Below are 40,619 nucleotides of genomic sequence, written 5' to 3'. Positions count from 1 at the left end.
TCCCGCTGCAAACTAGCGTCAGGGGGTGTAAAACAACGTAAAGTCATAGATTAGCGCGCCTTGATGACGTAATTTCTGCCTCGGAGGTAATTTAACAATGAATAAAATTCTGCTAGTTGATGATGACCGAGAGCTTACTTCTCTGTTAAAGGAACTGCTCGACATGGAAGGTTTTAACGTAATTGTTGCCCACGACGGCGAACAAGCGTTGGAACTTATTGACGACACCATTGACCTTTTATTGCTCGACGTGATGATGCCGAAGAAAAACGGCATTGATACGCTTAAAGAGTTACGCCAGTCACACCAGACCCCTGTCATTATGCTTACAGCTCGAGGCAGCGAGCTAGATCGCGTTCTCGGCCTTGAACTGGGTGCCGATGACTACCTGCCTAAACCTTTCAACGATCGTGAACTGGTGGCTCGTATACGCGCTATTTTGCGTCGTTCACACTGGAGTGAGCAGCAGCAAAACAATGACAGCGGTTCTCCGACGGTCGAAGTTGACGGTTTAAGCCTGAATCCTGGTCGCCAGGAAGCGAACTTTGATGGGCAAGCGCTTGATTTGACCGGTACCGAATTTACCCTGCTCTATTTGCTGGCGCAGCATCTGGGCCAGGTGGTTTCACGCGAACACTTAAGCCAGGAAGTGCTTGGGAAACGTCTGACACCTTTCGACCGTGCTATCGACATGCATATTTCCAATCTGCGTCGTAAGTTACCGGATCGCAAAGATGGGCATCCGTGGTTTAAAACATTACGTGGCCGCGGCTACCTGATGGTGTCAGCTTCATGATAAGTAGCCTTACCGCGCGTATTTTTGCCATCTTCTGGTTGACGCTGGCGTTAGTGCTGATGCTAGTGCTGATGCTGCCGAAACTGGATTCGCGTCAAATGACCGAACTGATGGAGAATGAGCAACGGCAAGGCATCATGATTGAACAGCATGTTGAAGCGGAACTTGAAAACGACCCACCGAACGACCTGATGTGGTGGCGTCGCTTGTTCCGGGCCATTGATAAATGGGCACCGCCGGGACAGCGTTTGTTACTCGTGACCAGCGAAGGGCGAGTTATTGGCGCCCAGCGCAATGAAATGCAGATTATTCGAAACTTTATCGGCCAATCTGATAACGCCGATCATCCGCAAAAGAAAAAGTATGGACGCCTTGAATTAGTAGGGCCATTTTCGGTACGTGATGGTGAAGATAACTACCAACTTTACCTAATCCGCCCTGCAAGCAATTCCCAATCTGATTTTATTAACCTGCTGTTTGATAGACCTTTATTACTGCTCATCGTCACGATGCTGGTCAGTTCGCCGCTGCTGTTGTGGCTGGCGTGGAGTCTGGCAAAACCTGCACGTAAGTTGAAAAATGCCGCTGATGAGGTGGCTCAGGGTAATTTACGTCAACATCCTGAACTCGAATCCGGACCCCAGGAGTTTCTGGCCGCCGGTGCCAGTTTTAACCAGATGATTACCGCTCTGGAAAGGATGATGACAACTCAACAAAGGTTGCTGTCCGACATCTCTCACGAATTGCGCACCCCACTGACCCGCTTGCAGTTAGGCACAGCTTTATTGCGACGCAAAACGGGTGAAAGCAAGGAGTTGGAACGTATAGAAACGGAAGCTCAGCGTCTGGATGGGATGATCAACGACCTGCTGGTCATGTCTCGCAATCAGCAAAAAAATGCGCTGGCGAGCGAAACCATGAAAGCCAACCAAATCTGGTCCGAAGTGCTGGACAACGCAGCCTTTGAAGCAGAGCAGATGGGTAAATCGCTGGAAGTCACTTACCCACCAGGTCCATGGTTGATGTACGGTAATCCCAATTCACTGGAAAGTGCACTGGAAAATATTGTCCGCAACGCATTACGCTATTCACACACGAAAATTGCCGTCAATTTCTCCGTTGATAATCAAGGTATTACTATCACCGTCGATGATGATGGCCCAGGCGTCAGCCCGGATGATCGTGAGCAAATATTCCGTCCTTTCTATCGAACAGATGAAGCGCGCGACCGCGAATCTGGCGGCACTGGGCTGGGGTTAGCGATTGTAGAAACGGCTGTTCAGCAACATCGTGGTTGGGTGAAAGCCGACGACAGCCCGTTGGGTGGATTGCGGTTAGTGCTTTGGCTACCTCTCTACCATCGCTAATATAGCCTCGTTAAAGAACAGGCTCTCCGGGGCCTGTTTTCCTTCTGGTGATAAATTGATATTCTGCGCCCCAAGTCTTATGGGGGCAGTATGCTAAATATCGTTTTGTTTGAACCTGAAATCCCACCGAATACCGGGAACATCATTCGCTTGTGTGCCAATACTGGCTTCCGGTTACACATTATTGAACCAACAGGCTTTGGCTGGGACGATAAGCGACTGCGCCGCGCGGGGCTGGATTATCACGAGTTCGCGGCCGTCAATCGCCATCAGAATTACAATGCGTTTCTTGAAGCTGAAAACCCACAGCGTCTGTTTGCGTTAACCACTAAAGGAACGCCGGCCCACAGCGCGGTGAGTTACAATGATGGGGATTATTTGGTGTTTGGTCCGGAAACGCGAGGCCTGCCTGTCACGATTCTTGATGCTTTACCTGCAGAGCAAAAAATCCGCATACCGATGATGCCAGACAGTCGCAGCATGAATTTATCAAACGCCGTATCGGTGGTGGTATATGAAGCCTGGCGCCAGCTTGGTTACCCCGGCGCCGTTCTGAGAAGTTAGATTCCGTCACCGTACTCGAAGCCATTGTTGGCTCCGTTAAAGTGCTGATCCATATCGATGGCAGGCATATCACTTTCAGGCTTGCCAACAATTCGCGCAGGAACGCCGGCCGCCGTGGTATGAGGGGGCACGGGTTGTAACACCACAGAACCTGCGCCAATTTTCGCCCCGCGCCCTATTTCAATGTTACCGAGGATTTTCGCCCCGGCACCAATCATCACGCCTTCACGAATTTTTGGATGGCGATCGCCACTGGTTTTACCTGTACCGCCCAACGTTACAGACTGCAAAATTGACACATCGTTTTCGACAATAGCCGTTTCACCGATCACAATGCCGGTCGCGTGATCGAGCATGATCCCATGGCCAATTTTGGCCGCCGGATGGATATCCACCTGGAATGATACTGAAACCTGGTTTTGCAGGAAAATAGCTAACGCCCGGCGTCCTTCTTTCCACAGCCAATGACCGATACGATAGGACTGCAAAGCATGAAAGCCTTTCAGGTATAACAGCGGAGTGGAATATTTATCCACTGCAGGGTCACGAGTGCGCACAGCCTGAATGTCACAAGCAGCTGAGGCAATCATTTGCGGTTCTGCCGCATAAGCTTCTTCGACAACTTCACGAATAGCTATAGCAGGCATAATCGAGGAAGCTAACTTATTGGCGAGCATATAGCTCAACGCACTACCGAGATTTTCGTGCTTGAGGAGAGTTGCGTGGTAAAAACTGGCCAACATCGGTTCACAATCGGCAAGCGCCCGTGCTTCGGCTTTAATATTGTTCCACACCAGATCCAGTTCTTCAGACGACATTGCTCTCTCCAGACAGAAAAACAGCGCCCGGCACAAAGTACCGGAACGCTTCAGTTATTGCGGTTGTGTTGTTCCATCCATAGTCGCAATACCCAAAATAATTCGCGTTGCATCGCGGCGATAAGAGAACCCATCCCGATGAGCTTACATAAGTAAGTGATCGGGTGAGTTCACACAGCCAACAAAGATGCTGCTTGAAGTATGATGGGTATTAGTTGCCGCTCCGTTCATCCTTGCGTGTACGACCAAGCAACGTTAATGCTGCCTCGCGAGCGTTTTTTCCGCAATACAATACCTGATAAATTTCCTCGGTTATTGGCATTTCGACGCCAAAACGCGCCGCCAACTCCCGCACTTCTTTGGTATTGCGGTAACCTTCAACCACCTGGCCGATTTTCTGCTGCGCCGAATCAACGTCCGCACCCTGCCCCAGCGCCATGCCGAAGCGACGGTTACGTGATTGGTTGTCGGTACACGTCAAGACCAGATCGCCTAAGCCTGCCATTCCCATGAAGGTTTCCGGGTCAGCACCCAGTGCAGTCCCCAAACGTGTCATTTCCGCAAGGCCGCGAGTAATCAACGCCGTACGAGCATTCGCACCGAAGCCAATACCGTCAGACATTCCGGCGCCAATCGCAATCACGTTTTTCACCGCGCCGCCGAGCTGCACGCCGATAAAATCAGGGTTGCTATAAACCCGGAAGCTTTTGCCGCAGTGCAGCAATTGCTGGAGGTCCTGAGCAAAGGTTTCATCCGTTGCCGCCAGGGCGATTGCTGTCGGTAATCCTGCAGCCAGCTCTTTGGCAAACGTCGGGCCGGAAATCACCGCTAATGGGATTTCATCACCGAGAGCTTCACGCGCAACGTCTTGCAACAGACGCCCGGTTTCTGCTTCCAAACCTTTAGTCGCCCAGACGATACGTGCGTCTTTACGCATTAACGGTTTGATTTGACGCAGCACTTCCCCGAAAACATGACTCGGCACTACGACCAGAATATTGCGGCTGGCAGACAGTGCTTTCGCTAAATCGCTTTCAAGATGGAGAGTGTCAGGAAAAGGGACATCAGGAAGAAACGCCGCATTACAGCGATCGGCCTGCAATGTCGCAAGGTGTTTAGGGTCATGGCCCCACAGAACAACGTGGTGACCATTACGCGCTAGTGTGATGGCAAGAGCGGTGCCGTAAGAACCGGCACCGATCACAGTCATTGAGGCATTAAGGCTATTCATCAGGCATCCTGATGGTTTTCAGCACCTTCGCCGTTTTGCTGCTCCAGATAACTCATGAACAGCGCATCGAAGTTAACCGGTGCAAGGTTCAGCTGCGGGAAGGTACCACGAGAAACCAGGCTAGTGATTGCTTCACGTGCATAAGGGAACAGAATGTTCGGGCAGTACGCACCCAGGCAATGTGCCATCTGCGGACCTTCGATCCCACCGATGGAGAAGATACCTGCCTGCTGAACTTCACACAGGAATGCAGTGTCTTCGCCCAGTGTTGCGGTAACAGTAACACGCAACACAACTTCATAGACGTCGTCTGCCAGTTGGCTGGAAGCGGTATCAAGATCCAGCTTCACTTCTGGCTGCCAGTCTTTCTGGAATACGTGCGGCGCATTTGGTGCTTCAAAAGAAATGTCTTTGGTGTAGACACGCTGAATCTGGAAAGCCATTTCTGTGTTGTTTTGTTCTGACATTGTAAACCCTTAAAAAATTAATACGTCCTTAAACGGCAGTAAGCGACAAAGGAGTGCACTAGCGTAGTAGGGGATCGAGTCCACCACGAGCATCGAGTGCATACAAGTCATCGCAACCGCCAATGTGCTGTGCGTCAATAAAAATCTGCGGCACTGTGGTTCGTCCACTGCGTTTAATCATCTCTTCGCGCTTTACGGCATCACCGTCAATCGCTAACTCCTGAAACGTGACCCCTTTGCTTTGCAGCAGGTCTTTTGCACGATGGCAAAATGGACAGGTTGCTTTAGTGTAGATTTCAATATTCGCCATGGTCTTCTCCAATATGCGCCTCGATTTATTTACCGCGAACTAATGGCAGGTTTTCCCCGCTCCAGCCAGCAATCCCTTCTTTAAGCAAGGTCACTTTCTCGAAACCGGCTTTTGTCAGCAATGCGGCTGAATCTTGCGAACTAACACCATTGCCACAAACCACGATCACAGGCTGTGCTTTATGTTTTTCCAACTCACCGAAGTTGCCACTTTTAATATCAGCTGGCAGGACACTCAATGAGTTAGCGATATGACCTTTGCGGTAATCATCACGTGAACGCACGTCGACTACAACGGCATCTTCTTTGTTGATGAGGAGTGTCGCTTCACCACGGGTGATGACCTTAACCTTAGAGGTTAAACCTTTAAAGGTCATGAAAAGTACCGCGGCCAACAAGCCAACCCACGCCAAAATAAGTATGGGATGACGACCAATGAATTGCGTAATTTCTTGCATGGGGGGGTGTAGCTCCCGACTAAGTAATATGAAAAAACCAAGTGAGGAGTATACATTTGCGTTGTGCCAAATACAGCCAGTCTGCGTTAGGTTATGTAGATTCTGCGGACTGTTACGAAAAAAATTACGTTAACGACGTAAAACCGATCACAATCCAACCCTTTTTTTTGATCTTCTGCGGCTATTTACCCCGTAGTCTGTAGTAAAATTACGCAAATTTTGTCTTTGGCTTAGAGGTTGTCGCAATGTCAGTTACTAAAAAACCTATGGTTCTGGTGATTCTGGATGGTTATGGTCACCGTGAAGAGCAGCAGGATAACGCTATTCTGAATGCTAAAACCCCGGTTATGGATAACCTGTGGGCTCAGCGTCCACACACCTTGATCAACGCATCTGGTATGGAAGTCGGTCTGCCAGACGGCCAAATGGGTAACTCCGAAGTCGGTCATGTAAACCTTGGCGCTGGCCGCATTGTTTACCAGGATCTGACTCGTCTGGACGTTGAAATTAAAGAACGTACTTTCTTCGCCAATCCAACGCTTACTGCCGCAGTAGACAAAGCTGTTGCCGCAGGTAAAGCCGTGCATATCATGGGTCTGGCATCCGCTGGCGGCGTTCACAGCCACGAAGAACACATTCTGGCAATGATTGAGCTGGCAGCTGAGCGCGGCGCTGAAGCCATCTACCTGCACGCTTTCCTTGATGGTCGCGATACCCCACCACGCAGTGCAGAATCCTCACTGAAGAAATTTGCTGATAAATTTGCCTCCCTCGGCAAGGGTCGTGTTGCCTCGCTGATTGGCCGTTACTACGCAATGGATCGCGATAACCGTTGGGACCGCGTTGAACTGGCTTATGACCTGCTGACTCAAGCAAAAGGCGAATTCCAGGCAGAAAGTGCAATTGCGGGTCTGGAAGACGCATACGCCCGTAATGAAAATGACGAATTCGTTAAACCAACGGTGATTCGTGCTGAAGGCGAAGCTGAAGCCGCCATGAACGATGGCGATGCGCTGATTTTCATGAACTTCCGCGCAGACCGTGCACGTCAAATCACCCGCACCTTTGTTAACGCTGACTTCGACGGTTTTGCACGTAAGAAAGTGGTTAACTTCGGCGACTTCGTGATGCTGACCGAATATGCAGCAGACATCAAAGCTGCATGTGCTTACCCACCAGCATCACTGACCAATACCTTTGGTGAGTGGATGGCGAAGCACGATAAAACTCAGTTGCGTATCTCCGAAACTGAAAAATATGCGCATGTAACCTTCTTCTACAATGGTGGCGTTGAAGAGCCGTTTGCTGGCGAAGACCGTATTCTGATCAACTCTCCGAAAGTTGCCACCTACGATCTGCAACCAGAAATGAGTTCTGTTGAACTGACCGAAAAGCTGCTGGCAGCAATCAGCAGCGGCAAATATGACACCATTATTTGTAACTATCCAAATGGTGACATGGTTGGGCATACCGGTGTTTTTGAAGCGGCTGTGGCGGCAATCGAAGCACTGGATAACTGTGTTGCTCAGGTTGTTTCTGCAGTTGAAAGCGTGGGTGGGCAGTTGCTCATTACCGCTGACCACGGCAACGCCGAGCAGATGGCTGACCCTGCAACGGGCCAGGCTCATACCGCGCATACTAGCCTGCCAGTTCCGTTGATTTACATTGGTTCCCGTACTGTGAAAGCGGTAGAAGGCGGCAAGCTTTCTGATATCGCTCCCACTATGTTGAACCTGATGGGTATGGAAATCCCGCAAGAGATGACTGGCAAGCCGCTGTTCATCGTGGAATAATCCCTCCCCATGAGGGGAAAGGCGATTTTTTCAATAACATGGGCCGTGAAATCGACAGTGTTTTCAGTCAGGCCTATGATTTACGCCAGCGTTCTAAGCGCTGGCGTATTGTTATGTCCTTTTACCAGTCATGCCGACGACCGCGCCGAGTTGAAATCTATCCAACAGGATATTGCGACTAAAGAACGCGCGGTACGCCAGCAACAGCAACAGCGTTCAGCATTACTGACTCAACTCCAGGCACAAGAAAAAGCAATTGCTGAAGCCAGCCGCAAACTGCGCGACACACAAAATACGCTTGCCGATCTTAACCGCCAAATTGTCACCATGAATGCTTCCCTCGCGAAACTGCAAAAACAGCAGGCATCGCAGGAACGCAATCTGGCCGCTCAACTCGATGCGTCATTCCGCCAGGGCCAACATACTGGTATCCAGCTGATTTTAAGCGGCGAAGAAAGCCAACGCGGACAACGTTTGCAGGCTTACTTCGGCTACCTGAACGCCGCACGTCAGGAAACCATTGAACAGCTAAGGCAAACTAAAGCAGAGGCAGCGGAGCAAAAAGCGAGCCTGGAATCGAAGCAAACTGAACAACAGACGTTGCTCTACGAACAACAAGCTCAGCAAACCAAGCTTGAAAGTGCGCGCAACGAGCGTAAAAAAACACTCTCAACTCTCGAATCCTCTTTGCAGCAAGATCAGCATAAGCTGGGCGAAATGCGCCAGAACGAATCGCGTCTGCGCGATCAACTCGCCCGAGCAGAAGCAGCAGCCAGAGCGCGCGCGCAGAAAGAGGCGCGTGAAGCCGAAGAGGTTAAAAACCGTCAACAAGAAGCGACCAGCAAAGGCAGCACCTACAAACCTACCGAGAGCGAACGTTCACTGATATCGCGAACCGGCGGTCTTGGGTCACCTCGCGGACAAGCATTCTGGCCAGTACGTGGTTCAATCTTGCATCGCTATGGCGAACAGCTGCAGGGTGAGCTACGTTGGAAAGGGATTGTTATCGCCGCGGGTGAAGGCACTGAAGTTAAAGCAATTGCAGATGGACGCGTGATCCTTGCCGATTGGCTACAAGGCTATGGCCTCGTGGTTGTCGTTGAACACGGTAAGGGCGATATGAGTTTGTACGGTTACAACCAGAGCGCACTGGTTAATGTTGGAACACAAGTTCGTGCCGGCCAGGCTATTGCACTGGTAGGTAACAGTGGCGGTCAGGGCCGCCCGTCACTTTATTTCGAAATTCGTCGCCAGGGCCAGGCCGTCAATCCACAACCGTGGTTGGGAAGATAAGTTTTGCTTCAAATCCGTCGTGTGTTTTTCTCTTTCGTCAGCACACTCATGCTGACAACCCCCGTTTACTCCGGAAAGCTGGCAATTGTGATAGATGACTTCGGTTATCGCCCCGCACAAGAAAACCAGGTTATCGCATTGCCTTCTAACATTTCTGTGGCCGTTTTGCCCAATGCACCGCACGCACGCGAAATGGCAACCAAGGCGCATAACGCTGGGCACGAAGTGCTTATTCACTTGCCGATGGCCCCCCTGAGTAAACAACCGTTGGAAAAAGACACCCTACGCCCAGAAATGAGCAGTGGTGAAATAGAAAGAATTATCCGTGATTCGGTAAATAAAGTGCCCTACGCCGTGGGTTTGAATAACCACATGGGCAGCGCCATGACCTCCAGCTTGTTCGGCATGCAGAAAGTGATGCAGTCCCTCGGGCAATACAAACTCTATTTTCTCGACAGTATGACAATAGGAAATAGCCAGTCGATGCGGGCTGCGGCTGGTACTAACGTCAAAGTTATCAAACGTAAAGTGTTCCTGGACGATACGCAAAACGAAGCCGATATTCGCTTCCAGTTTAATCGCGCAGTTGAGTTGGCTCGCCGAAATGGTTCAGCAATTGCCATCGGCCATCCACATCCTTCGACCGTGCGCGTGCTGCAACAGATGGTCTACAGCTTGCCTTCAGATATCACGTTGGTGCGTCCGAGTAGCTTGCTAAATGAACCACAAGTTGATACCTCAAGGCCAAATAACACGCCTCCTGCACTGCCTGGTAAGCCGGTTGAACAACCCAGAAATCCTTTCAGCGGCGTGAAGTTGTGCAAGCCTAAAAAACCGCTGGAACCCGTGTATGCCACCACTTACTTCACTGTACTCAGCGACAGCATCAGTCAAAGCACGCTGGTGAAATATATTCAGCACCAATGGCAAGGTTGGGGAAAATCAATGAAGACCACTCAGTCCTGATTTTGTGGGCGCGCAGAGGAAGCACTTTCTCTGTGCGCAGTGCTGTTTAATTTTCCATCCCAATACCAGGCCTTAAAGTATTTTAGAAAACGGTAAAACGTGGCATACAAACCGGTGACAAGACCCACTCGCCCTTTCCTCCACGCACCACTGAACAAATACCATTTAAAAAATACGCCGATGGCACTTATCACACCTCTTAGTCGTGATGGCTTGATTTCCCTATTTATGACCAGGCGAGTCGTATAACTATTTAATTTACTAAAAACCTCATGAATATTATAAAAAATATCATGGCATACAAAACCAGGAATAACAGATGGGTTAATAACCCCCCTCAGCTTTAACATCTACCAATATTAACAGTCTCATGGTGACTTCCCGAATCCACAATAATGATTTCATCTGCAATTGATATTAATGGTTTCATTACTTCGGGAAGCAGACGAGCAGAGTTATAAGTCAGTAAACAAACTGACATTTTAAACATAGCTGTTATGCCATAAGAAAAAATCAATTATATCATGGTGAATAATTGTAGCTGTGAATTCTAAATCCGGATTCGAATTTTTCGATGATTAATTTAACCCGTAAAAGAGCCATCGAAAGCGTTAGTTATCACTCAATACTGCCTTTATAATGCCGCGTTGAATAATGCTACAGGAGCCGGTCTACGATGGCGCAACAACGGCGTAAAATTCTCTTGCTGGATAACGGTAAAGAGTGGGGTGGCGGTACCAACAGCATGTTGGAACTGCTCAAGCGTATTGACCGTCAGCGGTTTGAAATCACGTGCTGCTTTTACTACAACTATGCGCGTGGAGAAGCTGAAACCATTGAGAAAGTGCTGAATAGCATTGAGATCCCTGTCATTTTCATCCCACAGCGCAAACAACCGGGTTTGGCAAAAATCAGCAAGGAAGTGGCACGAGCATTTTTGTTTTTCAGCAAGGCTGGACGCAAAAAGGTAACGGCATACATTGATAAGCAATGGCGAATCAAACCGAACGCCAATCGTATTCGCGAGATAATCCAGCGCGATAGCTACGAAATTCTGTACATGAATAACCAGCCAGGATCTAATTTAGAAGGTTATCTGGCGGCAGAGCCTCTTGATGTTGCAGTCGTGCAACACTGCCGTATTGAGCCGGTGATGAGTCAGTCAATTACCAGAGTCGTGAACCGTGTTGGCGATGCTGTTATTGCGGTCTCTCATGGTGTGGAAAGCGTGCTACTCAATCATGGCGTGAGGAAATCGCTATGTATTACGGTTCCTAATGCCATTGATATTCACCAACCACTCCCTTCCGGTATGGCAATACGCCGGTCGTTAGACGTTGAAGACGGCACATTTTTGTTTGGCAGTATTGGGTCATTGATTCCAAGAAAATCCTGCCATCACACACTCGAAGCTTTGCATCGTTTTCAACTGCAGCATCCCGAAGCAAAATGGAAATTTGTCCTGGTGGGTGAAGGTACGGATCGAGAAAAGTTAAAGCGCCAGGCAGCTGATTATGGATTTGCCGACCGCGTCATCTTTACGGGCTTTCGTAATAACCCGCTGGATTATTTGGCCGCATTTGATGCCTTCATTTTGGCTTCCAAAAGTGAAGGATTACCGCGCGTTGTCCTCGAATCCATGTTGCTCAAAACGGTAGTAATCGGTTCAAATGTGACGGGTACTGCTGAGTTAATCGACTCAGGCCGCACTGGCCTACTCTACCCATATGGCGATACCATTAAGCTTGCTTCACAACTTGAGCAAGTGTGGCAAGATAGCGTATTACGTGATGCCTTAATTCAGCAAGCCTACCTGCGCGTGATTGATAATTACGCGATAGAGCACTACGTTGCTGGTGTCGAAGCCGTACTTGGTGCAGCAAAACCAACCCGGAATGAAAATGTTTAAATTTCTGAATGCAAAATATCGCCATATTACGGCGCGACATAACATCCCTCTGTCACAAGTCACTCGTGGAGCGAATACCGTTCCTGTCACCTCGGTTGTGATCCCTTGCGTCGGTGAAGATTATGTTGAAGAAGGTACGCTTTCTGCTGTTTTTGCCGATCGCTTCGCACCTCAGCTTGAAGAAATCGTCATCGTCACCGATCAACCCGCTAGTGCATTTATCGATTTACCTCGCAAAACCCGAGTTGTCACTCTGAATGTGCCAGAAAGGGATGACAGTTATCGCTTCAAGCAAATTTACCGTAGTCGTCTAATCAAAATTCAGGCCCCACTCCATGCCCGAACCAAGGGCTCGTTGATCATTGATTCCGATCTGAATCTTTTGCAAATGCCAAAGCTTGAGGTCGAAGAAAATACGCTGTACTCCAGTTTCCGTCAGGGAAAAATGATCGCTAAACTGGCTAATGCTCTTGAAGGTAAAGCACCAGCTTATTATCAGGGAACAATTCGCCCAACTCTTCAGGATCACGTTAACAGTGCTTTTCTTGCCGCGACACACAGCACTTGGCATAGATTATGTCCTCTGTGGCTAGCCTTGTTCCAGGATACTTGGGAGTTAATGGATGATTCGCAGCCACCTACAGATCAGTTGCCTTTGGCTGCGCTTCTCGACTTGCTGGATTTCAGGACTGTAAATTTAGGTGACTGGGTTAATTGGCCAGTGTCAAAACGTATTGGTGGCACTCCTGCAGTGATTCCAAAAGAAGTAATAGGTGCACATGGCGGTTTCCCGCTTTCAGAATGGCAAAAGTATCTTGTCTCGCCGGATTGTGAATTGCTGTTTAAAGGGCAAGATTACACTCGAAAAGTACGCTATCTGACGGATGCTGAAAAGCTTACTGCAAGCGAGTAAAGATGTAAAAAAGGCCGGTGCCCCGGCCTTTTTTAATCGTCACGGCGTGATTATTCCCAGCTCAGAATCACTTTACCAGACTGCCCGGAACGCATGGCATCAAACCCTTTCTGGAAATCATCAATACCAAAACGGTGAGTAATAATCGGTGCCAGATCCAGACCAGACTGAATCAATGCTGCCATTTTATACCAGGTTTCGAACATCTCGCGTCCATAAATCCCTTTTATGAACAATCCCTTGAAGATGACTTTCGTCCAATCGATAGACATATCTGACGGCGGAATCCCCAGCATCGCAATACGACCACCGTGGTTCATCGTATCGAGCATGGTACGGAACGCTGGTGGTGCACCTGACATTTCCAGGCCCACATCAAAGCCTTCGGTCATACCCAACTCTTTCATCACGTCATTCAGGTTTTCATTGCTGACGTTTACCGCACGGGTAATACCCATTTTACGCGCCAACTCAAGGCGGTATTCATTCACATCAGTGATGACGACGTTACGCGCACCCACATGCTTAGCAACGGCTGCAGCCATGATGCCAATCGGGCCAGCACCAGACACCAATACATCTTCACCGACCAGATCGAAAGACAACGCGGTGTGAACAGCGTTGCCAAACGGGTCAAAGATAGAAGCCAAATCGTCAGAGATGTTGTCAGGTATTTTGAAAGCATTAAAAGCGGGCAGGACTAAATATTCTGCAAAACAACCAGGACGGTTCACACCGACGCCAGTCGTGTTACGGCACAGATGAGTACGGCCCGCACGGCAATTACGGCAGTGACCACAGGTAATATGTCCTTCGCCAGAAACACGATCGCCGATTTTAAATCCTTTTACTTCCTGGCCGATGTCAACTACTTCACCGACATACTCGTGGCCAACAACCATTGGAACGGGAATGGTCTTCTGTGACCATTCATCCCAGTTATAAATATGCACATCGGTGCCGCAAATCGCGGTTTTACGGATTTTGATCAGCAGATCGTTATGACCCATTTCTGGCTTGGGTGCATCCGTCATCCAGATGCCTTCTTCTGCTTTCAGTTTCGCTAATGCTTTCATGACCGCTCCCTCAGGCGATAACGCCCAACTGTTTACCGATACGCGTAAATGCGTCAACCGCACGTTCAATTTGTTCTGTGGTATGAGCCGCAGACATCTGAGTACGGATACGTGCCTGACCTTTGGGTACTACCGGGTAGAAGAATCCGGTGACATAAATGCCTTCTTTTTGCAGCTCACGAGCAAAATTCTGCGCGACAACCGCTTCACCTAACATCACAGGAATGATGGCGTGATCGGCACCTGCCAGAGTAAAACCAGCCGCAGTCATTTTCTCGCGAAACAGGCTTGCATTTGCCCATAAGCGATTGCGCATCTCAGCGCCAGTTTCCAGCATTTCCAACACTTTAATAGAGGCAGAAACAATAGCTGGAGCCAATGAGTTGGAGAAAAGATACGGACGAGAACGCTGACGCAGCCACTCAATCACTTCTTTACGACCTGCGGTATAGCCGCCGGAAGCCCCGCCCAGTGCTTTGCCCAACGTGCCGGTGATGATATCTACACGATCTATCACATCGCAGTACTCATGCGTACCACGGCCGTTCTCACCCACAAAACCGACCGCATGAGAATCATCAACCATTACCAACGCGTCATATTTATCGGCTAAATCGCAAACCCCATTCAGGTTGGCAATAACACCATCCATAGAGAACACGCCATCTGTGGCGATCATGATATGGCGAGCACCTGCCGCACGCGCTTCTTTCAGGCGTGCTTCAAGTTCTTGCATGTCGTTGTTGGCATAACGATAACGCTGAGCCTTACACAGGCGCACACCGTCAATAATAGAAGCATGGTTCAGCGCATCAGAAATAATCGCATCTTCTGGGCCGAGCAGCGTTTCAAACAAGCCACCGTTGGCGTCAAAGCAGGAAGAATAAAGAATCGCATCTTCCATCCCCAGGAAGCCGGCGAGTTTTCCTTCCAGCTCTTTATGGCTGTCTTGTGTTCCACAAATGAAACGAACAGAAGCCATCCCAAAGCCATGTTTATCCATACCCTGCTTTGCGGCATCGATCAGTTGCGGGTGGTTAGCGAGTCCCAGATAATTATTGGCGCAGAAGTTAATAACATGGCTGCCGTCAGCAACAGTGATATCAGCCTGTTGAGCTGAAGTAATAATACGTTCTTCTTTAAACAACCCTTCCGCGCGTGCGGCTTCTAGTTGAGATGTTAGCTGTTGATAAAAATCTCCGCGCATTGTGATTCTCCAGGCATGGCTAATTTCGGAACATATTACCCAAACCTATACCAGGAGACGAGATGACGTTTCAATGAAATTGGAATTTTCAGCATAAATCACGAGGTGCTTTCCAAAATCGGGTTATTAGGAAAGACAATTCGGGTAATGGTATGATAGGAGTCATAAACGCGTGAGGTAATGGGCCTCATTGCCCTCTAATTTGTTAAGGTTACGCTTATGATCATAGTCACCGGTGGTGCCGGATTTATCGGCAGCAACATCATTAAATCACTGAATGATATCGGTATTACGGATATCCTGGTTGTAGACAACCTGAAGGATGGCACTAAGTTCGCCAACCTCGTAGATTTAAATATTGCTGATTACATGGATAAAGAAGACTTCTTGATCCAGATTATGGCTGACGAAGAGTTTGGCGATATTGAAGCAATTTTCCATGAAGGTGCATGCTCTTCCACCACCGAGTGGGACGGTAAGTACATGATGGATAATAACTATCAGTACTCTAAAGAAGTTCTGCATTACTGTCTGGAACACGAAATCCCGTTCCTGTATGCCTCTTCTGCAGCAACCTATGGCGGCCGTAACAGCGACTTTATTGAGTCTCGGGAATACGAACAGCCACTTAACGTTTACGGTTATTCAAAATTCCTGTTCGACGAATACGTACGTCAAATCTTGCCTGAAGCTAACTCCCAGATTACCGGTTTCCGTTACTTCAACGTTTATGGGCCGCGTGAAAGCCACAAAGGTAGCATGGCAAGCGTTGCGTTCCACCTGAACACCCAGTTGAACAACGGTGAGAATCCAAAACTCTTTGAAGGTAGTGATAGCTTTAAACGCGACTTCATCTATGTGGGCGATGTTGCAGCGGTGAACTTGTGGTTCTGGCAAAACGGCGTATCCGGTATTTATAACTGCGGTACAGGTCGTGCAGAATCGTTCCAGGCTATTGCTGATGCAGCTCTCGCGTTCCATAAAAAAGGCAGTATTGAGTACATTCCATTCCCGGAAAAACTCAAGGGCCGCTATCAGGCATTTACTCAGGCCGATTTAACCAATCTGCGAGCCGCAGGTTACGACAAGCCATTTAAAACTGTTGCCGAAGGCGTAACAGAATATATGGCCTGGCTGAACCGTGACGCTGATACACAAAATCATTCAAGCAGTATCGAGGCGGCAACTGAGTGAATCCCCTGGAACATAGGAAACTATGTGACTGGGGTAAGCGAAAGCAGCCAACAAAGAGACAGCTTGAAGGATGATGTGTATGAAAATACTGGTGATTGGCCCGTCATGGGTGGGCGACATGATGATGTCGCAAAGTCTCTATCGCACGCTCAAAGCGCGCTATCCCCAGGCAATCATTGATGTGATGGCACCGGCATGGTGCCGTCCATTACTGTCACGTATGCCGGAAGTTAATGAAGCATTGTCGATGCCACTCGGGCATGGTGCTTTAGAAATTGGAGAACGTCGCCGCCTTGGACACACCTTGCGTGCTAAACGTTACGATCAGGCATATGTGCTGCCAAATTCATTTAAATCAGCACTTGTTCCTTTCTTTGCCAATATCCCTCAACGCACGGGTTGGCGCGGTGAAATGCGCTACGGGTTACTCAACGACGCCCGTGTTCTGGACAAACAAGCCTGGCCCTTAATGGTCGAGCGCTACGTCGCATTGGCTTATGACAAAGGCAAAATGCAGTCCGCGAAAGATCTTCCCCAACCGTTGCTGTGGCCCCAGTTGCAGGTTAACGATGGGGAAAAAATGCAAACTTGCCAAGCTTTTAGTCTCGATACGCAACGACCGATAATTGGCTTTTGTCCTGGCGCTGAATTCGGTCCTGCTAAACGTTGGCCGCATTATCACTATGCTACGCTGGCGGGCAAACTCATTGATGATGGCTATCAGGTTGTGTTGTTTGGTTCAGCAAAAGATAAAGAAGCTGGGTACGATATAGTTAACACGTTGACCACCCAGCAACAGGCTCATTGCCGAAATTTGGCCGGTGACACGGCACTTGAGCAAGCGGTAATTTTAATTGCGACTTGCCAGGCTGTTGTATCCAATGATTCAGGTCTGATGCATGTTGCCGCCGCGCTGAATCGTCCGCTTGTGGCATTATACGGCCCGAGCAGCCCAGACTTTACTCCGCCGCTTTCGCATAAGGCGCGAGTTATCCGCCTGATTAGTGGCTATCACAAAGTCCGTAAAGGCGATGCCGCAGAAGGTTATCATCAAAGCTTGATTGATATTACGCCCGAGCGCGTTATGGATGAGCTAACCGCTCTGCTACTGACGGAGAAAGAAGCGTAATGCGGGTATTGATCGTCAAAACATCATCAATGGGTGATGTCCTGCATACGTTGCCGGCCCTTACAGATGCGATGCATGCCATTCCAGGCATCCGTTTCGACTGGGTTGTTGAAGAAGGGTTTGCACAAATTCCAGGCTGGCACCCGGCTGTCGATAAAGTTCTTCCCGTCGCGATTCGACGTTGGCGTAAAAGCTGGTTTTCAGCCGCCGTTACAGCTGAGCGTACCGCTTTCTACAAAGCGCTACGCGCTGAAAACTATGACTTCGTCATTGATGCCCAAGGATTGATAAAAAGTGCCGTTCTGGTGACAAGAAAAGCCAGAGGGATAAAACACGGCATGGACTGGAACAGCGCCCGCGAACCATTAGCCAGCTTGTTCTACAATCGCCGCCACACCATTGCGAAACAACAGCATGCGGTTGAACGCACGCGTGAGCTGTTCGCCAAAAGCCTGGGTTACCAGAAACCGGCTGCTCAGGGTGATTACGCTATCGCACAGCACTTCCTGGCTACGGCCTCATCCGATATGGGGGAATATTTCATTTTCCTGCATGCAACGACTCGCGATGAAAAGCACTGGCCGGAATCACACTGGCGAAATCTTATTCAACTAATGCATGAAACTGGCTTACGTATTAAACTCCCGTGGGGTGCAGAGCACGAGCACAAACGAGCAATCCGTTTGGCTCACGGATTTGATAAGGTTGAGGTGTTGCCGCGCTTGTCACTTGAACAAGTAGCCAAACAGCTTGCAGGTGCCAGAGCTGTCGTTTCAGTCGATACTGGACTGAGTCACCTGACTGCTGCACTTAATCGGCCGAACATTACATTATATGGTCCTACCGATCCGGGTTTGATTGGTGGTTACGGCGAAAATCAGCATGAAATACGAGGCGAAGGAAAAAGCATGGCTAACATAACCCCTGTTGAAATATTTGCTGCACTCCAGAAAATTAGCCACTTAGCGAACGAATAAAAATTAATGAGCTATCTATTCCTCTTCATTCTCTTTCTTCCATTCAAGTTGATCGGCAAACTGTTTTATAAAAAAACAGGCCGCAACCTGGTGATTCAAACTGCAAAAATCGGTGATTTCGTCAACGTAACGCCCTTGCTCGCCCATCTAAAGCACAGTGATGTCCTTATCTGTAAAACTGTTCTTCCTTTGGCCAGGAATGATGAAGTCATTGATACCATTTACCTTATCGAAGAACACAAGAAGAGCTTGTGGCGTAAATTTCATCTGGCATTCAAGTTACTGAATCGTTATGAAAATATTTACTTGTTACAGCCTAATAGCACCAATCTTTTCTTTGCCGCATGCTTTAATGCTACCAATAAACAGTTCTTGTCTACTTATGCACGCCGCTGGTATCAGGCATTATTTTACCTGACGGCAAATGGTATTGTTGAGCATGGTAAATATACGTTAAGTGTCGACAACTACATTAAGCTCGCAGACCGTAACCTAAGCTGGCGTGATAGCCCTAAACACGCAACTAAGCCGCTAAAAATTCCGGCGGCATGGCCTGAAGTCTTGGATCAACCAGATGTTATCAAAATCGGGTTAAGCATCTCGGCTGGTAATAAGGCGAAAACTATCCCACCGGTAATCTGGGCGCGTCTTTTTGAATCATTACAGAAATTACCCTGCCAGTACTACATTTTTGGCTCTAAAAACGAACAAGTCTGGCTCGATGACCTGCTCAAAGTCACCGGTGATAAAGAAAATCTCATCAGTCTCATTGGGCAGATCGCCCTTGAAGATTTGCCACATGCAATCAGTAAGATGGATTTTTATATCGCTTCGGACTCCGGGAATGTTTACATCGCCGATGCCGTGGGGGTTCCGGTTATTCTTATTTATGGCCCATGCTGTGCGAAAGAACAGCGCCCATTAGGTAACGTTTTACTCATTGGTGAAGAGGCTAACATTAACTCTTTTGTATTCGAAACAAGATATTACTTTGATAAGCCGAGAGAAGAACTGTTTGCGTTGAGTGATGAAGCATTATCTAGCATTTATAGTTTCATCACCAATAATGATAAAAATAAATAATAAAAGAAGATGAGAGTCTGATGGGTACTTTTACAAAGCAAATCTATCGTTATACGCATCCCAGAACTATGCGGCATAATGAAAATCTATGGCCCTATGTCAAAATTCAACGTAACGACTTTGGCGCTATTTCAAAATTATCCTATAAAAGAGATCTAATTCCTCTATTGGATTTGTCTGCTCTTAAAGACAGCTTTGAAGGAGATGCTTTACTAACTGCAACTGGCCCATCAATAAAAAAAATAGATTTTTCTAAATTATCAGATTTAACAGCAGTTGGAGTCAATGGCGCCTGGCATCTTAATGAGCTTGTTAATTTTAGTATTTATATCATAGTCGACATGTTATTTATTGATAAAAAAACCGAATTACTTAAACAGATCGTTGACAATAAAGATTTAATTCTTTTCACAACGATGCATGGCGTTGTGAAATTAGTTGATAACTTTTCATTGAAAAATATAAAATGCAAATTATCTATTATTGAAGACAAATGTTCTCAGATCTTCAAACCACAAATCTCATCCAATGAGATATACTCAACATTCTGCTCTCAACCTCAGATTTCATTCTTACCTGAAAGTAAAAACATTGCATTTAATTATGAAATTAGGAATGGGGTTTTTGATGCTGGAACAGTAGTGTATTGGGCACTTCAAATTCTTTCTTTCTTAGGATTTAAGAAAATATATATTGCTGGATTGGATATGACTAATTTTTCCAGCCCACGGTTTTATGAAACAACAGCTAATATGCTACCCTCTTTTCTCGATGAAAAATTACATGATATTATTATCCCAGCATTCACTCTTGCCAGCCAGGCGCTGAGTAATAAAAACATTGACGTCATCAATTTATCTTTAGACAGTGCAATCCCATCCTATATTTTCACAAAATTGGACTATCGTGATGCTTTTAAAGAATAACTCTCGCGTAGAGAAATCATATGCATTTATTTTTATAGCATTTATTTTTCTAAGTTCTATATTTTGCAACACTTCAAAAGTTAACCTACTATTTCACATTGCACTTATCCTTTTCATAGGGACATTGATTTTCTCTCATGAATCTCGAAAAAGGTTCATCAATGATCGAGCCTTCTTAAAAGGGTTGATTTTTCCATTTTTATTCTTGATATATTTTTCTCTTTCTAATCTATGGTCTAATAACCCGGGTAATATAAGCTCGACATTAAAGCATGCTCTTTATCTATTAACCTTTATTTGTCTTTATCGCCAATTGGATAAGTTCGGTTATAAAAAATATGTTATGGGGGCTGTATTTATCGGCATGACTTTTCTTTCAATTCTTACTTTAATCATGGTTGATAAAACTCACCTTACAACCAATAGACTTGGTGTTGCCTTCCCTTGGGCCCCTGATAATGTAATAGATTTGGCCGGCTATATGGCAATAGGTATGTTCTGCGGAATTATTTTTATCCGTGAAACTGGTAAAAACTGGCTCTACTTGCTGATGCCGGTTTTACTTACTTCATTGTTGCTCACACAAAGTCGCGGCCCGTTGATTGCCTTTATTTCCGTATTTATACTCCTGTTTATAATAAACCCACGTTATACAACGAAGAATATATTATATGGTCTAGGAATAATTACTGTAGTTATTGCGGTGATATTCATGACAAAGTTCTATGATATATTTATCGGTCGTATGGAAAGCTTGTACCAGCAGAGTTTTATCCGATTTGGTATTTGGCAACATGCCCTTGAAATGGCAAAGCAAAAACCAATCTGGGGTTGGGGTTACAATCAGAGTTTAACTTTCGTAAATAGTATTGGGCAAAATATAACAACTACTCATACCATTTATCTCGCCTCATTATTAAAAGGTGGCATAGTCGGTTTGGCATTACTAGCGATGCTTATTGGCTATGGGTTGCTTCAAGCACCTAAGCACATGAAAGAAAACCATAAAACAGAAGTTTCTATATTTATATTCTGTCTCATTTATTATATGTCTCAGGGAATGTTCATCATTGGGAACCCTCAGGAGTTTTGGTTCCTGTTTTGGTTCCCTCTGGCGGTCATTCTGAGCACACCGATACAAAAGACCATTTCGTGATCACAACAAACAAGTACAGATTACTGTACTTGTTTTTCTTTCAGTCCATAATACTCCGCCAACGTCATTCCCCTGGTTCGCTCTGCGAGCCAGGAAAATAATATTTCAAGATCCTGATAAAGCTGCTCAATATCTGCTGCATCTTTGAACGTTGGGCTACCGGATGGCATAAACTCAGATGAATGAAGCATAAATTCAACGTAGTCATTGCCTTCTGCTAAGGTTTTTTCCGCAACAGAGATCATTTGTGCAGCATTGCCGCCTGACGGGCGTAGCCAATTAACCGAAGGGCTACGATATTTACCTCTCAACCGATCATAGCTTTGTTTAAAGCTATTCATCAAAGCGCTGTGCTTATACTGAATACTCATCGGGACTTCGAGAAATGCTGAATTTCCCGTCTGATGAATATTATCCAGATCCATAAAATAAGCCTGACTTGGGAAATGTTGATAATCCGTTCCACCAGAGCCAGCTGGGGAACCTTTCGCATTTCGCCAGTTAACCCTCGGCGTCACCGAGCAATCCACTTTATAGCCCAACTCCACCAGCAATTTGGCGTAGCGACTATCAAATGCCCAACGTCCGGCACGATGGCTAATCATTTTTGTGCCAAATGTTTCTTCCAGCAATGTGGTCATATAAACCACTTTCTCACGCATGACCTCATCACTGTACTCAATGAGATAGGGCTGCCAGCGCCAGTCATCACCGGTTAAATCGTGATCGGGTGGGCTATTCCAGGCATGTAAGTGCATGCCAACTTCGCCCTGACCACGAGCAATCACATCTTTAGCAAACTCGATAAAAACCGGATCCACAGCCATCTCATAGTTCGTTAGCCAAACCGGTTTAAAACCATGCTTTTCACATAAAGACTGAAAACGAGGCAAGAAACGCGCATTCTCAGTTTTGATTTGTCGGTGGTTTTGCCAGAGATTATCGCCTTCGGTATCAATGGTGATGATGAATGCAGGTTTGGTCATTTCCGTCTCTGAGATAAAGATGTTCACATCATGTTACGCAGCCCGCCAGATAAGGGCAAACCGCTTACGTCCAAATTTCTCACTCCTGAGCACAAATGTAGCAACCACACTCAAGGTCTATTAGAATCACCCTTTGGTTAATCACCTAAAGATGATAATGAATAACGCTTTGAATGCTCACGCGACTGCGCCACCTACCCGTATTTTACTGATAAAGTTGCGCCATCATGGTGACATGTTGCTCACAACTCCGGTTATCAATGCATTACATCAAGCTTGGCCACAAGCAGAAATTGATGTTCTGCTCTATGAAGAAACGCGAGAGATGTTAGCCGCACATCCATTCATTCATCGTATTTATGGAATTGACCGTAAATGGCGCAAACTCGGTACTCGCCAGCATTTATGCAAAGAATGGCAATTACTCAAAACATTGCGCGAGCAAAAATATAGTCTGGTTATCAATCTTGCAGATCAGTGGCGTAGCGCCATTGTTACTCGCTTCACGGGTGCGCCTTCGCGTATCGGCTTCGATTTTAATAAGCGCCGCAGTTGGTTCTGGCAACATTGCCACACTCAACTCGCTTCAGTGTCCGGCCATCAGGCCCTACACACTGTAGAACAAAACCTATCTATTCTTGCCCCATTACATATTGCTCCAGTCAGAGATGTTACGATGAGCTATCAGCTTGACGACTGGCAGTCAGTGCAAAGTAAGCTGCAAAGCAAAGGGGTTGAAGGTTCTTATATTGTGGTACAGCCCACCTCCCGCTGGTTCTTCAAATGCTGGGATGAGGGTAAAATGGCGGAAACAATCACTGCTCTGCAAAAAGATGGGCATGACCTGGTGTTAACCTCAGGGCCAGATAAAAACGAAAAAGCGATGATTGAAAAAATTCGTGCGTTATGTCCGTCAGAGCGAATTCATTCCCTTGCTGGTGAGTTAACCCTGCGTCAATTAGCGGCACTGATCGATAACGCCAAGTTGTTCATTGGTGTTGATTCAGTACCAATGCATATGGCTGCCGCATTAAAAACGCCATGCATCGCGCTATTTGGCCCTTCTAAATTGACATTCTGGAGCCCTTGGGACGTCGTCGGTGAAGTCATTTGGGCCGGCAATTATGGTGTTCTGCCCGACCCTGACAAAATTGATACCAACACGAAAGAACGTTACCTCGATGCCATCCCGATCGATGTTGTTGTCACTGCTGCAAGGAAACAGTTGTTATGAAGCGTTGCCGTCTGGCAATTGTCCGCCAAAAATATCGCCCGGATGGGGGTGCTGAGCGTTTCGTTTCACGCGCACTTGAGGCGTTAAGCGCCCATGATATGGAACTCAACGTTATCACGCGGCAATGGCAAGGTGAGCGCCAGAGCAACTGGCATATTCATATTTGTGACCCGATTAAGCTTGGTCGAATCAGTCGTGAAAAAGGTTTTGCCAATGCGGCAAGAGCACTATGGCAACGTGAGAATTTCGATATTGTTCAAAGTCATGAACGCATAGCGGGTTGTGATATTTATCGTGCAGGTGATGGTGTTCATCGCCGTTGGTTAATGCAACGCGCAAGAATTTTACCCGCCTGGCGTGGAAAGTGGTTGTTTCTTGATAGATACCATCGTTATGTTATGCAAGCCGAACGGGCGATGTATCAGGCTCCCGAGCTAAAAGCTGTCATCTGTAATGCCGAAATGGTTAAAAGAGAAATTATCGAAGATTTCTCTATACCTGCTAATAAGATACATGTCATCTATAATGCCATTGACTCTTCCCGCTTCGTTCCGGCAAATGAAGAGTTGCGCGTAAAGTTGCGTGATGAACTATCTATCCCGCAAAGTGCTGTGACATTGGTTTTTGTCGGCTCAGGTTTTGAGCGTAAAGGGCTGGCCAGTGCAATCAAGGCGATTGCTCATACTGATCGCTATCTGGTCGTAGTCGGGCAAGATAAAGCCGAGAAAAGCTATCGAGAACTGGCGCAATCTCTGGGATGCCAGAATCGGATACGGTTTATGGGAATGCAAAAAAATACGCTGCCTTTCTATCAAGCCGCTGATGGACTATTACTGCCAACGTTATATGATCCATTTCCAAATGTGATTCTTGAAGCAATGGCATGTGGTTTACCGGTTATTACTTCACCCACGTGCGGTGGGGCTGAATTTATAACAACCGGACAAAACGGATACGTTTGTGATGCACTCAATATCCCACAACTTTCAGAAGCGGTAATGGCAATACCATCACGCTTTGTGGATGAGAAAATGGGAGGCTATGCTCGTGAACGCGTCAGGGATGCGACACCGGAAAAACTTTCACAGCAACTTATTTCGCTGTATCAAAATATACTGGATTAGATAATGCGTATCCTAATGATTATTGATGGTTTACCTGGTGGCGGTGCTGAGAAAACCGTCCTCACCTTATCGAAAGGTTTGGTAGCGATGGGCCATCAGGTTTCCGTTTTCTCGCTTCGCCGCGTCTGTGATTACGAGATCCCGGAAGACGTTGATTATCAGGTCATTTTGGATACCTGTAAAAAACCCTGGCGCAAACTGACTGAATTGTCTCGCCGTGCAGCTTTGCTTGATAGCGCGGTAGAGCAAGCACAGAAAAAAGGGAATTTCGACCTCGTCTTTTCTCACCTGCATAAAACCGATCGCATTGTTGCCCACACAAAATCAATCGCACGTGAGAAGCTCTGGTACTGTGTCCATGGCATGTTCTCTTACTCGTATCTTCAGCATCGGCAGGGTTTCTCTCGTTGGTTAAAACGTAAGAAAATTCAAAGCGTTTACCACAATAGTAATGTCGTCGCCGTGTCTCAGGCGGTACTGCACGACATTACTACGGCTTTTGATATTACGTTGTCCAGGGGCACCGTCATCCATAACCCATTCGATATTGACGGAATATATTTAAACGCGAAAGAGCCGTGCGAAATGTCTGGGCAGGATTATTTAATCCATGTTGGTCGCTTCCATGAACATAAGCGCCATGACCGGTTGATCCGTGCTTATGCACTCAGTGGAATTCAGGCCCCGCTAGTCCTGATGGGTAACGGTAGTAACGAGCGTATTGCCCAAATAAAAGCCATGGCCGAAAATGCAGGTGTTGCCGACCGCGTGATTATGAAGACATTCGCATCTAACCCTTATCCGTGGATTGCCAATGCGCAAATGCTGCTACTGAGCTCCGATTGCGAAGGGTTTGGCAATGTTCTGGTCGAAGCGCTAATTTGCCAGACACCCGCAGTGAGTACACATTGCCCCGGCGGGCCGGCAGAGATTCTTACTGGAGAACTGGCTCGCGGCCTTTCGGGGATGAGCGATCAGGACTTTGCAAACACGATGCTGGATATTTACAACAACCCGCCGGTTATTGAAACCACGACTATTGAGTCATATAGCATTGGTGCCATCTGCCAGCAGTATTTGTCTCTGGCAACAGAAGAAAAATAACAATATTTTCGGGTAATTTTATGCCACAGAATCTACGGCCACTTCTTAGCGTTGTTGTAGCGGTTTATAACGGCGAACTTTTTTTAGCTAAATTCTTTGCCTGTCTTGAAGCTCAGAACATCGAGAGCATGGAAGTCATTATGGTGAACGATGGTTCAACCGATGGCTCCATGGCGATCATTGAGGCCTGGCGCGGTCAGTTCCCTGGCATGAAAATCATTGAGCAGGAAAATCAGGGCGTTTCGATTGCACGTAATACCGGGCTTGCTGTAGCAACAGGTCAGTACCTATCCTTCCCGGATATCGATGATGACTTCAAACCCGGCATGTATCGTCATTTGATTGATTTAGCATTAAAAAATGAACTGGATGTGGTGACGTGTAACGGGAATTACGTTTACGAAAACAACAAGAAACCTTCTCGACCGATTTTTCCAAACGACAAACTTCAGTCAACCGATGTACTGAACGGCCCCCAATGGCTTAAACGTGCGCTGGATTCACGCAAGTTTCTGCATGTAACCTGGCTGAACTTGTATCGTCATGACTTTATTCGAGAAAACGGTTTTAGTTTCGAACCCGGTTTACGCCACCAGGACATTCCGTGGACAACGGAAGTGTTACTGGCTGCGAAGCGCGTTCAATACTCTGATGAGCAATACTACGATTATTACATCCACTCAGCCTCGGTTTCCCATAAACCAGATACCGATGACACCCTGATCCGCTCAGCTCGCCATTATATGAAAATACTGGAAATGTTGGATGCAATTAACCAACGTTATCCGGAAGCGGTAAAGAATATCCCAGCCTGTAACTGGCAAATCGCCAAAGAAGGCCTGGGGATATTACACACTTTCAATAATATGAAAGATCCGCACAAGAAGAAGATGATCATTCAGGAGTTTTTTGATCGCGGTATCTGGCGTCTGATTTGGAAAAATGCTCGCGGATTTCGTCTGCGCTGGCGCCTGGGGCGTCGTTATTTAAAACTGAAGAAAGCGACCCGCGTACCGGGTTGATAAACCCCTCATAAGCGGGTGGTCACATACCGCCCGCATATTCAGCAAATCAAGCTCTAACTCATCTGAATACTAAGCAATGCCTTCGTGATATTACCAAAACAATAGCTTTAAGCTTCCCGAATGCTTAGAATTTGCCCGCCGATAATGAAAATACGGAAAATTCGCTTGGAATCGTTGTATACCGCTCTGTTCTATCTTATTCAGCCCTTTGTGTGGCTGCGACTGTTACTCCGTAGCCGTAAAGCTCCTGCGTACCGTAAACGCTGGGCGGAACGCTACGGCTATTGCCGTGGAAAAGTGGAGCCCGATGGTATTCTTCTGCATTCAGTTTCCGTAGGTGAGACACTGGCGGCAATTCCGTTAGTTCGTGCCCTGCGCCATCGCTACCCAACGATTCCGATTACCGTCACCACAATGACCCCAACAGGTTCGGAACGTGCAGAGTCGGCTTTTGGGCAAAATGTGCATCATGTTTATTTGCCTTACGATCTCCCTTGCGCCATGAAGCGCTTTTTCAATACCGTGCGCCCTAAATTAGTTATCGTGATGGAAACTGAATTGTGGCCAAACATGATCAACGAATTACACCAACGTAAAATCCCACTGGTCATTGCTAATGCCCGTCTTTCTGCCCGCTCAGCGAAGGGATATAAAAAACTAGGCGGTTTCGCGCGTCGTCTGATGAGCAAAATTACCCTCATCGCCGCGCAGAATGAAGAAGATGGTGATCGTTTCATCGAGCTTGGCCTGAAACGCTCTCAGTTAACGGTCACCGGTAGCCTGAAATTTGATATTTCTGTGACCCCTGAGCTGGCCGCGCGCGCGATTACGCTACGCCGCCAGTGGGCTCCGCATCGTAAAGTGTGGATTGCCACCAGCACCCATGATGGTGAAGAGACCATCATTCTGGATGCTCACCGTCAGCTATTGGCCAAGTTCCCAGATTTACTGTTAATTCTTGTCCCACGTCACCCAGAACGCTTCAAAGATGCGCGGGATATGGCTCAGAAGGCTGGTTTCAGTTACATCATGCGCAGCAGTGGCGAAAAACCGTCAAGCAGCACGCAAGTCGTTATCGGTGACACGATGGGCGAACTGATGATGCTGTACGGAATTGCCGACCTCGCCTTTGTGGGTGGCAGCCTTGTTGAACGCGGGGGCCATAATCCACTGGAGCCTTCCGCTCATGCTATTCCGGTATTGATGGGCCCACATACCCTCAATTTCAAAGATATTTGCGCCAGATTGCAACGTGCTGATGGGTTGATTACCGTCACGGATGCCTCGTCGCTAGTTAGCGAAATCACTACTCTGCTAACCGATGAAGATTACCGTCTCTACTATGGTCGTCATGCTGTGGAAGTCCTGCACCAGAATCAGGGCGCCCTTCAACGCTTACTACAATTATTGCAACCGCACCTGCCGCAACGGAGCCACTAATGCCCAATCGTTTGTCGGTGGTCATGATCGCTAAAAATGCGGCAGATGTATTGCCAGAATGTCTGGCTTCAGTGGGCTGGGCAGATGAAGTGGTTTTGCTGGATTCAGGAAGTACGGATTCTACCGTCGAGATAGCCCTTCAGGCGGGTGCGAAAGTTTTCATTAACGAAGAGTGGCAAGGCTTCGGCAAACAACGCCAGCTGGCACAGAGCTATGCCAGCCACGATTATATTCTGATGATCGATACCGACGAGCGTGTTACACCGGAACTGGCCAGTACGCTTAAAGCAGTGTTAGATAATCCACAGACAGATGCTGTTTACAGTATCGCGCGTCGCAATCTGTTCCTTGGCCGTTTTATGCGCCACAGCGGTTGGTATCCGGATCGCGTCACCCGCCTCTACGCACGAGCGCGCTACCGCTATAATGACAATCAGGTGCATGAATCTCTCGAAGCACCCGGAGCAAAAGTTATCCTGCTCAAAGGGGATTTGCTCCATTTGACCTGCCGTGATTTCGCCAGCTTCCAGCGCAAACAGTTAAGTTATGCAACAGCCTGGGCAAAGGAGCGCCATCAACGTGGCAAACGAGTCTCTATTGCAGGGATTTTCGGTCATACATTTGGGGCTTTTTGTAAAACGCTGCTGTTACGTGCGGGCTTTCTTGATGGAAAGCAGGGCTGGTTACTTGCGGTGGTCAATGCGCAGTATACGTTTAATAAGTACACTGAACTCTGGGCGCTGAATCAAGGCAATACGGGAAACAAAACTCTATGACCACCCGCGCGATTTATCCTGGTACTTTTGATCCCATTACCAACGGGCATCTGGACATCGTGACACGTGCTGCGATGATGTTTGATACCTTGATTCTGGCAATTGCGAATAGCCCGCACAAGAAAACCATGTTCACGCTGGAAGAAAGAGTCCTGTTCGCACAAAGTGTTACCGCACACCTGCCAAACGTTGAGGTTGTCGGCTTTAGCGATCTGATGGCGAATTTTGCTAAAACTCAACAAGCTAACGTTCTGGTTAGAGGGCTGCGCACGGCGGCCGATTTTGAATATGAGATGCAACTAGCTCATATGAACCGTCACTTAATGCCAGAGCTCGAAAGCGTATTCCTGATGCCTTCGAAAGAGTGGTCTTTTGTCTCTTCATCGCTGGTTAAAGAAGTCGCTCGTCATGACGGCGATGTTGCACATTTCCTACCTGAGCTTGTCTGCAAAGCATTACTGGAAAAAATCAAACATCCCCCTGCGGCTTGAAGGATGGCAGGGAGAATTAATGCTGGCAATGGCGGCAATAAAACGTGCTCCTTTGCCCGTGCTTACTGGTAACTATCGGCGCACCACAGACCCGACATGGCGCTCCAGTACGCCCATAAACCTGCAACTCTTGAGCAAAATAACCCGGTTTACCATCTGACTGCAGAAAATCTTTGAGCGTGGTCCCACCCTGCTCAATAGAACGCAGCAGTACCGCTTTAATGGTTTTAACCAGAATTTCACATTCAGTGTTTGAAAGTGACTGAGCAGAGCGATCAGGATGGATTCCTGCAGCAAACAGCGATTCACTGGCATAAATGTTACCCACCCCCACCACCAGCTTGTTATCCATAATCCACTGCTTTATCGCCATTTTCTTTTTCGCAGATTTTTCACGTAGATAGTCTGCTGAAAATTCTTCACTTAGGGGTTCCGGCCCTAGATGCGCCAGAACATTACTGCCTTCTAACTCTTTCGCCCACAACCAGGCACCAAAGCGACGCGGATCGGTATACCGCAGGACTTTGCCATTGCTCATTACTAAATCGACATGGTCATGCTTTTGCGCAGGATAATCTTCAGGAAGAATTCGCAGACTACCCGACATACCAAGATGGATAATAATCCACCCATCAGGAAGCTCGAGTAGCAGATATTTAGCGCGGCGCTGCACGCTTAAGACGAGTTTGTCACTTAGAGCATGGATTTCATCGGAGACAGGCCAACGCAAGCGACCATTACGCACGACAGCATGCAGGATAGTTTCACCGACCAGATGTGGTTCAATGCCACGGCGACTGGTTTCTACTTCAGGTAATTCAGGCATCTCTCCTCCAAACTAAAAGCCTAAAACGAAAAAACCCCGCCTAAGCGAGGTTTTCATCAAAGTCACTAATACCCTTTACCCTTCTTGTTGCAGGGGTGTTGGCTACGTTCACTCACCTCAGTCACTTACTATTGTAAGCTCTTGAGGATTCGCTCTCTTGCCGTCTACCTGCAACTCGAATGTTATCGGGTATGCAATTATTTAATTTTAGCTTCTTTGTACAGTACGTGTTGACGGACAACTGGATCGAACTTTTTCAGTTCCAGTTTTTCCGGCTTAGTACGCTTGTTCTTCGTAGTGGTATAGAAGTGACCAGTACCAGCAGAAGAAACCAGCTTGATCTTCTCGCGAACACCTTTAGCCATGACTTAATTCCTCTTAGTACTTCTCGCCACGGGTACGCATATCGGCCAAAACCGATTCGATACCCTTCTTATCAATTACACGCATACCTTTAGCAGATACACGCAGTGTGACAAAACGCTTCTCGCTCTCAACCCAAAAACGGTGAGAGTGCAGGTTCGGCAGGAAACGGCGTTTGGTCGCGTTCATTGCGTGGGAACGGTTATTACCGGTCACCGGACGCTTGCCAGTAACTTGGCAGACTCGGGACATGTCTATTCTCCAAAAATCAAATTAGCTCGAGCTTCGTATAGGGTTATGGCGCCTCGTCAGGCCGCAAGCCTGGTCCCTGGCGGTTCAATGCGAACCACAGTGCCAGGCGCATAATGCCAAAACCCGAGATTCTCAAAGGTGGCGTAGTATACGCTGCCTAACGCATGTGCTCAAGTCCCGAACAGACAAAGATCCCCAAGGATCGCGTTATTCGACCTAAATCCACCCACGTTCTGCAAAAGAAACGTACTCTCCACGGCCAATAACAAGATGATCGAGCACTCGAATTTCCATAAACAGGCAAGCTTTTACGATGCGTTCGGTAATAACACGATCAGCTTTACTCGGCTCTGCTCGACCAGACGGGTGATTATGCGCGAGTATTAGCGCCGCTGCATTTGATTTCATCGCTTCACGCACAATTTCTCTCGGATGGACCTCAACATGGTTCAAGGTTCCAGCAAACATGGGACTATGTTTAATCACCCGATTCTGGTTATCTAGAAAAATAACCATGAAAATCTCGCGCTCTGCAGTCGTCAGTTGGCTTTGAATAAACTCCCTGACTGAATCAGGCCCTTTTAAAGAGAGTTCTTCAACTCCACGAGAATAGTAGTAACGCCGGGCCAGCTCAGCAATAGCGTTAAGCTGCGTGTATTTCGCCTCTCCGATGCCCTTCACGTCTTTAAATTGCGAATAATCCGCCGACAATAGCCGGCTTAATGAGCCAAATTGATGCAACAAGTTCTGTGCAAACACCAGTACGTTCATGTTTTGGCAACCCGTGCGTAAAAATAGCGCCAGTAGCTCAACGTCTGTTAAGGAGCTGGCACCAAACTTCAGCAACTTTTCTCGCGGCATACATGCACTACCCTGCTCTATTATCTCATTCATCAGAACCTCCTTGCCCTTTATGCTACTCATTGTGCACAACTTGAGAAGCACACACGATATGCAGATATTCCGCATGCGGGATGTCTCGCAAACTGCAAAAAAGTCGTTACCGAATGAGTGTGGTAAAATAGCCAAATGACTGTGACTTGTGGTGGAAAAATCATGATGGGGCTTTCTGGCAAAAAAATTGTTCTGGGTGTGAGCGGTGGTATCGCAGCTTATAAAACCCCTGAACTGGTACGCCGTCTGCGTGAACGCGGGGCAGAGGTAAGAGTGGTAATGACAGAGGCGGCCAAAGCCTTTATTACGCCACTGAGTTTACAAGCCGTGTCAGGTTATCCGGTGTCAGACAGCTTGTTAGATCCCGCTGCGGAAGCAGCAATGGGCCATATAGAATTAGGCAAATGGGCTGATTTAGTTATCCTTGCTCCCGCCACGGCCGATTTAATTGCACGCATTACTGTAGGCATGGCGAATGACCTGGTGAGCACAATTTGTCTCGCCACACCTGCGCCTGTTGCCGTTGTCCCTGCCATGAATCAACAAATGTACCGAGCCACAGCGACTCAACATAATCTTGAGGTACTCTCTTCACGCGGCTTGTTGATGTGGGGGCCGGATAGCGGCAGCCAGGCCTGTGGCGATATTGGCCCGGGTCGTATGCTTGATCCATTAACAATTGTTGAAATGACCGCTCAACATTTTGCTGTCATCAAAGATCTGCAAAATCTTAATGTCATGATTACCGCCGGCCCAACCCGCGAACGCCTGGACCCAGTGCGCTATATCACTAACGATAGCTCCGGAAAAATGGGTTATGCGATCGCCGCGGCAGCAGCAGCACGCGGCGCAAATGTGACGTTAATTTCAGGCCCTGTTACTTTGCCAACGCCACCTTGGGTAAAACGTATTGATGTCAACACGGCGTTGGAAATGGAAACTGCGGTTCAACAGCATGTGCAGGAGCAACAAATTTTTGTTGGCTGTGCCGCGGTTGCAGACTATCGTGCCGCAGCCGTAGCTGATGAAAAAATAAAAAAGCAAGGCGATGAAATTATAATAAAAATGATTAAAAACCCGGATATTGTTGCCGGTGTCGCAGCACTTTTAACTCATCGCCCTTATGTTGTTGGGTTTGCTGCCGAAACAAATAATGTGGAAGAATACGCCCAGCAAAAACGTCTGAGTAAAAACCTTGATCTGATTTGTGCGAACGATGTTTCACAAGCAGGCCAGGGGTTTAACAGCGAAAACAATGCATTGCACCTTTTCTGGCAGGATGGAGATAAAATTTTACCTCTTGAGCGTAAAGAACTCCTTGGCCATCTTTTACTGAACGAGATAGTTACCCGTTATGATGAAAAAAATCGACGTTAAAATTCTGGACCCACGCATTGGCCAACAATTCCCACTGCCGACTTATGCGACTTCCGGCTCTGCGGGTCTTGACCTACGCGCCTGTCTGGATGACGCCGTAGAGCTTGCTCCTGGTGTAACCAAACTGATTCCAACCGGGCTGGCTATCCATATTGCCGATCCCACTCTTGCGGCTGTCATTCTGCCTCGTTCAGGTCTTGGCCATAAGCATGGCGTTGTTTTAGGCAACCTTGTTGGACTGATAGACTCAGACTACCAAGGGCAGTTAATGGTATCCGTCTGGAACCGCGGGCAAGATCACTTCACTATCGAACCCGGTGAGCGTATTGCTCAAATGGTGTTTGTACCCGTCGTTCAGGTCGAATTCAATTTGGTTGAAGATTTCGATTCTAGCGACCGTGGCGAAGGTGGTTTCGGCCATTCAGGACGCCAGTAACTTCATTTAAAAATGTAACCCCATAGCGTAAAAAATGTGAACAAAACGCGAACTTTAAGTTCGCGAGCGCTGTGTGGTTACCTGCCTGACAAGTACATTATTTCAGGGGTATTTTAGAACATGGCAGAAAAGCAAATTGCGAAACGGAATCGTCGCGAAGAAATACTTCAATCTCTGGCCCAAATGCTTGAATCCAGTGATGGCAACCAACGAATTACAACTGCCAAGCTCGCAGCGACTGTTGGGGTTTCCGAAGCTGCACTTTATCGACATTTTCCCAGCAAAACGAAAATGTTCGATAGCCTTATCGAATTTATTGAAGACAGTCTGATTACCCGTATCAACCTCATCCTAAAAGATGAGAAAGATACCCATGCACGTCTGCGTTTAATTGTTCTCTTGATCCTGGGGTTTGGCGAACGTAATCCAGGACTGACGCGTATTCTCACCGGCCATGCACTGATGTTTGAACAAGACCGCCTACAAGGCCGAATCAATCAGCTTTTTGAACGTATCGAGGTGCAGTTGCGCCAGGTCATGCGCGAAAAGAAGATGCGTGAAGGTGAAGGCTACAGCACCGATGAATCGTTACTGGCAAGCCTGCTTCTGGCATTTTGTGAAGGGACGTTATCGCGTTTTGTGCGTAGCGAGTTCCGCTATTTACCTACAGGTGATTTTGATACCCGTTGGCCGCTGATTGCCGCACAACTTCGTTAACTGAAAAGGGCCTCTAAACCCAAGGCCCTTTTCTTATTTCTTACACGCCGTACTGGGTACGGTACTCGCGCACAGCGGCTAAATACCCCGCCATTTCAGGTTTTTCTTCCAGATAATCAATCAGGTCTTTCAAAGTGATGATGGAAATCACTTTGCACTGGTAATCGCGCTCCACTTCCTGAATCGCAGAAATTTCAGCCCGACCCCGTTCTTGACGATCCAAAGAAATAAGGACGCCTGCAAGCGATGCGTTATTGGCAGCAATAATTTCCATTGATTCACGGATTGCAGTACCAGCGGTGATAACGTCATCCACCAGCATCACACGCCCTTGCAGGGCACTGCCGACCAGGTTGCCACCTTCCCCGTGATCTTTTGCTTCTTTACGGTTGAAGCAATAAGGAACATCACGTTCATGGTGCTCTGCCAACGCAACGGCTGTAGTCGTAGCGATGGGGATACCTTTGTAAGCCGGGCCAAACAGCAAATCAAAATCAATACCAGAATCCACTAACGCGGCGGCATAGAAACGGCCCAACAGTGCTAGATCACGCCCGGTATTAAATAGCCCAGCGTTGAAGAAATAAGGGCTGGTACGCCCGGATTTCAGCGTAAATTCGCCAAACTTCAGTACCTGCTTGTTAAGCGCAAATTCAATAAACTGGCGCTGATACGGTTTCATGGATTTGCTCCTTTGCATTTCATATAGATATTTACCCAAAATAATTTGAGTAGAATGAAGGGTATAAAAAAGGCGACTACTTGAGTCGCCTAAAAATCAATTTTCTAACGCCGCCTTCTGCGACGTTACGATAGTTTCAATTCCCCCTCGCGCCAGCGCCAGTAGCGCCAACAACTCTTCATGGGAGAACGGCTCGCCTTCAGCGGTGCCTTGAACCTCAATCATACGACCATCTTCCATCATCACGACATTCATGTCAGTTTCTGCAGCAGAATCCTCAACATATTCGAGATCACACAGAGCGGCACCCTTAACGATACCCACTGAAACTGCAGCAACCATCCCTTTCATTGGGTTGGTTTTTAGCTTACCTGAGGCGACCAGTTTATTAAGAGCATCAGCCAGTGCAACACATGCACCCGTAATAGATGCAGTACGAGTGCCGCCGTCTGCCTGCAGTACATCGCAGTCCAGCGTAATGGTGTATTCGCCAAGGACTTTCAAATCCACTGCGGCACGCAGAGAACGCGCTATCAGGCGCTGAATCTCAAGAGTACGACCGCCCTGCTTACCTTTTGCCGCTTCACGAGCATTACGACTATGGGTCGCACGTGGCAACATGCCATATTCAGCAGTGATCCAACCTTGGCCCTGGCCTTTCAGAAAGCGCGGAACACCCTCTTCAACGGTGGCGGTACAAAGTACTTTAGTATCGCCGAACTCGACCAGCACGGAGCCTTCTGCGTGTTTGGTGTAATTACGGGTCAGGGTGACTGGGCGCACTTGTTCGGCGCTACGACCTGATGGACGCATGGGGTTATCTCCGGCTAAAACGAATGTGGCTGCGCATTATACGGGCTTCGCTCGCTTATTCCTATCCTGCAAGTCCTGGCATGGCTATAATCCCCACATCTATTACAGAATACGGTTACGAAATATGATCCGCAGTATGACCGCCTATGCCCGACGTGAAGTAAAAGGCGAATGGGGCAGCGCCACCTGGGAGTTACGTTCGGTAAACCAGCGTTATCTCGAAACCTACATCCGTATGCCGGAACAGTTCCGTAGCCTCGAACCTGTGGCTCGCGAGCGTATTCGCACCCGTTTAACTCGCGGCAAAATCGAATGTAATTTACGTTTCGAGCCTGATACACGCGCACAAAGCTCTTTGCTGCTCAATGAAAAACTGGCTAAACAACTGGTTGAAGCGGCGAATTGGGTAAAAATGCAAAGCGACGAAGGTGAAATCAATCCGGTTGATATTTTGCGCTGGCCGGGTGTGATGTCCGCTCAGGAACAAGATCTTGATGCTATTACCGCTGAAATTCTTGCAGCACTTGATGGTGCCCTTGATGACTTCATCATTGCCCGTGAAACAGAAGGCCAGGCACTGAAGCAGCTTATTGAGCAACGTCTTGAAGGTGTCAGTGGCGAAGTGATTAAAGTTCGTGCTCAAATGCCTGAAGTCCTGAAATGGCAACGTGAGCGCCTGGTTGCGAAACTAGAAGATGCGCAAGTTCAGCTTGAAAACAACCGCCTGGAGCAAGAGCTGGTCTTAATGGCTCAGCGTGTCGATGTTGCCGAAGAGTTGGACAGGCTAGAAGCTCATGTCAAAGAAACCTACAACATTCTGAAGAAAAAAGAGGCGGTTGGCCGTCGTCTCGACTTTATGATGCAGGAGTTCAACCGCGAGTCGAACACTCTGGCATCAAAATCAATCAATTCAGATGTGACCAATTCAGCCATCGAACTGAAAGTGCTGATTGAACAGATGCGTGAACAGATTCAGAACATCGAGTAATTTTCAGCTTTAACGTTCTTAGCCCGCGCCAGGCGGGCTTTTTATTGCCCCCGCCTTAACCCTAATAAAATTAATCCATTTCAAATTTACAAGTTAGAAAAAAACCGTACCAACCTGTCAAAAGTGAAATATAAGCATTAGAAAATCTAATCAAAAAACCATCACTTTAGAAAAAATCAATCGTGATACTGTTCACAAAACGCTACCCTCACAACGTTTCCTCTGGGGGTACCAATGCTGTTACATATTCTTTATTTGGTCGGCATTACTGCCGAAGCAATGACCGGCGCATTAGCCGCTGGCCGCCGCCGTATGGATACTTTCGGCGTTATAATCATTGCAACAGCCACAGCCCTTGGTGGCGGTTCGGTACGCGATATTCTTCTCGGACACTACCCTTTGGGTTGGGTGAAACATCCAGAGTATGTGGTGATTGTCGCAATCGCAGCCGTGCTAACTACCGTGTTTGCTCCCGTCATGCCTCATCTGCGCCGCCTTTTCCTGGTCCTTGATGCCCTTGGGCTTGTGGTGTTTTCTATCATCGGGGCGCAAATAGCGTTGGATATGGGCGAAGGCCCCATCATCGCTATCATTTCAGCCGTTGTAACGGGTGTATTTGGCGGTGTGTTGCGCGATATGTTTTGTAAGCGTATTCCTCTGGTGTTCCAGAAAGAACTCTATGCCGGCATCGCTTTCTCCTCCGCTGTACTTTACATCGTTCTGGAACACTACGTTTCGAACCAGGACGTCGTGATTATCTCCACACTCCTGTTCGGTTTCACCCTGCGCTTACTCGCGTTACGCCTGCGCCTTGGATTACCTGTGTTTCATTACAAACACGCGGACCATTAATCGGCAAATCCCCGAATACCCTGCTCTGCCAGAAAAACCACCAGCGCAGCAATTTGGGGATGATTGACAAATTCCACCAACTTTTTAGCTCTTACCGCACCAATACCCGGCAGTTTTTGCCAACTATGCTCATCTCGTGCAACTAAGTGCGACCACTGTGAGTCGGGTAGCGTGGAAAATACCGCCCGGGGTAGCGGCAAACCAAACGCGAGCAGCCACCGATTGAAGGGTTGTTGCCGAACTTGCGAGAATTGCTGCCAAAGATGGGTCGCTCTGGCTGGAGAAATTCCGCTAATCTGCAGCAACTCCTCCTGAGTCACCGTTAGCCAGGAAAAAATATGTTTCAGGCTGAGACTCTGTTGGATCTGCTGCCACGTGCGCACGCTCACTCCATTTATATTCAGAACCTCTGGAGCGCTAATCCAGGCCAGGCGCGCAATAAATTGCTCGCGACACCAGACTTCGAAAAAAAGGCAGCTCAGCGGTGTGACCATTTTGTCTGTGGGGAGCTGCGGTTTGTTGCGTTGGCTTACACGCCATACCACTTCATCGACGCGCGGAATTCCTTGCCCAGCAAGACTCACCATTACCTGATCGCCCAAGGCAATATCCAGAGCTTGCCAACGTTTGACTGAACCGATGTTTACCCGTTTAACCTGTTTATCATCTATCTGTAGAGGATTGAGTCTGAGAACAACGGAAACTTTCCCTGTGCGCCCTAGCGTAAATTGAATGCCCTTAACTTCGGCAATTTGCTGGGCTGGCGGGAATTTCCATGCAATCACCCACGTTGCTTTACCTGGAAGCCAATATCTCGCCGCAGGCTCTAATGCCTCACGAACCACAATACCGTCAGTTACAAAAGGAAGGGGCGTCGTAAACAAGGACTCCCGCAACAATTCGATTTGCTCCACTGAGCTAACAGATGTTGACCACATTTTGGTTAGTGGAAAACCAGCCTGAGCGAGCGTCTCTAACTTCATATTCATATCAGCAGGACCGTCTGGCCACGCCCAAATGAATATCCCCAACTCTTTGAGCAGCGCTGGGTCGCTTTGACTCATCATGGCGCCAGCCACTTTTCCTCTGGCATTAATACCGCCCATGATTTTCTGTATGTGATTATCTCTTTTCCAGAAAACCTCACCTTGCAACACGCTATTGGCAAGTGGGCCAGAAAGGGTTTTGGGGATTGCAGGAATCATCCTGGACTTTTCTGTCCAGTCTTGCCCTTTCTCCCCATCCCCGCGGCTAAGGAGTTTAACCAAGCGCCCTTGCTGATAAACCAGGGTCACCGCCACTCCATCCACTTTTGGTTGCACCCAGAGATCGGTTTTGCTTTTTACCCACAAGGCAACGGCTGCGCTGTCTGGCAGCTTTTTGACGCCGGTATGAGCAATCGGGTGCAACGCTTTTCCTTGAGTGGTTAATTGCGGTTGCTTTGGTTTTTCAGAGGGATGAAAGCAATGCTGCCATTCATTGTATTGCCCGCGTAGACCATCGTATGTCGCATCACTGACCTCGCTCACGCCTTGTTGGTAATAGGCTTGATCCCACTTTCTGAGCTTTTCATTCAATTTCGCCATCTCCTGCTGGGCTTGCACAGATGACCAGGCTGGACACGTTGCCGACGCCATTGCGCTCAGCAGCCCCAGAAACCCGATAAGTTTTGTTATCCACTTCATAAGTCCCTCCGTGTAGAAGCGAGGAGAGGTATAACGCCAGGACACAAGCAATGCGATTGAGTATTAAAAATGATGCGAGGAGCTTTCAGAGGTATTTAACTTGTTGCAGTAACACGAGGTTTTTTTGGAAAACATTACGCAAATTGATAGAAATATTGCCGAGGAACACGACAAATTCTCCGTGACACGGAGACGGTGTGTATAATAAGCCCGTATACGCACTTCTTTTTATGCTTACCGAATAAGTTAGAACTCATGGCTCAAGGCACGCTTTACATCGTTTCCGCCCCAAGTGGCGCGGGGAAATCTAGCCTCATCCAGGCTTTGTTAAAGACACAACCGCTGTACGACACGCAGGTTTCAATCTCCCATACCACTCGTGGTATTCGCCCGGGAGAGAAACATAGTGAACACTATTTCTTTGTGGAGAAGGAAGAGTTTAAGCAGATGATCGCTGAAGACGCATTCCTTGAACACGCCGAAGTGTTTGGCAATTATTACGGCACTTCACGCCATGCCATTGAACAAGTTCTGGCAACAGGTGTGGATGTGTTCCTGGATATTGACTGGCAAGGTGCGCAGCAGATTCGTGAGAGAATGCCGCAAGCCCGCAGTATTTTTGTTCTGCCGCCGTCAAAAGACGAATTGGACCGCCGCCTTCGTGGCCGTGGGCAAGACAGTGAAGAAGTTATCACTAAGCGAATGGCGCAAGCTGTTGCAGAAATGAGTCATTACGCAGAGTATGACTATTTAATCGTCAATGACGATTTTGACTCTGCATTGTCAGATTTAAAAATTATCATTCGTGCCGAGCGTCTACGAATGGGTCGCCAAAAAGCGCGACATGACGCTTTAATCAGCAAACTATTGGCAGACTGAGCCCAGTTTCAGTATCATGCCCAGTCATTTCTTCATCTGTGGA

Annotated in this window: 42 protein-coding genes and 1 pseudogene; 27 read left to right on the top strand and 16 right to left on the bottom strand. The window is 47.7% G+C overall.

What is annotated here, in order from left to right; genetic code table 11:
- Nucleotides 1–97 precede the first annotated feature (97 nt).
- The 3 genes from cpxR to trmL all read left to right on the top strand — a co-directional run bounded on the left by cpxR (nt 98) and on the right by trmL (nt 2,727).
- Entirely contained in the window at nt 98–796 is a 699-nt protein-coding gene (gene cpxR, locus VJY99_RS10740; protein WP_324118278.1) for an envelope stress response regulator transcription factor CpxR, read from the top strand.
- Nucleotides 793–2,163: an envelope stress sensor histidine kinase CpxA gene (gene cpxA / locus VJY99_RS10735; RefSeq protein ID WP_324118276.1), complete on the top strand. Its 1,371-nt coding sequence runs from the start codon at nt 793–795 to the stop codon at nt 2,161–2,163. Before cpxR ends, cpxA begins: the two co-directional genes overlap by 4 nt.
- Nucleotides 2,164–2,253: 90 nt before the next feature.
- Complete coding sequence (gene trmL, locus VJY99_RS10730; protein WP_324118275.1) at nt 2,254–2,727, top strand: tRNA (uridine(34)/cytosine(34)/5-carboxymethylaminomethyluridine(34)-2'-O)-methyltransferase TrmL; 474 nt, start codon at nt 2,254–2,256, stop codon at nt 2,725–2,727.
- Here the strand turns inward: trmL and cysE are convergent.
- From cysE to VJY99_RS10705, 5 genes are all read right to left on the bottom strand, one after another.
- On the bottom strand, nt 2,724–3,545 hold the full coding sequence (cysE, locus tag VJY99_RS10725) for a serine O-acetyltransferase (RefSeq protein WP_324118273.1): 822 nt from the start codon (nt 3,543–3,545) through the stop codon (nt 2,724–2,726). The two genes, trmL and cysE, sit on opposite strands and share 4 nt — an antisense overlap.
- A gap of 211 nt (nt 3,546–3,756) precedes the next feature.
- Nucleotides 3,757–4,776 carry an NAD(P)H-dependent glycerol-3-phosphate dehydrogenase gene (gene gpsA, locus VJY99_RS10720; RefSeq protein ID WP_324118271.1) on the bottom strand — a complete coding sequence of 340 codons (1,020 nt, stop codon included), beginning with the start codon at nt 4,774–4,776 and terminating at the stop codon, nt 3,757–3,759.
- Nucleotides 4,776–5,243 carry a protein-export chaperone SecB gene (gene secB, locus VJY99_RS10715; RefSeq protein WP_324118269.1) on the bottom strand — a complete coding sequence of 156 codons (468 nt, stop codon included), beginning with the start codon at nt 5,241–5,243 and terminating at the stop codon, nt 4,776–4,778. Before secB ends, gpsA begins: the two co-directional genes overlap by 1 nt.
- A gap of 58 nt (nt 5,244–5,301) precedes the next feature.
- Nucleotides 5,302–5,553, bottom strand: coding sequence for a glutaredoxin 3 (gene grxC / locus VJY99_RS10710; protein ID WP_124022207.1), 252 nt, complete (start codon nt 5,551–5,553; stop codon nt 5,302–5,304).
- A 25-nt stretch (nt 5,554–5,578) separates the two neighbouring features.
- A complete protein-coding gene (locus tag VJY99_RS10705; protein WP_324118265.1) occupies nt 5,579–6,010 on the bottom strand; it encodes a rhodanese-like domain-containing protein in 432 nt (143 codons plus the stop codon).
- Between the two features lie 245 nt (nt 6,011–6,255).
- Here VJY99_RS10705 and gpmM point away from each other — a divergent pair, with 245 nt between their 5' ends.
- From gpmM to VJY99_RS10690, 3 genes are read left to right on the top strand one after another with little or no spacing between them, the layout of a single operon-like run.
- Nucleotides 6,256–7,803 carry a 2,3-bisphosphoglycerate-independent phosphoglycerate mutase gene (gpmM, locus tag VJY99_RS10700; protein WP_324118263.1) on the top strand — a complete coding sequence of 516 codons (1,548 nt, stop codon included), beginning with the start codon at nt 6,256–6,258 and terminating at the stop codon, nt 7,801–7,803.
- A gap of 9 nt (nt 7,804–7,812) precedes the next feature.
- Nucleotides 7,813–9,096: a murein hydrolase activator EnvC gene (gene envC, locus VJY99_RS10695; RefSeq protein WP_324118261.1), complete on the top strand. Its 1,284-nt coding sequence runs from the start codon at nt 7,813–7,815 to the stop codon at nt 9,094–9,096.
- A 48-nt stretch (nt 9,097–9,144) separates the two neighbouring features.
- Complete coding sequence (locus VJY99_RS10690; protein ID WP_324118259.1) at nt 9,145–10,062, top strand: divergent polysaccharide deacetylase family protein; 918 nt, start codon at nt 9,145–9,147, stop codon at nt 10,060–10,062.
- Here the strand turns inward: VJY99_RS10690 and VJY99_RS10685 are convergent.
- Nucleotides 10,053–10,376, bottom strand: a pseudogene (locus VJY99_RS10685) (glycosyltransferase family 2 protein); the annotation flags it as partial. The gene VJY99_RS10690 and the pseudogene VJY99_RS10685 sit on opposite strands and share 10 nt — an antisense overlap.
- 362 nt (nt 10,377–10,738) lie before the next feature.
- On the opposite strand from VJY99_RS10685, the gene VJY99_RS10680 reads away from it, so the two are divergent.
- Nucleotides 10,739–11,971, top strand: a complete 1,233-nt coding sequence (locus VJY99_RS10680; RefSeq protein WP_324118257.1) for a glycosyltransferase — start codon at nt 10,739–10,741, stop codon at nt 11,969–11,971.
- A complete protein-coding gene (locus VJY99_RS10675) occupies nt 11,964–12,884 on the top strand; it encodes a hypothetical protein (RefSeq protein ID WP_324118255.1) in 921 nt (306 codons plus the stop codon). Before VJY99_RS10680 ends, VJY99_RS10675 begins: the two co-directional genes overlap by 8 nt.
- A 50-nt stretch (nt 12,885–12,934) precedes the next feature.
- Here VJY99_RS10675 and tdh read toward each other — a convergent pair whose 3' ends face one another.
- Together tdh and kbl are read right to left on the bottom strand one after the other, a co-directional pair.
- Entirely contained in the window at nt 12,935–13,960 is a 1,026-nt protein-coding gene (gene tdh, locus VJY99_RS10670; protein ID WP_324118253.1) for an L-threonine 3-dehydrogenase, read from the bottom strand.
- A 10-nt stretch (nt 13,961–13,970) separates the two neighbouring features.
- Nucleotides 13,971–15,167, bottom strand: coding sequence for a glycine C-acetyltransferase (gene kbl / locus VJY99_RS10665; protein ID WP_324118251.1), 1,197 nt, complete (start codon nt 15,165–15,167; stop codon nt 13,971–13,973).
- A 219-nt stretch (nt 15,168–15,386) separates the two neighbouring features.
- Here kbl and rfaD point away from each other — a divergent pair, with 219 nt between their 5' ends.
- From rfaD to VJY99_RS10635, 6 genes are all read left to right on the top strand, one after another.
- Nucleotides 15,387–16,361, top strand: coding sequence for an ADP-glyceromanno-heptose 6-epimerase (gene rfaD, locus VJY99_RS10660; protein WP_324118249.1), 975 nt, complete (start codon nt 15,387–15,389; stop codon nt 16,359–16,361).
- 79 nt (nt 16,362–16,440) lie between these two features.
- Nucleotides 16,441–17,490, top strand: a complete 1,050-nt coding sequence (gene rfaF / locus VJY99_RS10655) for an ADP-heptose--LPS heptosyltransferase RfaF (protein WP_324118247.1) — start codon at nt 16,441–16,443, stop codon at nt 17,488–17,490.
- Nucleotides 17,490–18,467, top strand: coding sequence for a lipopolysaccharide heptosyltransferase RfaC (gene rfaC / locus VJY99_RS10650; protein WP_324118245.1), 978 nt, complete (start codon nt 17,490–17,492; stop codon nt 18,465–18,467). The genes rfaF and rfaC overlap by 1 nt, the downstream gene beginning before the upstream one ends.
- Before the next feature lie 6 nt (nt 18,468–18,473).
- Nucleotides 18,474–19,550, top strand: coding sequence for a glycosyltransferase family 9 protein (locus tag VJY99_RS10645; protein ID WP_324118243.1), 1,077 nt, complete (start codon nt 18,474–18,476; stop codon nt 19,548–19,550).
- A 20-nt stretch (nt 19,551–19,570) separates the two neighbouring features.
- Entirely contained in the window at nt 19,571–20,476 is a 906-nt protein-coding gene (locus tag VJY99_RS10640; RefSeq protein ID WP_324118241.1) for a sugar glycosyltransferase, read from the top strand.
- Entirely contained in the window at nt 20,460–21,632 is a 1,173-nt protein-coding gene (locus VJY99_RS10635) for an O-antigen ligase family protein (RefSeq protein ID WP_324118239.1), read from the top strand. The genes VJY99_RS10640 and VJY99_RS10635 overlap by 17 nt, the downstream gene beginning before the upstream one ends.
- A 20-nt stretch (nt 21,633–21,652) precedes the next feature.
- Here VJY99_RS10635 and VJY99_RS10630 read toward each other — a convergent pair whose 3' ends face one another.
- Nucleotides 21,653–22,618, bottom strand: a complete 966-nt coding sequence (locus tag VJY99_RS10630; RefSeq protein WP_324118237.1) for a polysaccharide deacetylase family protein — start codon at nt 22,616–22,618, stop codon at nt 21,653–21,655.
- 151 nt (nt 22,619–22,769) lie between these two features.
- Between VJY99_RS10630 and rfaQ the strand changes: the two genes are divergently transcribed.
- From rfaQ to coaD, 7 genes are all read left to right on the top strand, one after another.
- Nucleotides 22,770–23,852 carry a putative lipopolysaccharide heptosyltransferase III gene (gene rfaQ, locus VJY99_RS10625; RefSeq protein WP_414641584.1) on the top strand — a complete coding sequence of 361 codons (1,083 nt, stop codon included), beginning with the start codon at nt 22,770–22,772 and terminating at the stop codon, nt 23,850–23,852.
- A complete protein-coding gene (locus VJY99_RS10620; RefSeq protein WP_324118233.1) occupies nt 23,849–24,976 on the top strand; it encodes a glycosyltransferase family 4 protein in 1,128 nt (375 codons plus the stop codon). Before rfaQ ends, VJY99_RS10620 begins: the two co-directional genes overlap by 4 nt.
- Before the next feature lie 3 nt (nt 24,977–24,979).
- Nucleotides 24,980–26,080, top strand: coding sequence for a glycosyltransferase (locus VJY99_RS10615; protein WP_324118231.1), 1,101 nt, complete (start codon nt 24,980–24,982; stop codon nt 26,078–26,080).
- Between the two features lie 20 nt (nt 26,081–26,100).
- A complete protein-coding gene (locus VJY99_RS10610; protein WP_324118230.1) occupies nt 26,101–27,102 on the top strand; it encodes a glycosyltransferase in 1,002 nt (333 codons plus the stop codon).
- 168 nt (nt 27,103–27,270) lie between these two features.
- Complete coding sequence (waaA, locus tag VJY99_RS10605; protein WP_324118229.1) at nt 27,271–28,545, top strand: lipid IV(A) 3-deoxy-D-manno-octulosonic acid transferase; 1,275 nt, start codon at nt 27,271–27,273, stop codon at nt 28,543–28,545.
- The gene (locus VJY99_RS10600) at nt 28,545–29,321 is read left to right on the top strand and encodes a glycosyltransferase family 2 protein (RefSeq protein WP_324118227.1); all 777 of its coding nucleotides are present in this window, start codon (nt 28,545–28,547) and stop codon (nt 29,319–29,321) included. Before waaA ends, VJY99_RS10600 begins: the two co-directional genes overlap by 1 nt.
- Nucleotides 29,318–29,812 (top strand): pantetheine-phosphate adenylyltransferase, encoded by a 495-nt coding sequence (gene coaD, locus VJY99_RS10595; RefSeq protein ID WP_324118225.1) that lies wholly within the window; start codon nt 29,318–29,320, stop codon nt 29,810–29,812. The genes VJY99_RS10600 and coaD overlap by 4 nt, the downstream gene beginning before the upstream one ends.
- Nucleotides 29,813–29,828: 16 nt before the next feature.
- On the opposite strand, the gene mutM is transcribed toward coaD, so the two are convergent.
- From mutM to radC, 4 genes are all read right to left on the bottom strand, one after another.
- Complete coding sequence (gene mutM / locus VJY99_RS10590; RefSeq protein ID WP_324118223.1) at nt 29,829–30,638, bottom strand: bifunctional DNA-formamidopyrimidine glycosylase/DNA-(apurinic or apyrimidinic site) lyase; 810 nt, start codon at nt 30,636–30,638, stop codon at nt 29,829–29,831.
- A 197-nt stretch (nt 30,639–30,835) separates the two neighbouring features.
- Nucleotides 30,836–31,003 carry a 50S ribosomal protein L33 gene (gene rpmG / locus VJY99_RS10585; RefSeq protein ID WP_002208990.1) on the bottom strand — a complete coding sequence of 56 codons (168 nt, stop codon included), beginning with the start codon at nt 31,001–31,003 and terminating at the stop codon, nt 30,836–30,838.
- 13 nt (nt 31,004–31,016) lie between these two features.
- On the bottom strand, nt 31,017–31,253 hold the full coding sequence (rpmB, locus tag VJY99_RS10580; protein ID WP_309876957.1) for a 50S ribosomal protein L28: 237 nt from the start codon (nt 31,251–31,253) through the stop codon (nt 31,017–31,019).
- A gap of 216 nt (nt 31,254–31,469) precedes the next feature.
- Nucleotides 31,470–32,147: a RadC family protein gene (radC, locus tag VJY99_RS10575; protein WP_324118132.1), complete on the bottom strand. Its 678-nt coding sequence runs from the start codon at nt 32,145–32,147 to the stop codon at nt 31,470–31,472.
- Nucleotides 32,148–32,312: 165 nt separating this feature from the next.
- Between radC and coaBC the strand changes: the two genes are divergently transcribed.
- The 3 genes from coaBC (at nt 32,313) to slmA (ending at nt 34,677) form a co-directional block, all read left to right on the top strand.
- Nucleotides 32,313–33,524 carry a bifunctional phosphopantothenoylcysteine decarboxylase/phosphopantothenate--cysteine ligase CoaBC gene (coaBC, locus tag VJY99_RS10570; RefSeq protein WP_324118280.1) on the top strand — a complete coding sequence of 404 codons (1,212 nt, stop codon included), beginning with the start codon at nt 32,313–32,315 and terminating at the stop codon, nt 33,522–33,524.
- Nucleotides 33,502–33,960 carry a dUTP diphosphatase gene (gene dut / locus VJY99_RS10565; protein ID WP_324118130.1) on the top strand — a complete coding sequence of 153 codons (459 nt, stop codon included), beginning with the start codon at nt 33,502–33,504 and terminating at the stop codon, nt 33,958–33,960. The genes coaBC and dut overlap by 23 nt, the downstream gene beginning before the upstream one ends.
- A gap of 120 nt (nt 33,961–34,080) precedes the next feature.
- Complete coding sequence (slmA, locus tag VJY99_RS10560) at nt 34,081–34,677, top strand: nucleoid occlusion factor SlmA (protein ID WP_324118128.1); 597 nt, start codon at nt 34,081–34,083, stop codon at nt 34,675–34,677.
- Nucleotides 34,678–34,717: 40 nt separating this feature from the next.
- Here the strand turns inward: slmA and pyrE are convergent, their stop codons facing one another.
- The gene (gene pyrE / locus VJY99_RS10555; RefSeq protein WP_324118126.1) at nt 34,718–35,359 is read right to left on the bottom strand and encodes an orotate phosphoribosyltransferase; all 642 of its coding nucleotides are present in this window, start codon (nt 35,357–35,359) and stop codon (nt 34,718–34,720) included.
- A gap of 96 nt (nt 35,360–35,455) precedes the next feature.
- Complete coding sequence (gene rph, locus VJY99_RS10550) at nt 35,456–36,172, bottom strand: ribonuclease PH (protein ID WP_324118124.1); 717 nt, start codon at nt 36,170–36,172, stop codon at nt 35,456–35,458.
- A gap of 124 nt (nt 36,173–36,296) precedes the next feature.
- Between rph and VJY99_RS10545 the strand changes: the two genes are divergently transcribed.
- A complete protein-coding gene (locus tag VJY99_RS10545) occupies nt 36,297–37,160 on the top strand; it encodes a YicC/YloC family endoribonuclease (RefSeq protein WP_324118122.1) in 864 nt (287 codons plus the stop codon).
- A 234-nt stretch (nt 37,161–37,394) separates the two neighbouring features.
- Nucleotides 37,395–38,012, top strand: a complete 618-nt coding sequence (locus VJY99_RS10540; RefSeq protein WP_324118120.1) for a trimeric intracellular cation channel family protein — start codon at nt 37,395–37,397, stop codon at nt 38,010–38,012.
- Here VJY99_RS10540 and ligB read toward each other — a convergent pair.
- Nucleotides 38,009–39,697 (bottom strand): NAD-dependent DNA ligase LigB, encoded by a 1,689-nt coding sequence (gene ligB, locus VJY99_RS10535; protein WP_324118118.1) that lies wholly within the window; start codon nt 39,695–39,697, stop codon nt 38,009–38,011. The two genes, VJY99_RS10540 and ligB, sit on opposite strands and share 4 nt — an antisense overlap.
- A 255-nt stretch (nt 39,698–39,952) precedes the next feature.
- Here ligB and gmk point away from each other — a divergent pair, with 255 nt between their 5' ends.
- Nucleotides 39,953–40,576, top strand: a complete 624-nt coding sequence (gene gmk / locus VJY99_RS10530) for a guanylate kinase (protein WP_324118116.1) — start codon at nt 39,953–39,955, stop codon at nt 40,574–40,576.
- Nucleotides 40,577–40,619: the final 43 nt, after the last annotated feature.

The sequence above is a fragment of the Buttiauxella sp. genome (assembly GCF_035271705.1).
Classification (GTDB): domain Bacteria; phylum Pseudomonadota; class Gammaproteobacteria; order Enterobacterales; family Enterobacteriaceae; genus Buttiauxella.
This window is presented reverse-complemented; position numbering and strand designations above follow the sequence as displayed.

Bases quoted from the DNA above. Each gene is read 5' to 3' on its own strand.
- slmA (WP_324118128.1), top strand. From the start codon at position 34,081: ATGGCAGAAAAGCAAATTGCGAAACGGAATCGTCGCGAAGAAATACTT.
- ligB (WP_324118118.1), bottom strand. From the start codon at position 39,697: ATGAAGTGGATAACAAAACTTATCGGGTTTCTGGGGCTGCTGAGCGCA.
- rfaD (WP_324118249.1), top strand. From the start codon at position 15,387: ATGATCATAGTCACCGGTGGTGCCGGATTTATCGGCAGCAACATCATT.
- VJY99_RS10705 (WP_324118265.1), bottom strand. From the start codon at position 6,010: ATGCAAGAAATTACGCAATTCATTGGTCGTCATCCCATACTTATTTTG.
- cpxR (WP_324118278.1), top strand. From the start codon at position 98: ATGAATAAAATTCTGCTAGTTGATGATGACCGAGAGCTTACTTCTCTG.
- tdh (WP_324118253.1), bottom strand. From the start codon at position 13,960: ATGAAAGCATTAGCGAAACTGAAAGCAGAAGAAGGCATCTGGATGACG.
- rfaC (WP_324118245.1), top strand. From the start codon at position 17,490: ATGCGGGTATTGATCGTCAAAACATCATCAATGGGTGATGTCCTGCAT.
- VJY99_RS10640 (WP_324118241.1), top strand. From the start codon at position 19,571: ATGGGTACTTTTACAAAGCAAATCTATCGTTATACGCATCCCAGAACT.
- VJY99_RS10545 (WP_324118122.1), top strand. From the start codon at position 36,297: ATGATCCGCAGTATGACCGCCTATGCCCGACGTGAAGTAAAAGGCGAA.
- VJY99_RS10630 (WP_324118237.1), bottom strand. From the start codon at position 22,618: ATGACCAAACCTGCATTCATCATCACCATTGATACCGAAGGCGATAAT.
- kbl (WP_324118251.1), bottom strand. From the start codon at position 15,167: ATGCGCGGAGATTTTTATCAACAGCTAACATCTCAACTAGAAGCCGCA.
- VJY99_RS10615 (WP_324118231.1), top strand. From the start codon at position 24,980: ATGCGTATCCTAATGATTATTGATGGTTTACCTGGTGGCGGTGCTGAG.
- VJY99_RS10540 (WP_324118120.1), top strand. From the start codon at position 37,395: ATGCTGTTACATATTCTTTATTTGGTCGGCATTACTGCCGAAGCAATG.
- VJY99_RS10600 (WP_324118227.1), top strand. From the start codon at position 28,545: ATGCCCAATCGTTTGTCGGTGGTCATGATCGCTAAAAATGCGGCAGAT.
- rfaF (WP_324118247.1), top strand. From the start codon at position 16,441: ATGAAAATACTGGTGATTGGCCCGTCATGGGTGGGCGACATGATGATG.
- radC (WP_324118132.1), bottom strand. From the start codon at position 32,147: ATGAATGAGATAATAGAGCAGGGTAGTGCATGTATGCCGCGAGAAAAG.
- VJY99_RS10645 (WP_324118243.1), top strand. From the start codon at position 18,474: ATGAGCTATCTATTCCTCTTCATTCTCTTTCTTCCATTCAAGTTGATC.
- VJY99_RS10675 (WP_324118255.1), top strand. From the start codon at position 11,964: ATGTTTAAATTTCTGAATGCAAAATATCGCCATATTACGGCGCGACAT.
- VJY99_RS10620 (WP_324118233.1), top strand. From the start codon at position 23,849: ATGAAGCGTTGCCGTCTGGCAATTGTCCGCCAAAAATATCGCCCGGAT.
- gpmM (WP_324118263.1), top strand. From the start codon at position 6,256: ATGTCAGTTACTAAAAAACCTATGGTTCTGGTGATTCTGGATGGTTAT.
- VJY99_RS10610 (WP_324118230.1), top strand. From the start codon at position 26,101: ATGCCACAGAATCTACGGCCACTTCTTAGCGTTGTTGTAGCGGTTTAT.
- VJY99_RS10635 (WP_324118239.1), top strand. From the start codon at position 20,460: ATGCTTTTAAAGAATAACTCTCGCGTAGAGAAATCATATGCATTTATT.
- VJY99_RS10690 (WP_324118259.1), top strand. From the start codon at position 9,145: ATGCTGACAACCCCCGTTTACTCCGGAAAGCTGGCAATTGTGATAGAT.
- gmk (WP_324118116.1), top strand. From the start codon at position 39,953: ATGGCTCAAGGCACGCTTTACATCGTTTCCGCCCCAAGTGGCGCGGGG.
- rpmB (WP_309876957.1), bottom strand. From the start codon at position 31,253: ATGTCCCGAGTCTGCCAAGTTACTGGCAAGCGTCCGGTGACCGGTAAT.
- coaBC (WP_324118280.1), top strand. From the start codon at position 32,313: ATGGGGCTTTCTGGCAAAAAAATTGTTCTGGGTGTGAGCGGTGGTATC.
- rpmG (WP_002208990.1), bottom strand. From the start codon at position 31,003: ATGGCTAAAGGTGTTCGCGAGAAGATCAAGCTGGTTTCTTCTGCTGGT.
- gpsA (WP_324118271.1), bottom strand. From the start codon at position 4,776: ATGAATAGCCTTAATGCCTCAATGACTGTGATCGGTGCCGGTTCTTAC.
- grxC (WP_124022207.1), bottom strand. From the start codon at position 5,553: ATGGCGAATATTGAAATCTACACTAAAGCAACCTGTCCATTTTGCCAT.
- pyrE (WP_324118126.1), bottom strand. From the start codon at position 35,359: ATGAAACCGTATCAGCGCCAGTTTATTGAATTTGCGCTTAACAAGCAG.
- envC (WP_324118261.1), top strand. From the start codon at position 7,813: ATGAGGGGAAAGGCGATTTTTTCAATAACATGGGCCGTGAAATCGACA.
- cysE (WP_324118273.1), bottom strand. From the start codon at position 3,545: ATGTCGTCTGAAGAACTGGATCTGGTGTGGAACAATATTAAAGCCGAA.
- VJY99_RS10680 (WP_324118257.1), top strand. From the start codon at position 10,739: ATGGCGCAACAACGGCGTAAAATTCTCTTGCTGGATAACGGTAAAGAG.
- cpxA (WP_324118276.1), top strand. From the start codon at position 793: ATGATAAGTAGCCTTACCGCGCGTATTTTTGCCATCTTCTGGTTGACG.
- dut (WP_324118130.1), top strand. From the start codon at position 33,502: ATGATGAAAAAAATCGACGTTAAAATTCTGGACCCACGCATTGGCCAA.
- trmL (WP_324118275.1), top strand. From the start codon at position 2,254: ATGCTAAATATCGTTTTGTTTGAACCTGAAATCCCACCGAATACCGGG.
- coaD (WP_324118225.1), top strand. From the start codon at position 29,318: ATGACCACCCGCGCGATTTATCCTGGTACTTTTGATCCCATTACCAAC.
- mutM (WP_324118223.1), bottom strand. From the start codon at position 30,638: ATGCCTGAATTACCTGAAGTAGAAACCAGTCGCCGTGGCATTGAACCA.
- secB (WP_324118269.1), bottom strand. From the start codon at position 5,243: ATGTCAGAACAAAACAACACAGAAATGGCTTTCCAGATTCAGCGTGTC.
- rph (WP_324118124.1), bottom strand. From the start codon at position 36,172: ATGCGTCCATCAGGTCGTAGCGCCGAACAAGTGCGCCCAGTCACCCTG.
- rfaQ (WP_414641584.1), top strand. From the start codon at position 22,770: ATGATAATGAATAACGCTTTGAATGCTCACGCGACTGCGCCACCTACC.